Source organism: Streptomyces sp. NPDC007905 (assembly GCF_042959345.1).
Classification (GTDB): Bacteria; Actinomycetota; Actinomycetes; order Streptomycetales; family Streptomycetaceae; genus Streptomyces.
The window spans coordinates 143,375-200,176 of record NZ_JBIBKS010000004.1; the positions used below are offsets into that span (position 1 = coordinate 143,375).

The window sequence follows — 56,802 nt, forward strand, 5'->3', positions numbered from 1 at the left end:
GGCCTGCTTGCCCTGGGCGAAGTCGCTGACGGACTGGTTCTGCGCGTACTCGGCGTCGCCGGTCGGGACGACCTTGTCCTTGGCCATGAGGTCGACGTACTGCTTGACCGCGTCGACCACCTTGGGGTCGGTGAAGTCGGGCTTGCCGTCGGCGGTGAAGAAGTCGGCGCCGTGCTGCTTGGCGAAGACGAAGACGTGGTGGATGTTCTCCGACAGGTTCGAGCCCTCGGCGCCGAGGACGGACTTGCCCTTGGCCTTGATCTTCTTGCCGTCGGCGATCAGCTCGTCCCAGGTGGCCGGGGGCTTGGAGATACCGGCGTCGGCGAAGATCTGCTTGTTGTAGTAGAGCGCGTACGCCATCGAGTACAGCGGCACCGCGGCGGGGTCCTTGCCCTGCGCCCCCGTCGAACCGAGCGCGGAGTCGACGAACCGGTCCTTCCCGCCGATCTTCTGGAAGGTCTTCGCGTCCCACGGCAGCAGCGCGCCGGTCGCCTGCAGGGAGGCGCTCCAGGTGTTGCCGATGTTCAGTACGTCCGGGCCCTGGCCGGAGGTGGTCGCGGTGAGGATCCGGTTGAGCAGGTCGGACCAGGGCACGACCTCCAGCTTCACCGTGATGCCGGTCTGCTTCTCGAACTTGTCGAGTTCGGGCTGCAGGACCTTCTTGTCGACCGCGATGCTGGCGCCCTGGTTGGAGGCCCAGTACGTGAGCGTCTTCGGCGAGTCGTCTGACCCCCCGCCGCTGGACGAACCGCCTCCACAGGCCGTAGCCGCGAGGGCGAGAGACATGGTGACGGCACCTACGGCCGCGGCTCGGATGCTGCGCATGGCTCCTGGTGTCCCTTTCCGGGAGTCGAGAACCCCGAGGCTGCTCGCGAGAGCCGACATCCCGTGCGGCACCCGAAGCCCCTCATGGCTTAATTTAGGATGTGAGTTAAACCTCAAGAGAAACGGTCGTCAAGGGATCCGGCAGCGGCATCCGGCCGGGCGGCCCTCGAAAATGCGCGAACCAGGGAGGTCGGGTGGCAGGGCTGGGCGGCCGTACGGTGCGTGACCTGCGGCGGGAGAGCCGGAGCGCGGTTCTGCAACGGTTGTATTTCGACGGCCCGATGAGCCGGTACGCCCTCGGTCCGGCGACCGGACTGAGTTCGGGCTCCGTCAGCAACGTTGTGGCCGAACTGCTGGCCGACGGGCTGGTGGAGGAGGCGGGCAGCGTCGGCTCCGTCGTCGGCCGGCCGCGCCGGCTGCTGCGGATACGGCCGGACAGCGGGCGGCTGATCGGGGTCGACGTCGGCGAAACCCGCGTCCGGGTGGAGCTGTTGGACCTCGGTCTCTCCGAACTGGCCTGGACCGAACGGCCGTTGGCGCCACGCGGGTACGACGTCGACGCGGTCGTCGGCCATGTGCACGAGGGTGTCGCCGAGGTGCTCCGTACGGCCCGGCTCGCCCCGGCCGACCTGCTCGGCGTCGGCATCGGCGTGCCCGGCATCATCGAGGACGCCGGGGAGGAGGGCGCGGTCGTCCACGGCCAGACGATCGGCTGGGACGCGGTCCCGCTCGAGCGACTGCTGCGCGTGACCGGCCAACTCCCCTCGCACGTGCCGTACTTCATCGACAACGGTGCCAAGACGCTGGGCCAGGCCGAGATGTGGTTCGGCGCCGGGCGCGGGGCCCGCAGCGCCGTGGTGGTCCTGTTCGGCTCCGGCGTCGGCGCCTGTGTCGTCACCGAGGAGGCGGCCCAGGGACGGGCGGTGGAGTGGGGGCACCTGACGGTACGGGTCGGCGGGCGCCGGTGCCGGTGCGGTGCCTTCGGCTGTCTGGAGGCGTACGCGGGCGCGGAGGCGTTGGCGGCACGCTGGCGGGAGGCGGGCGGCCGACCGTCGGCCGGAGCCGGCGAGGAGACCGCGCTGACCGAACTGCTCGCCGCGGCCCGGCCCGCGGACGGCCGCGCCGCCGACCCGGTGGCGGCGGCCGTCCTCGCCGAGACCGCCGAGTACCTGGGCGCCGGTCTGTCCGACCTGATCAACCTCTTCCAACCGGAACGCGTCCTGATCGGCGGCTGGGCGGCCCTCCAGCTCGGCGGCGGCTTCCTGGACGAGGTCCGGGCACATGCCCTCGCGCACGCCCTGCGCTTCCCCGCCGCCCGGGTCGGCATCGAACTGGGCCGCCTCGGTCCGGACGCGGTCACCGTGGGCGCGGCGGTCCTTCCGCTGGCCGCGTTCTTCGCACGCGGCGGAAGCCGGCCGCGTACCGTGACGCGAGTGGTGCCGTCGCCCGCGTGGCGGGCGGCGTTGGACGGACGGCTGGCGTGAGGGGTCCCTCCGGGGGGTGGGCGGGTGTCGCCGGCTGGGGTGGCGCTGGTCGGTGTTGACGTGGCGGCTGTGAAGGTGGCGCGCAGGGCGTTTTCTGTGGGCAGCCCGTCTGAGCTGGTGGGCGGCCCATCCGGCACCGCTGGGTGGTCCGGTCAGTAGAGGTGCGGCCTGGTCGGTGTGGGCGCGCAGCCCTGCCGGTACCTCCGCCAGCTCATCCGGCACTGGTGGGCGGCCCCGTCGGTAACGGTGCAGCCGGACGGATCAGCACGCGGCCGTGCCGGTACTGATGGACGGCCACCCGGGAGTGGTGGTCGGCTCAGTCGTTACCGGTGAGGCTCGGGCGGCGGCAAGGCAGCGCCGGACTCGCGCCTCCCGACCGTGTGAGTCGTTCGGCGCGGCGCCGACCGGACCAACGGCCAGCCGCAGTGCCGACCGGACGAACAGCCCACCGCACCGCCACCAGTTGGCCGCACCGCCACCAGTTGGCCGCGCCGGCGCCCGGGCGAGGTTCACCACACCGTCGGCGCCACCCAGGCACCAGCCTCACGCACAGCCTTCCCGGACAACCACCCCCGACTGCGGTACCCGTAACGCGGTGTTGAGCGGTCGGCAGCGTGAGCCGGCCGCTGCGAAGCCCTCCGCACGGTCCGCCACGCGCACCCCGCAGGGCAGCCGTCAGGGCAACTCGGGTCGGAACTCCTGCAGGATGTCCCCGCCGGGCTGGACGATTCCGTAGCTGTTCGCCGGGACCTCGATCCAGGCGCCGGGCAGGTCGCCGAGTGGTTCCGACACCACCAGGCGGGTCTCGTCCGAGACGTCTCTCAGGAAGTCGGTCTCCGGGTGCAGGGCCCGCAGGTCCTCCACGCCGGCGCTGTAGTACAGCGACCTCGGCGTGCCCTGGCTGGCGTAGCGGAAGGCCAGGAGCCGTTCCCCGTCGGCCACCGCGAGCGTCATCTGCAGCGGGGCCGGCACCCCGTGCTCCCGGCCGAGCCGCTCGACGAAGCCGGTCATACGGGCGACGGCTCCGGCCGGGTCCTCCTCGAGGCCGAACGTGAGGGCCAGGTAGAACATCGCCTCGGAGTCCGTGGTGCCCTCGATCGACGCGAAGAGCTCAGGGTCGACGGCGAGGAGGATGTCCCGGCGGAGTACGTGGAAGCCGGCGATGGCGCCGTTGTGCATCCACATCCAGCGGTCGTACCGGAACGGGTGGCAGTTGGTCGCCTGCACCGCTGTTCCGGTGGAGGCCCGGACGTGCGCGAAGAACAGGGGGGCGCGGACGTGCCCGGCGATCTCCCGCAGGTTGCGGTTGCTCCAGGCCGGGCCGATGTCGTGGAACACGGCCGGAGTGCGGGCGTTTCCCTGGTACCAGCCGATGCCGAAGCCGTCGCCGTTGGTCGTTTCGACGCCCATCCGCGCGTGCAGGCTCTGGTCGATCAGCGAGTGTTTCGGGCGGTACAGGACCTCGTCGAGGAGCAGGGGCGTTCCCGAGTAGGCGAGCCAGCGGCACATGGCTCACGCTCTCCCCAGGGGGCCGCGGCGACGGGCGGTCATGCCGCGCCCGTTCCCGGCAGGTCCAGCCCGAAGGCCACCCCGATGTTCTGGGCGGCCGACACCACACGGGCACTGCCGACGACGGGGGCGATGGCCACGAGCGTGCCCTGGATCTTCTCGAACGGGACACCGAGCTCTTCCGCCGTGCCGATGTTGAGCAGGTAGGAGGCCGGGGCGGCGTCCAGGGCCACCAGGGCGGCGATGCGCGCGAGCAGATACGTTTCCGGGTCGAGTCCGGACCGCTCGAAGGTGTCGAGCGTCATATGGACGAGCGTTTCGAACACAGGAGCGTCTGCCGCGGCGAGAGCGGCCACGCCACTCGCGCCGGTGATGTCCTCGGTCATCTTTCGCCTCACGCCTCCGGGCCAGGGACCAGCGATTTCGTCTTCCAGCTCACCCGTTCCCCAGGGTGGGCGCATCGCCCGGTGAGGGTGATTTCCCGTGCGGACGAGACGGCCCGCGAGGCAGCTGCTTCAGCTGGCCTGCCGTGTCGCGGGCGGCCCGGGCAGGCGCGGCCACCGTGCGCGCACGGGCAAGCAGACGCGGCACCACGCGGTCCGTCTGCGCGGTGCGGCGTCTGCCCGCTGGTGCGGCGACCGGACCACGAGCCGTCTCCGGTCAACAGTGATCAGCGAGTACAGCGGCGGCACGGCAGCCGGCGGGGACCACACCCCGAACCGAAGAGGCCCTCGGACCCGGAGTGTGTCCTCACATGCGCTCCGGCCGGGCGCCGTCCCGCTCCGGGTCGGCGTCTTCGAGCCCTTCGAGGCTGATGCCGGCGACCATTCCCTCCGCCCGGTTCCCGAGTTTCGCCGCTATGGCCTCTCGCAGCCGAGCGTGCACCCGCTCGGTGAGGACCAGGGTGACGAGGGATTTCTGGAAGTGCGCGTCCGACTCGAAGAGTTCCTTGCCGAGACGGGTCACGTACTTCTTGGTGCTGAAGGAGAACCGGCCGACGCGCAGCATCACGCCGGACTCGTCCGACTCCCCGGACGCCAGGGCGAATTGGAAATTCCCCTTGCCGCCCGCATGACTCGGACACTCCCACACGAACTGTGCGGATTCGCTCGAGTCGGTGAAGGAACGGAGAGTGCGGCGGACGAGCGCCGACTCGTCCGCTGTCGCCACCGGCTCCATCAGGTCCGTCACGACGGTGGTGATGGTGTACGGGACCTTCGACGGGTCGTAAACCGTGAATGCGTCGCTCTGTGAAGTCACCCATCCGATCTGCTCCAGTGCCGACTGGTGGTGCTTGTACCAGCCGGCGGGATCGGTGAAGCGGTCGGCCTTCGCTGTGGCGGCGAGTTGAGCCAGGAGCAGGCTGTGGAAGACGTCCTGAGCATGCTGCGCGGAAACCCCTGAGGTGACGGAGACGATAGAGGCGGCGACCGCGGCTGCCGACCCCCCTTCGCCGTGGCCCTCGAACCGCGCGGGTTCAGGGCCTACATCGAGATCGCGGAGGGTGCTCAGGGTCTCGGATATGCGCCTTTCGTCGACACGCCCTTCCTCTTCGACCGCCTCCTCGACACGGACCGCGCCGGGTAGGCCTCCCTGCTCCTGCGGGTCCGGCATCAGTGGTCGCCCCCACCCTCCTCGTCCGAGAAGTCGGGGAGGCCGGCGATGTACTTCTGGGCGCGATTGCCGAGTTTGGCGGCGACGGCGTCGCGGATCCGGTCGTAGATGTGCGTGTTGAGCACGAAGGTCGTCCGGGTCGCCTGAAGCAGGGTGGTCTGGCTGTTGAAGCGCCACCACAGTACGTCCGTCACGTTCTCGCTGGTGCGGAAGTTGAAGGCGCAGAGCTTGAGCGAGACCATCCCGTTCTCGGATTCGCCCACGGAATCCACTTGGAAGTTTCCTGCGTTCGCTTCCACCGAGTTGGACCGGAATATCTGCAGGCGGCGGTCGTCGACCGGTAGCCCCTGCATCAGCTCGATCGCAGCCGAGACGAGGTCCACCTGCCGCGCGGTCATGATGCCGGATATCACCTTGAGGAGGGCCGCACTCATGCTCAATTGGCCCGACTGGGAACGAAGCCCGAAGAAATCGAATGCCGGCACGACCCAGGCAAGTTTCTCGAGTACATGGCCGTAAGACCTGGTCCACCCGACGGGCTCGCTCTCGCGGTCGCACCGGCCGTTCGCGACGAGCTGGGCCAGAAGGCAGGAGTCCAGCACGTCGAAGATGTTCTGTCCCCTGATTCCGTCGACGAAGGTCGCGACGATGTTGCCGTCCACCGCGGCGGCCGGAGCAGTGGTCGGCTGGTCCAGCACGATGTCGTCCAGGGAGTCGGCGGGGTCGTCCGCCGCCGCGTCCAGGTTCAGGCTCCGGGCCGCGGCCGCGGGGACGAGGCGGAATCCCGGTGCCACGATGGGGCCCTCGTTCGGCAACACCAGGTCGTCGATGAACTCCTGGGCCTTCTCGACGCGCATCGCCGTGTAGCGGCTGTCGCCCGCCAACTGCTCCTTGATGGCCACCTCGGGATTCGTGGTGGCTCGTTCATCGGTGAACTTGGTGCTTTCCCGAAGGGGCCGCCGCACCCGGGACATCCGGGGGCCCGGAGGCTGGGGGGCCGATTCCGGTAAGAGGTCGTAGATTTCCACGGACATCTTTTCTCCTTCGCGTTCATCGCTCCGCCGGCGCGAGGTCACCGCGGAATACCCATGATTCGCTCGGTCGCGACGAGCCGGAGTCTTCGAGGGATTACTTCTACTCGTGGCGTCCGCAGTGCGTCAACGCGGGCAAAGTCCCACACGGAGAACTCACGTCACTCCCGTGATGAAAGCCCGCGAGTACACCTGTTCGCTCTCGTCCGCCGGTGCCCGTGTATTGACAACACAGGCGGCGACTCGAAGTGTCCCGTCTCGGGGGATGCCGAATCATGCGGCAGGGTTGCGGTGAAAGCGATGGCCGCAAGAGGGGTGGCATCCGGCTTCGCTCCCCGGCGGTGCCTGTACCTCGTCCCGTCGTTCGGCGTACGACAATTGGTTCCGGTCGGCGTGGAGCACAGAACCCCTCACGGGCCCCCTGGCGACAACGAGAACCAGGGGGCCCGCTCACTCACGTGACGACGCGAGGGATCCGACGGCTACCGAACCGCCGCCTGCTGCGGTGCCGGGGCGTACCCCGCGGGGCGGGTGGTGAAGGTGCCCCGGCCCTGGGTGCGGCTGCGCAACCGGGTCGCGTAGCCGAACAGTTCGGCCAGCGGCACGGTGGCGGTCAGCACCGCCGCCCCGCCCCGGTTCTCCGAGCCGGTGACCCGGCCGCGCCGGGCGGCCAGATCGCCGAGCACTGCGCCGACCGCGTCCTCGGGCACGGTGACCGTGACCTCGGCCACCGGTTCCAGCAGGGCCGTCGCGCAGGCGCGCAGCGCCTCGCGCAGCCCGAGCCGGCCGGCGGTGCGGAAGGCCGTGTCGGAGGAGTCCTTCACATGGGTCGAGCCGTCGGTCAGCGTGACCCGCAGCCCGGTCACCGGGTGACCGCCGAGCGGACCCTCGGTCAGGGCGTCCCGGCAGCCGGCCTCCACCGCGCGCACGTACTCCTGCGGCACCCGCCCGCCGACCACGACGGACCGGAACTCGAAGCCCGTCGCACCCACGTCGGCCCCGAGCGGCTCCACGTCCAGGACGACATGGGCGAACTGCCCTGCCCCGCCGTCCTGTTTGACGTGCCGGAAGACCAGGCCGCCGACCCCGCGCACGACGGTCTCCCGGTACGCGACCCTCGGACGGCCCACGGTGACCTCCGGCCCGCCGTCACGGCGGATCTTCTCCACCGCGACCTCCAGGTGCAGTTCGCCCATTCCGGACAGCACCGTCTGCCCGGTCTCGCCGTCGGTGCGCACCACCAGCGAGGGATCCTCTCGGCGAGCCGCGCCAGTGCCGTCGCCAGCCGGCCGGTGTCGGTGCCGCGGCGCGCCTCGACGGCCACGGACACGACGGGCTCGGCGACCGTGGGCGGCTCCAGGAGCAGCGGGGCGCCGGGATCGCAGAGGGTGGAACCGGCCCGCGCCGCCTTCAGTCCCGCCACCGCGACGATGTCACCGGCCACCGCCCGGTCCAGCTGGACATGCCGGTCGGCCATGACCCTGAGGATCCGCGCCACCCGCTCGGTGCGCCCGGTGCCGGGATCCCACACGGTGTCTCCCTTCTCGATCGTGCCCGAGTAGACGCGCAGGTGGGTCAGGCGTCCGGTGCCCCTCGCGTGCACCTTGAACGCGAGCGCCGCGAACGGCGCCTGCGGGTCGGCGGCCCGCCGCTGTTCGGTGTCCTCGTGGACACCGCGTACGGCGGGTACGTCGAGCGGTGACGGCAGGTAGGCCACCACCGCGTCCAGCAGCGGTTCGACGCCGCGGTTGCGGTAGGCGGAGCCGCACAGGACGACCACGCCGTCGCCGGTGCGGGTGAGGTCGCGCAGGCCCGCGGCGAGGGAGGCGGGGGCGAGGGTCTCCCGGTGGCAGAACTCCTCCAGGGCGGCCGGATGCAGCTCGGCCACCGCCTCCTCCAGCACCCGGCGCCGCCTCAGGGCCTCCTCCCGCAGCGTCTCGGGCACCGGGCCCTGCACCGCCGTACCGCCGCCGTCGTCCCAGACCAGGGCGCGCATGCGCACCAGATCGACGACGCCGGTGAAGCCGTCCTCGGCGCCGATCGGCATCTGCACGACGAGCGGGGCGGGATGCAGCCGCTCCCGGATGGAGTCGACGGCCCGGTCGAGGTCGGCGCCCGCGCGGTCCAGCTTGTTGACGAACGCGATCCTCGGTACGCCGTGCCGGTCGGCCTGCCGCCACACCGACTCGCTCTGCGGCTCGACCCCGGCGACGGCGTCGAACACGGCGATCGCCCCGTCGAGGACCCGCAGCGAGCGTTCGACCTCGTCGGCGAAGTCGACGTGGCCGGGGGTGTCGATGAGGTTGATGCGGTGACCGGCCCAGGCGCAGCTGACGGCGGCGGCGAAGATGGTGATGCCCCGGTCGCGTTCCTGGGGGTCGAAGTCGGTGACGGTGGTGCCGTCGTGGACCTCGCCGCGCTTGTGGGTGGTGCCGGTGGCGAAGAGGATCCGCTCGGTGACGGTGGTCTTGCCGGCGTCGACGTGGGCGAGGATGCCGAGCTTGCGGACGGTCGCGAGGTTGGTGCGCACGGCCCATGGCCTTTCTGAGGATCAGGAAAAGGGGCAGCGCGATTACCCGGACGAAGGCATGCCGGATCGACCGACCCGCCGACGGACGGCAGGGGTGAGCGAACCGGGTCAGGGACTCGTCACGGCATCCGGTGCCGGCCGCGCAGCGGGCACCGGGCGGACGAGGACACCAGGATCACCTCGGACCGCGACGGGGGAACGACGACGGCGGTACGGTCACGCACGGCGGGCTCCCCTCGGTGTCTGTGTCTCACGACGCGCGCCGCCGTGACATCGCGGCGCTCGGTACGCGACGACGTTATGAGAGATCAGGCGGCCGGGGCACCTGATTTTCCGGCGGATCCTCGGCCGAGTCCTCGGCCGTGCTGCGCGTTAGCCCGCGGGAATGATTCACCGGCGCCGCCGGGTGAACCGCGTACGGTGGCCACGCGTCGACGGCAACCGCAGGCGCTCGCCCGCTAACGTCGGCTTCCGTGCCGTTGAGCTATGCGTTCGTGAACCTGAAACCCGGGGTGGGGAAGACCACCAGCGCCGTCTGGTTGACCCACGCCCTGCACGCGTCGGGCCTGTCACCCTTGCTGGTGGACAGCGACCCAGCGTCCTCGGCGCTGCGGTGGAGCGAGCTGGCGGGCGGTTTTCCGTTTCCCGTCCTCGCCCTTCCGGTGGGTGACGTACACCGGCGGGTGAACGACTTTCTCGACAACCGGCAGGCAGTGGTGTTCGACGCCCCGCAGCTGGAGGACCACGCCCAGATCGCCCGAGGCGTCATGAGGTACGCGAGCGAGTGGATCGTGCCCGTGACCCCGGCCCCGATCGAGCTGGACCGGATGGCGCCGATCGACCGTGAGATGGACGACCTGCAGTCCCTGCGCTCCCACCCGGCCCGCGCCGCCGTCCTGCTGAACCGCACGAATCGTCCGGACGCCACGCGCACCGGTCCCGATGCCGACGCCCGCGAAGCCCTCACCGAGCGGGGTTTCGACGTGTTGTCCACACACATTCCGCGGCTCGACCTGTACTCCCAGTCCTTCGGGAGCCCCGTCGAGGTGAAGGGCACCGCGTACATGGACCTGGCCGAGGAACTCATCAACCGTCAGGACACGGTATGAACCAGCGCAAGGACACCTATCGCGCCGCACTGCAGCGTCGACCGGAGGCGACGGCCCCCACGTCCGCTCCGACCAAGGTCACGCCACTGGACACCCGCTACATCAAGGTGATCATCGAAGTGGACGGCGCATGTGCGCGCGACCTCACCGACTGGGCCGGACAGCGGCTCTCCGCGCTCGTGCGCGCGGGCGAGGCGGTCCTGCGACCGCTGAGGCAGGGCCGGTGAGCCGGCCGACCGGAACACGCTGCCCGATCATCGGTCAGTAACGAATTTCGACGAGACGCCCCTCCGCGTCCGGCTCGGGCGCCGTGGGAACCCGTTCCGCGGTACCGAGCGCGATCCGGTACGCCGACCAGGCGGCGGCAGCCGCGTCGAGTACGTCGTCCACGGCGATCCGGTCGGCCTCCCCGAGCTCGTCCGGGAGCACGACTCCGGCCTCGGCCAGCAGTGCGCGGCGCAGGTTCTGGCCGCGCCAGGTCTTCTTGGGGTACGCGGGTGGCACCCTGCCCGCCATGGCGCGGAAGGACAGCTCGGGGTGCACCTCGTGGATGCGCTCATCGGCAAGCCAGCACGCCCGGGCCTCGAGGAGTTTCGGTGCCAGCGCCCAGGCCTGCCGGCTCAGCCCGCTGCCGGTGAGCTCCTGGCACCGGCTCGCGGCCGCCAGGTAGTCGGGCTCCTGCCAGGCCGGCCTCGGCGCGATGAGAAAGACGCTGCTGCGTCGCGTCCCCAGCAGCGCCCTGGCCGCGAGGTCGGCGGCACGCCGGCCCTGCTCCACCAGGCCCAGCGGCATGTCCACGGCGATCGCCCGTACGGTGCCGGCACGCTCGATCAGCTCATCGAGGGACACGGCCACCAGGCTGCCCGCGTACGCACCGTCCGTGAGCAGGATGCCCACCCACCCCTGCTTTCCGCAGGCGTCGATTCCCAGGACGTCCATCGCACCCCGCACGCCGACTCGGACCGAGAGTTACTCACCACGGGCATGGGCAGCCCGACGATCAGGCTCCGCGCAGATCCTGCACACGACGGAGCTTGCCCAGCGAGCGCCCCAGCGTCTCGGGCTCCACGATCGCCTCCCCCCGGTGCCGCCGACACCGCCACCGGCGCCCGTGACCGGTATCACGCCCATCGCAGCGCGCCTGCCATGGCCTGCACCGATCGGCGAGAACAGATCGACTACGCGCCATCCGCCCGTCGAGCAGAGCCTCGGCGACGCTCCCGCTGGGCGTGGAATCCGCCACAATTTACCCCTTAAGGGCGATGAATGCATAAAAGTAGTCTCTAGAGCCGGTTGCCCTCCTCCGGTAACCAGCTCCAGGGATTCAACGGCCAGTGGCATGGGAGAAGCGTTTGATCACGGCACGTAAGCGACGCACCGGGCTGATGGCTACGGCCGGCGTACTCGGCGGCGTACTCGCACTCACGGCCCTCGGCGGTACCAGCAACGCTGCCACCAGTGGCAACGGCACCGGGAACCAGCCGAAATCGCAGGCTCAGGCAGGTCGGGCGGGCGCCCAAGGGGCTTCCGACGCGCGAATAAGGATCACCCCCGGGCCAGGTGCCTACGACGTCGGGATCAACGACCCCGTCAAGGTCACCGTCGGTAAGGGCAAGCTCACCAAGGTGACCATGACCGCCGTCGCGACCGGTGCCGAGATTCCGGGCGCCCGGTCCGCGGACGGCACGTCCTGGCAGCCGAACGGCCGGCTGGAGCGGGCCACCAAGTACCAGATCGCCGCGGAGGCCGTGGACGCCCAGGGGCGCCCCGTCACCGAGAACGCGACGATCACCACGGTCTCCCCGGCCAACGACTTCGTCGGGCACCTCTCCCCCGAGAACGGCTCGACCGTCGGCGTGGGCATGCCGGTGACGGTCAACTTCGCCAAGGTGATCAGTGACAAGGCCGCCGTGCAGTCGGAGATCCGGGTCAGCTCCAGCAGCGGCCAGCGGGTCGTCGGCCACTGGTTCGGCGGCACCCGCCTGGACTTCCGCCCCGAGAACTACTGGAAGCCCGGCTCCACCGTCACCGTCACGCTCAACCGCTACGGCATCCGGAAGACGGTCACGTTCAAGATCGGCCGGAGCCAGATCAGCACCGTCGACGCCAGGATGAAGCAGATGGCCGTGGCACGGGACGGCAAGACGATCAAGACCATCCCGATCTCGTCCGGCAGCCCCGAGCACCCGACGTACAACGGTCGGATGGTCATCTCCGAGAAGTTCGGGCAGATCCATATGAACGGTGCGAGCGTCGGCCTCACGGAGAAGGACGGCAAGCCCTCGTACGACATCAAGGCCGTACCGCACGCCATGCGCCTGACCGACTCGGGCACGTTCATCCACGGCAACTACTGGGGTGCCGACTCGGTCTTCGGCAAGGTCAACACCAGCCACGGCTGCGTGGGCCTGAAGGACGTCAGGGGCGGCGGCGACGGCAGGCAGCCCGCCGCGTGGTTCTTCGACCACTCGATGATCGGTGACGTCGTGATCGTCAAGAACTCCGCCGACAAGACCACGCTGGCGCCGGGCAACGGCCTCAGCGACTGGAACATGCCGTGGAGCGAGTGGGTCTCGGGCAGCGCGACGCACTGACACCGCGCCACTCCCATATATGAGCCTGCATCCCTTCCGCCGGGCGGCGGCCGACATCGGGTCGGCCGCCGCCCGCGGCGTCAGAGCGCTCGAACTGCGGAGTCACCAACGCATCCAAGCTGCCGACGCCCACAAGAAAGGGCCCCTGTACGAGGCCCGGGGCATGATCGTCTACGACAACGCGACGAGGACCGCGACCGTCAGGTCGAGGCCCTCACTTCCGTGTGGCTACGGTGCGTGTCCGTGGGGCGAGTCGACCGCTGACGGTACGGTCATGGCGGCGCACGGCAAGCTCTGCTTCTGAAACCGACGTGTGACGAGAGACCGGGGCGGCGTCGGGCGGTGGCCGATCAGGTCAGGACGAGTTCCAGTACGGTGACCGAGAGCGGTGCACGGTGCTGGTGAAGGACGCTGCCGCGCCGGTGACGGTGCTGGTCCTGGGCACCAACGTGTCGGGCTGCGTCAGCGTGTTGGTAGTGGCGCGCGCGGGGCCGGTCAGGACCGTCGTGGTGGCCTGCCTCTTGACCCCCTTGGCCGGCCCCTTCAGTTCGACCGGCACGTTCACCTTCTCCGTCCCGGAGTTGACGACCGCGAGGTAGAGGCGGTTCCCGGAGCGGGTGGCGACGGTGGCCGAGGCCGGGCAGGACGGACGGGCGTGTACCGGTGATCCGCAGCGTCCGTGTGCCGCGCTCCGTGCGACCGCGCGCCTCGGCCTGCCACGGGCGGGTTCAGGGGCAAGGCTCGGGACCCCCGCCCTCGTCGAAGGTCGTCCGAACCAGCCTTCACACCGCGGGAGACCAGGCCGTCATGAGGTGTCGGTGCGAGGGAAGACGTACTCGTCCAGCAGGATCCCGATGGAGACGGCAGCCGGTACCGCGACCAGGGCGCCGATGATGCCCAGCAGGGCGCCACCGGCGAGGACGCCGACGACGGTGACGACGGGATGCACGTCGACGGCGTACCTCATCGCGCGGGGCATGATCAGGTAGTCCTCGGCGAGGCGGAAGCCGACGTAGAAGCCGGCCGTGGCACCGGCGATCGGCAGGGACACCGACAAGGCGACCAGGCTCACGGCCACCCCGGCGATGGTCGAACCGACGACGGGGATCAGATCCATCAGAGCGACGAAGAACCCCAGGGCGGCCGGGTACGGTACGCGGACCGCCGCGCACCAGGCGAAGGTCGCCAGACCGGCGATGCCCGAGGTGGCCAGGTTGGCCAGCATGAAACGGCCCGTCCGGGCCAGGATCTCGTCCGTCACCGTCTCGACCCGTGCGCGTCTGCTCGCGGGGACGAAGCGGAAGCCGAACTGCTTGATCACGGGCAGGGCGGCCATGAGGTAGATGGTCACGACGACCACGATGACCGCCGACGTCACCAGACTCAGCACCATCTTCCCCGCTCCCAGCAGGCCGCCGAGCAGGCCCGTGCCACCGGAGGAAAGCGCGCCGTGGACCCTGGACACCAGGTGGTAGCGATCTTCCAGATGGCCGAGGAAGGTATGCCGGTCGTGGAGTTGCGCGAGCCAGTTCGGGATCGCCCTGATCAGAGCGTCGACCTCGTTCGTGACGGGCTGGGCGATCAGGGCGACGAACCCCGCGAGGCACATCACGAACCCCAGCAGCACGACGAAGACCGCCCAACCGCGCCGTACGCGATGCCGGGTGAGCAGACCGACCAGCGGCTCCAGACCGATGGCGATGAAGACGGCCGCCAGAAAGAGGGTCAGCAGTTCGCCGATCTGCAGGACCGTCTGCACCAACAGCCAGGCCAGCGTCGCACCGAGTCCGAGACCGAAACCGGCTCGCACCCAAGACCCGCGGGGGGCACCGCCCACCGCCCCGAGGGCCCCGCCTCCTCTCGGGGCCTGCCCCCCTTCCCCTGGCTCCCCTGCAGCGGCCTGTGGCCGCCCTACCATGCCTTTCTCCGCCCGCCCGCGCCGATGGACGCGGGCGCCATAAGCGCGTGCCATGAACAGCTCTCCTCCCTCATCCGGTATCCCCCGTCTACCCCGAACAGGGGGCCCTGGTAGGTCGGGGATTCATCGCCTACGGCCCTTCGAACTCTGGCCGGGCGAAGTCTCCGTCGCGTGGTCCAGGCGTCGGCAGGTTCCAGGCCCGTGGCAATCCCGTCCTCACGGCGGTTCACACGGAGGACCCAGCCGAAGAGCCCTGAACCGCATCGGGCCTGATGAGCCGCCATGGGTGAGTGGTCAGTTGCCAGGGGCCGCCGAACTCCTGCCACGGCGGGGTGCGCAAGGCGGGAACCGTGTCTGCCCGCACACGTTCCGCGAGTTCGAGACCTTCTGCAACGGGCATCGGTCGCACCGAGCCCTGGATCTCTGCCCGGTGGCACGAACTGTGGATCGGGGTCACGGGTGCCGGGCGACGCGGCGGATCCCGTTTCACCGACGTCCGACGGGACCACGGGACTTCGTCGAATACCGCATCGGCAAGAGAAGCTGATGAAGCATCACTCAAGGGCAACTGCGAGTTGTAACCTGTCGTCACACCAGGTGCCAACCATCAGTGAACGCTACTCGGGGGACAGCAGGATGGCCTTGCAGGTGCGGCCCACCAGCGGCCAGCCGAAGGAGTACGTACCATCTGACGAACCGCGCCGGCTCTCGCTGTTCCAGCTCTTCGGACTTGCCGCCGGGGGGACGATCGGCTCCGGCTGGCTGCTGGGCGCGGTCGACGCCTACGACAAGGCCGGCAGCTATGCTCCGTGGGCCTGGCTGATCGGCGGGCTGGTGATGCTGGTCGTGGCCGGTGTCATGGTGGAGTTGGGCACGGCTGCACCGAAAACCGGAGGGCTTATCTTCCTTCCGTTGCAGAGCAGTGGACCACTGGTGGCGATCGTGGCCGCGGCGGGGCTGTGGATCTTCTACGCGATAAACGCGGCCAGTGAGTCCGTGGCGATGACCAAGGGGCTCTCGTCCATACTGCCCACGTCCCTGATAGGGACAGGGACCACCCTGACCGCCTGGGGCTGGGTCTGCTCGCTGGCGTTGATGGCGGTCATCTCGGCGACCAATCTGCTCGTCCCACGGCTGGTGCGGATCGGCAACTCCTGGCTGACCGTGGTGAAGGTCGTAGTCCCGCTGCTCACCATCGTCCTGTTCATCGCGTCCGGATTCGATCATCATCACGGGGGCGGGGGCGGGGCCGGGAACGGGACCGGCGGCGCCGGAGGGTACGGCGCGGTCCTGGCCGCCGTGGTGGACAGCGGGGTGATCTACGCTTATGTGGGATTCCAGGGCCCGCTGGACTTCGCCGGAAACGTCAAGGCCGAGGGCCGGCTGACCGAGCCTGCCCGGCTGCGTTGGGCTGTCTACGGCACGATCGTCGGCACAACCGTGCTCTACATCCTCCTCCAGATCGTCTTCAGCTCTCGCCAGGGGCATTGGGATCCGGGCCGCCCGGACTCCCCCTACACCCAGTTCGCCTTCGCGTCCTCGGTCGCCTGGCTCGGGTGGTGTCTGCGGATCAACTCGGTGCTCTCCCCCATGGGCGCCGGGCTGGTCTTCACCCATGCCCTGACCCGCGAGGTCGCCACGCTCAGCCGCGCCCATCTCACCCACCGGGGCCTGCAGACAATGCGCACGACCACCCTGCGCGGCAGGGACGTCTACTGGCTCGTGCTGGCGGTGGACTTCGTCGTCGGGGTGGTCACGCTGCTCGCGATGGGCGGGCGATGGCACACCCTGGTCGCGGCCGACGGCGTGCTGACCCTCGTCGTGTACGCCGTTCCCGGCGTAGCCCTGGTCTCCTTGCGCGACAAGCTGCCGCCGGTCTCGCCGAGCCGCAACCAGGCCCGCCGGCACGCGGCCTGGCTCAGCTTCGTCCTCATTGCATTGATCCTGTACGGAGCCGGGTGGACAGCCCTGTGGCATGGGATGGCCGTGCTCGCCGTCGGCTGCGTGCTGCTGCTCGGATTCCCGGTACTGGCCCGGCAGTTCCCCACGCTGGGACGGTTCTACGACGCCCGGGAGCATGTGACGCGCTTCCGCCGGCTGGGCTCCGACCCGGCCGCCCAAGCCGCGGCCTGCCTTCTCGGCATGTTGGCACTGCTGCTGGTTTGCACCCTGTTCGGCAACCCCGAGCCCGCTGCCCCACACCGTCTCTCGTTCTATCTGTGGGGCGGGGGTGTGGGGGCCACGGCCCTGACTGCCTTCTGCGGCATGGTGTGGGCCTCGAAGCGCCATATCGGGCGAGTGGAGCCGCTGCTACCGCTACCGACCTCCCAGCTCCGCGAACGAGAGCAGGGGCGGCCCCGGGAGCCGCAGCGGTAGCTGCGCACAGAGGGCTAATACACCGACTCCACGACCTGCTTGGCCTCCTCCTCGAAGCCCCTGCTCCGCAACAGTCCCACTGCTTCCTGGCGGCACACCGCATCCGCCCACCGGCCGACCGTTCCGCGGTAGAGCAAACGCCGGCGCCACCCGTCCATCCGGCTGGCGCGCACGTGCTCGGCGATCGCCACCACGTCCGCGGGGGTGATCCGCTGCTCGTTCTCCAGACAGCGTTCCAGCAGGTCCCAGGCCTTCTCCTGACCCCAGGCCCGATCCGTCCCGCTGCCGTAGAGGCGGACGGCTGTCTCGGCGACGACACCGCCCATCGGCACCCCGGCCAGCTCGGGGTCGGAGGGATCCGACAACTCTTTGCAGGCGACGTCCGCAGCGATCCTGCCGCGGTTGCCCTGCACCTGCTGTGCCGTGACATAGTCGGCGAACACCCCGGGGTCGACACTCCTGCTCAGCAGTCCTGCGGTGAGTCGGCGGGCGACGGTCCGCGCCACCCGGTACATGTCCCGGGAACGCTCGATCTTCGTCTGCAGTCGCACCAGCTCGCCGCCGGCCCGGCCGTCGATGTGCTCCGCTGCGGCTATCCACAGCAGGCGCCAGCACTCCGGGTCGGCGTCGATGTTCTTCAACTCTTTTACGAGAGTGTCGATCTCAGCTGGGGAGCGCGGTCCGGCGGCACATGCCACGCCACGGGCCACGACTTTGGAGTACAGGTCGACCCTGGTCCTTGCCACGGTCTCGAACTTCTGCCAGCGGCTGATGATCTCGGCGAGTTCATACAGCTCCTCGCGTGCCGCAGCCTGATCCTGGACCGCCTCGCAACGCTCCGGGTCGCTCTGGGCCAACTCCCGGCAGACCGCGGCTACGTTGTGGTACTGCAACCGCTTGCCCACATGCTCGATGAGGGAGTCCGGGCTGTGTTCCGAGCCCGAGATCAGCTTGGCGACGGTATCCCTGGTGGGCCCCACCAGATCCGTGTCGCCCAGCCGCGTGTCGATCCAGTTCTCCAGCACCGGCTCAACCGGGCTGAGCATGCGCAGGGCCGTGACCAGGTCGTTGAGCCCGGCCGGCGTCGTCGTGTCGGACTGCCGCGCCCCGGACGTATTGATCCTCTGCACGGCCCGTCCCAGTAGGTCCACCGCCGCCTCTGCGCACCCTTCGTCGCGCAGCCCGAGATACAGCAGTGCCGTGTCGAGCATGGTCCGCTTCTCGCTGAACGTGTTCAGCGTGGCGTCGACGAGGTCCTGCTTGCCCTGCCCGCGCAACTCCCGGACGAACCGGGCCACGTCAAGCGCCGTGCGCTGACGAGCCACATCGTGCACGATGCCCTTGCTCAGCGCAGAGGGCCGGTACTCGGCAATCTCGGGTTCCGGCTGCCGCCGCTCCCCCTGCCCGGCAACGCTCGGAGAGGCGGCGCCGTCGATCTCTGACTGACGGCATGCCAGGTCCGCCGCATCGCCGATGCTTCGCCACAGCGCCGCCGTCGCCAGTACGTTCACCGCGTCGTAGAAGTGGAACTTGGTCGCTGCTTCGATCAGTTGGTCGGTCGACCGCTGGATCGCGAAGGCGTACAGTACCCGGATCGCGACGGCGGGCCGAGGCGGCTCACCCTTGCTCTCGTTGCCCTTTCGAAGGGCCTGCACGCGCGCCGCGACTTCTTCGGTGCTGCTCCGGGTCACCCAGGAGTATCGGACGCTCCACGTCCGATCGTCGTCCAGCCAGCCCTCGGCTCCGGGTCGAGCCCTACTCATGCGTGACGCTCAAGCTGCCCGACGCTCCATCCGGCTGAAGTATCTGGCGAAGGTGTCCGGGGAACGGTAGGCATCGTTCGCCCGTATATCGATGTGCTCCGCCAGCTTCAGGCTGTCGTCATCCCCTCTGTCGCACAGGGCGGAGACGATGTCGGCGGTGGTGCACTCGTCCTTCAGCAGGTACGGGATGCGCGCGTCCGGGTCGCCCCTCAACCAGTCGATCCAGCCGTGCCGATCGGTGGGCAGCGATGGATCCACACGCTGGTCGGCGGCCATCCGGTTGGTGAAGATCTGAGTTCCGTCGGGAGCGTCCCTGAGCACCATCCGCGGCTGCGGATGCCCCGCGGTGCACTTCCCCATCTCGGCCTTGATGGCCTCCCGGAGCAATCCGAAGGTGAGCTGGTCCTTGCGGTCCCGAATGCCTCGCGAAAGGACGTTGAGCAAGTGACCGCTGAACGGAGTGCACTGGTCGAACGGTGCTGGGAGACCGGGACACCCCGCGGCGGAGGCGAGCGGACCGGCGAGGGCGGCATCCTGGCCGAGAGCGCTGAGGACGCAGGTGCCCTCGAACTGGCGGCCCATCACACCCGGCAGTTTCGGCTCCTCCTCGGCCGGGCCCAGGTCGCCCAGCCGGTGTGAGTAGCAGCAGTCGGCGATGAGGACCTTCAGCCCAGCCGCGGCCTTGCGCATGGTGCGGTACACGTACCAGCTGTTCAACCACGTCCACGGAGCCCGGTCCTGAGACGTGCCCACCGAGAAGTGCACCTGGTCCCCGGCGGGGACGTCGCCCCAGCAGGCTCCGTGGCCGACGTAGACGACGAGCAGGGTGTCCGAAGGGCCGGTCTCGGCGGCGGTCTCCTCCAAGGCGCGCATCACCCCGTCGACCGTCCCTGCCTCGTCCGGGCCGAGCACCCGGCAGCCGTCCGCACCCCAGAGCTTGTCGCCTGCGAGGACTTCTCTGTACATACGTCCGCTCGCCGCGATTGTGGGCCAGCCGGGGATGTTCGATCCCGGCTGGTACTCCCCAGGTGCGATCACCAGTGCGCGTGAAGCCATCTCAGCCGTTCACTCCTTCGGATCCCCTGGGCCGGCCCTCGTCCGGGGCGCCCGCCGGAGCGTCAGTGGATGACGGCGGCACGGACCTTACCTCGACCTGGGCCTGCGGCGGATCCAACCGGCCGGCCCGCCACCGCTCGACGGCCCGCTTCGTGGCGTCCAGGGCCGCGCCGAGGGACTCCTCGGTGAGCTTGGAGACAGCGGCCACCAGCAGGATCTCGACGATGCCGCCGGTCAGGACCCACCCCTGGTCGACCTCCTCGCGGCGCCATTCCAGACCGGTATCCGCCTCGAGTTCGCCCCGTATCCGCTCCGGATCGTCCAACCCGAGTAACGCGCCCCTCACGGACACCGAGATCACCGCTGCCACTTACCGGCCCCCATGTCGTCGAGTTCTGGTCCCCACCCCGATCCCATCCAGGGTATCGGGCCTGACGGAGCAGGCACAGACGGTTCACGACTCCGTCCGTCAGCCGGGGTCCGCTCTCACGTCAGGGGCCTCCTCGACGTCGACGACGTCACCCTCGGCCACCGCACCCGGATGACCCCCAACCCGCCCGACAAGGGATCCACTCCAACGAACCCGCCCACGCAGGGATCATCAGCCCCGCTCTCTTCGACACCGCCCGCACCGTGCGTACACAACGCGCCCGCAACCAGGGGCGGCAGAAGCGCGCCGGGAAGCGGGGCGGGCGCCCCTACGCTCCGCGCGGTCGGGTCCGCTGCAGCCCGTGCAGGCGCAAGATGCAGCCCGCCACCATCCGCAGCTACGTCTACTACCGCTGCGAATTCAGAGAGGAAGAAGCCGCCCTCTATCCCGACCTGACGCACCCACGCACCGTCTACCTGCGCGAAGACATCCTGGGCCAGGCCCTGGACCGGTGGATCGCCCGGGCCTTCGCCCCCGACCGGCTCTCCGCCACCGTCGAAGCGCTCACCCACGCGAGCGCCGCAGCAAGCACCGCAGAGCCGCAGACCCCCGAGCAGGCCCAAACACGCCGGGCGAGCAAGGAAAGCGAGCGGCAGCTCGCCCGCCACCAAGCAGCCCTCGACGCCGGAGCCGACCCCGCCGCCGTCACCCAGTGGATCAACGAGGCCCTGCGGGACAAGGACGCGGCGCGGAAGAAGCTCGACGCGCACCCCGCCGTCCCCCAGAAAAAGCAATCCCCGCTCGACACGCGACAGATCCGGCAGATCACTGCCAGTCTTGGAGACATTGCACAGCGCATCCAGAGTGCTGCCGCCGAGCAGAGGGCCGCTCTACGACGCCCTGGGTATCACCATCAGCTACGAACACGCAACGAGGACCGCGACTGCAAGGTCGAGGCCCTCGTCACCGTATCGTCAATCGTTGTGTCCGAGGGGGGACTTGAACTCTCCACTCGGGCATCAGCCCATTAGCTGGCTGAGCTGCGAAAACGTACCCTCTCGGCGCCCTTCGGGGCTGTGAGGGTTGGTCATGCTCACCTGCTGTTTCTGCCCGTTGCCGACCGCTGTTGGTCATGCGTTGGTCACGTGGCCAACCCGTTCGAGAACCACGCCCACTCAGTCCAGGGATGCCAATGCACCTGCTATCAGGGAACGTGCCGCAGCTCCCCGCGCGGCCCCCTGAGAGAGTCGGTCAAAGGCTCGGGCGTACAGCTCGACCTGGCTGGGCTGCGTGAGGGTGGCGGCAGCGTCCAGCGTGTCCGCGTGCACTCTGGTGTCGTCGAAGATCGTGAAGGTGGGCATGGGCCACATGGTCCGTTGCGTCGAAAGTGGGACGATCCCCAGGGCGACGTTCTGGAGATCCATAACCCCGAGGAGATGGCCAAGCTGCGCTGCCATCGTCTCGACGCTGCACAGCCGGTACCGCAACACCGACTCCTCCAGTACGAAGGAGAACCGGCATGCGCAATTACTCAGCACCGCGTTGCGCCTCATGCGGGCCGCCACGGCATCGCTTACGTCGTCCGGGGTACCTCGGAAGTCTGCGATGGACGACAGCAGGGCAGCGGCGTACCCGGGCGTCTGGAGGAATGCGGGAATCACGTCGGAGACGTAGACCCTGAACGTCTTTGTTTGTTGGTACAGATCACCTGTGGACTCTTGCAGGCGGCGAAGACCGCTCCGCTGGAGTCGCCTCCACTGCACATGGGCATCGGCGGACTGTCGGTTAGCCGCGATCAAGTCCGGGGCCTGATCATCAGCGGCGCAGGCTCGACACCACGCTTTTATGTCCGCGTCCGAGGGTGGTGTCTTAGCGTTCTCGATCCGGGATGACTTCGACTCCGACCAGCCGCACCTGACGGCCAGCTCCCGCCCGCTGATCCCCGCATCCTTCCGGATCTCACGGATACGGCCGGCCAGCTCTTCGCGGGCCTGCTGAACGCGTGAAGACGGGTGTGTGGGCACGGAGCTGGCTTTCGTCAGATCTTGTACAGATGGTGCGGGACTGCTCGCTCCCAGACCGCTTCGAAAGCAGCCGAGCATAGCTTCACGGCTCCCGGGTCCGCGGTAATCTCGTCCTCCACCACCGCGCCATCAGGCCCATGAGGGCGGTGCCCCGCCGCGGCCACGCCGATGACCGTCCACGAGTAGGTCTGGCACTCCTACCGCGATTCCGGACTACAAGCGCGAGGTCCAGCCGAACAACGCGATCCACCGTCGCCCCACTGCGACACCGACGTACCAGCACACTTCGGCCCAGCATCAACGGCTGTCCCCTGCCGCGTGACAAGACCGTCACGTAGGAGTTGCTGTGCCCGGTCACGGCTATCAATGTGGGCTGCGGTCCGGACAGCTGTGTTGGCTCTCAGGTCAGTAGTATCGAGGGCGTCGAACGGGCCACGTACGCCAATCCGTCGTACTCACGCATGAGCACCGTCTGAGTCATCGAGAAGCGGTACGTCACGCGTGGCACGCCGGCGCCGAAGGACCGCATGAACTGCGGGCTCTCCAGCCACTCGGCAACGGCGGGCTCGGTCCGGCCGGCGCGGAGATCGATCAGGTGGTCCTCGGAGGTGACCGAGGCCAGCTGGGCCTCGACGGAGTGCGGACCCGTCGCGCTGACGGTGTGTTTCCTGGGCGGTCGTGTCGCGGAGTTTCCGGGGCGGGCTCGGAAGGCGCCTTCGCCGAACAGCAGGCCGAGGGCGTAGTACCGCTCACCGTAGTGGTCCCTGAGGTGCTGCCCCATGGCGGGAATGTTTCCGGCGTAACAATCGGTGCAGACATGGCCGTTGTGGGCCCAGACGGCCACCTTTCCGGCGGTCCCCTCCTCCAGGGAGATCACTGCCTGGGCCATGTGGCGGTCCCGGGCGGCCAGCGCGCCCGCCTCCACCCCTTCGCCCCGCGGCGGCCGGGAGGCCACGTCAGCGGCGGCCACGATCAGGCGCGCATGCCTGAGTGCCTGATCGACGGCCGCGTCCCCGATGTGCGCGGCAAGCCGGGAGTGCTCCTCCTCGAGGAATCGCTCCAGATCACGTGCCTCGGCAAGGAGTTGGGGGCGCTGGTCCACGAGTGACCCGGTCCTGGCCTCCGCCAGTGTGCCGAGCAGGCCATCGGTGATGTCCGCCCGTTCCGGTGCCAGCGTGCGCAGCAAGGCGGCCAGCGCCGACAGGGAGGGGCCGCATCGCTGCGGATCGATGCCCACGAATCGTACGGCCCGGTCCTGGGGAACCGTTCGGTTGTGGTCGCGCATCCACTCGACGACGTCGAGCATTTCCCGTGTCCGCCACGTCCAGAAGCCGAGGCCGACCACTGCGTCGACGGCATCACCGGTTCCGTGCAGCACGTAGTCGTCGACCGCCTGAGCAGCGGAGGCACTGGCCTCCATGGCCAGAGCGGTGAACCTCATCTCCTCGACGAGGAAGCGCAGTAACAGGTGTTTGAGCCGGAAGAACTCGGCGGTCCCGTGCGTCGCTTCCCCCATCCCCAGAACACGTACGTCGCGCAGAACCTTGCGCAGTGGCTCCAGGTCACCGTAGCCCGGGTCCGATGCCTCGGGGTGCAGGCCTTTCAATGGCAAGGCGTTCTCTTTCAGCCATCGTTGCACTTCCTCGGTCATCGCCATGTCCTTTCGCGTCACCTCTCGACACGGTGAGCCTAGCCTTTCTGCGATCACGCCCGAACGGACCGCACGCATTTCGGCCGAGAGTTCCGCCAGGTCCTCCAGGGCCGCCGCATTCCAGCCATGCGCGAGACCTACACCTGCGCAGTTGAGGACCACTTCGTCCACGCCCACTCGGGCGTCCAGCAGATGACGGCAACTTCTACGACTGGTTCGCGCGCCTTCGGTTCAAGGGCAGCCAGGCCGAAGCACTTGCGCTCGTCGGGGCTGTCTTCGCACCACCGTCGTCTCTCACGCCGGCGGTTCCAGTCACGGATCCGACCACCGCTCGACTCGCTGATGCCGAGGCTCGGATCGAGGAACTACTCAACCAGCTTTATGTCGCGACACGCAAGGGTGAAGCAGCTGAACGTGAGCTCGCGCAACTCCGTCACGATCTCGCCAACGCCGAAGCGAGCGAGCATCGATACCGAAAATCCGTTGCCCTCACAGAACGCCATCATTCAGATCTGCAAGAGCAAGTCGCTTTGCTCCGAGAAGGCCTGGGAGGCATGGCTGACACGGCGGAACTGGTGAAAAGCCTCGCGGACGCCGAGGAATTGCGAGAACTCGCTCTCGCCGAGAACTCCCTGCTGCTGGAGCGTGTGCGAGCGGCCGACTCGGAAGCCGCAGAGTGCGGAGCGCGCGCTGACGATCTGGCGGCGCAGGTAGACACTCTCCTTGGGAGAGTGGCGGAACTTGAGGCGCTGGAGACTGAGCGACTTCGTGCCGCGATCGCGCAACGGCCCCGGCGATGGGGTGTCATTGAGTTCCTGCCTCAGGCGTTCAGCCGCCTCGAGTTCGTTCTCGATGCAGTCGATGTGATCGCCAACCTCGATTCGCCAGCGTCCACGATGAATGCACTTGCCGAGATCGACTCTGGGCGCCCGGTCGGGAAGGTCCTTTCGGGATTGCGTGGCTGGTTTGAGGTGACGAAATTGGCGACGGGCGTCGCGGGAAGCGAGCGACTTGGCCGCATCTACTACAAGCCGGACGGCCAAAGAGTGCTTGTCAGTGTGCACATCGAACAGGACGAAAAACATCAAAGACATCACATCGAGAGGTTGCGAGCCTTCTGACCCCGGTTACCGACGCCTGAGGGAAGCCTCGATGTCGGGGGGTTCGTGGCGCAGTTCCTTGGCGTCGATCTTGGGAACTTGCAGCCGGCCCTGCTGTGGAGGGCATGGCGGAGTCCGTTGCTGTGCTATCCGTCGTCGGTGCCCCATGGGGTTGGTACCTCGGGCGCCTGCGCCAGCACCCCACTTAACCGGGGAGTTACCAAAAGCAGGACGGCCTTGAGGGTGGATCGGGCGCGTCCTGGCAACTTTCCAGAATCCAGTCGACCTTACTGGCCCCTCGTCCGAAATCCACACCTATCCTGAAGCAGGGCCAGGTAGTTTCAGCCGATGCAACGCTCCGGCGGCCGACAAGAGGTGGCAAGTGACAGCGGATGTCCGTGGGCCGGCATGGGCACTCGAGGGATTGGGCGTGCGGTCCGGGCGCTATCCCCTGGCGGTGGAGGGCCCGGTGATGCGGGCGGTAGACCGGTTGGTTCCTGGAGTGTCCACGGTGACCCGTTACATCCGTTACCACGCGCTGTATGCGGCGATCGCGGCGCACGCGGAACGGAACGCGTGGGACATCACCGCGTGCCGCCGGGCGGTTCGCCGCAGCGAGGTCCTGCTGGCGGCGCTCCAGCACCACACGGAGACAGACCCCGCGTGGCTTGCCCACGGGGTTGATCGGGTGCGGCGTTTCCGCACAGAGGAACTGGAACTCGCGCGAGCCGCCGATGAGGAGCAGCTGAGCCAGTCGTACTCACCCCGCCGCTGGGGTTTTTGGGACCAGTACGGCGGACCCGCCACGGTGCTCGGCACCGTGGACGTCCGGGAGGGAGTGCTCAGACCCGGCCGGCACCCGTGCCCTCCTGCGGTCAAGGAGCTCTTCGCACCTCTGCTGTCTCTCGCAGAGCGGGACGTCGTGCCCTTCGCCGACCTGGAGCCAGTGGGGCAGGCGGCTCTTGGTGTCCCTTGCCCGGCCGAGCGGGAATGGCTGACGGACGTGCTGACCGCAACTCGCGGTGGAGGAACCCACGCGCAGGGGGACTGGGAGGCGTCCGACCGCACTCGGCGTGCGACCCTCCGTATCCTCGGCCGGGCGATCGATCTCCACGGTCATGAGGGCGACGGGTATCAGGAGACGCTGCGCTCCGCGGTGGCCTTCGGTGGCGAGGCGACGACGGATCCCGTTCTGGCGGCGATTCCCGAAACGGCCGGTTGGCGGGGAGTGCTGCTGCGCCATTACTCCGTCGGCGCCTGGCGTCGGCTGTGGGCCGCACTGGTGGCCGGTGTCGGCTCCAAGGACGGCGAGGCCGACCGGTCGGCCGAGGAACTGCGCGACTGGCTGGCGCAACAGGCTCCGGATGCGAATGTACGGCGGGTCCTGGATGACCTGCCTCCGCTCAAAACGCGGCAGGTCAGTTGTTGCCTGTCGAACGCAACTCCTGACGCAGGGTGCCGATGCCCCGATGACCAATGGACTGCGCAGTCAGAACGAGGGCGGCAACGGCAACCTCAAGAAGTCCGCCCTCGACAGCATCGACAATCCCCAGCTCCGCCTGCCGCACGGACGCGTCGCACAGACCCTGCTCAATGCCGTCATCATCTTCGTGGCGAACCTCAGAGCCATCCGACGGTTCCTCCGCGACCAGGGCATCCAGCCCCGCAAAGCCAGCACGCAGAGCGCCGCAACCCAACCCGGTGAGCCCTCCGACCCGCCCCAGGCGCGACCGCTTCCGACCGAGCAGGTCGAGCCTCCGCCACGTGAGTGACACACCCCCGCAGCGCTCCGCCCCCTGAAAACCCCACATGCCTGCGCCACGGCCACCAGCCGTCGCACAGGCATGTCCTGTTTCCGCAGATGAGAGGCGCAGCACTCGGACCGCCACCGCACCAACCCCTCACCGAGCCGATCACGAGGCCCGAAGGCCCAGAAACGACGAAATACCGGTGAGTCACATGACTCGACCGGTAATTCGTGAACGCTTCGGGACGATCTCGTGAACGTCCCGCGGTGTCCGAGGGGGGACTTGAACCCCCACGCCCGATAAAGGGCACTAGCACCTCAAGCTAGCGCGTCTGCCATTCCGCCACCCGGACCAGGTGTCTGTCGCCTGACGGGGGTGTTTCCCGCGGCGACACGGACAACAATACCAAGGTTTCGGAGTGCGTTTCACCTGCGTATTCCGTGCGGTGGGCGGCGGCCGGGGTGCCATGGAGGGGTCCGGCCGCCGGGTCGTACGTGAGGTGACGGGACGGGTACGCCGCGCGCCCGATCAGGGCATGAGCTGGTACTCCGGGAAGTTCCCGGGCAGCCGCTCCCCCGCCGGGCCCTGGGTGACGGCCCGCACGAGCAGCTCTCCGCCCACGAAGGCCCCGCGCCACGATGCGCCGAACCCGCCGAACAGCTCCTCGCGGTCCCCGCGGGAGCGGGGCTTGCCGTGGCCGACCTTGAAGGCGCGGATCTGGGGCGCGAGCCTCGCGAACGTGGCCTTGTCGTCCGTGGAGAGGGTGGCGACCAGGGCACCGTTGGACGCGTTCATGGCGGCCAGCAGCTCCGCCTCCGTGTCGACCAGGACGATGGTGTCGACCGGGCCGAAGGGTTCCGCGTGGTGGAGCGGGGACGAGCGGGGCGGGTTCAGGAGGGTGACCGGGTGGACGTAGGCCGAGGTGTCCTGGCCGGGCAGGAAGCGGGCGGCGGCCGGATCGCCCCGGTACAGGGGTACGGCCCCGCGGTCGATGGCCTCCGCGACCTGGTCGTGCAGGTCCTTCGCCTTGGCCGCGTTGATCACTGGGCCGAAGTCCAGTTCCGGGCAGGGGTCGTCCGCTCGCTCCACCGCCAGCGGGTGGCCGATCCGGATTCCGCGGACCGCCGGCAGGTACGCCGCGAGGAACGCGTCGAAGAGGCCGCGCTGGACCACGAAGCGGGGGTAGGCCGTGCAGCGCTGTTTGCCGTAGTCGAAGAGTTTGGGGATCGCCGCGGTGAGCGCGTCCCAGTCCGAGTAGTTCCAGATGCCCCAGGTGTTCAGGCCTTCCTGTTCCAGTACGTGCCGCTTGCCGAGGTCGGCGACGGCCGTGGCCACCGCGGCGCCGGTGTCGCGGCCGCCGACGAAGGAGACGCAGCCGATCTCGGGCGCCCGCACCAGGGCCTGGGACAGCTCGCCGCCGCTGCCGCTGACGAGGGTGACGGGCAGGCCCTCACGGGCGGCGAGGGCGCAGGCCAGGGTCAGACAGGCGACGCCGCCGTCGGTCGGGGTCTTCGCGATGACCGCGTTGCCCGCGAGTGCCTGCACCAGCAGTGCGTGGACGAGGACGCTCATCGGGTAGTTCCAGCTCGCGATGTTGGACACCGGGCCGTCCAGCGGTGCCCGGCCCGCGAGCATCGGCTCGATGCCGTCCACGTACCAGCGCACCCCGTCGATGGCCCGGTCCACGTCCGCCTGGGCGAGCCGCCAGGTCTTGCCGATCTCCCAGACGAGCAGCAGTGCGAGGAGTTCGCGGTGTTCGGTGAGTGCGTCGAGGGTGGCGGCGACCCGGGCCCGGCGTTCGGCCGACGGGATGTGCCGCCAGGCGCGGTGCTGGTCGAGTGAGGCCTTCACGGCCTGTCGGGCGGCGGCCCGGTCCAGTCGGGGCGGGCCCGCGATCGGGCTGCCGTCGACCGGGCTGGTGGCGGGCAGCGCCCTGCCGTCCGCGTGCCAGGCGGCGTTCCAGAGGTTGAGGACGCGGTCGTCCCGGAAGGCTTCGGGCGCGGCGGCGAGGCAGCGCCGCCATGCGTCGGCCCAGGATGTTCGGGACTTGAGGGTGAGGGTGGGTGCCATACGGATGCTCCGCTCTCGGTGCACGGTCGAGAGAAAGGGTCCGGGGGACCTTCGCTGGAAGGGTGTGGCGGGGTTGCGTGGAGGTGCGTGGCCGTCCGGCGCACGGCTCGCGTCGTGGTGTGCCGGACGGCTCGGGCTGGAGCCGCGGCCGTGACCGATGAAGGTACCGTCAGGTCTTGGAGACCGACAGTCACCGGGTGTCGACTATGAGTGAAGTCACTGTGCTCCCGCCAGTCGGGCGAGTACCAGGTGCGCCGTCTCGGTTGCGGGTCCTGCCCACCCCGACCCCGGAGCGGACTGTTCGGCGGGGGCCTCGGCTCCATGGTGGTGGGTGCCTCGGGTTACGACGGCGCCTACGCACTGGCCGGCGGCGTGTCGATGGTGGCGGCGGCACTCGCGCTGATGCTGCGGCGGCCGGGCCGCGACGGCGGAACGGCGCCGGTGGGGGCGCCCGAGCGGCAGACCGCCACCTGACGACGGGCTCCCGCCCGCACGCGGCGCTCCACCTTCACGACCGGCTCGCCGATCACCGGAGGGGCACACCGTCACCACTGGATGTCCGCCCGGAGCGGCGACGCCGGGGGGCGCCGGGGGGCGCTGGACGTGCCACCGCAGCGAGCATCCGACGCCGTCCGATGTCGTCTCAGCGGCGGCTTCGCGGTCACCGCCGCGGCCGCCGCCGCGGGCGCTGCGTCGGTCGGTCGTCGCCCGGAGGGCGATGGTGGCTGCGGCCGCGGCTCAGGACGCGTTCTGTTCGTGGTACGAGCGGCGCGTGTGCTCGGTGTGTTCACGCATCAGACGGGTGGCGCGCTGCTCGTCGCGGGCCGCGATCGCGGCGATCAGTTCGCGGTGTTCGATCCACGACTGCTTGCCGCGCCGCCGGGCCACCGGCGTGTAGTACCAGCGCACCCTGCGGTCGACCTGCGCTGCCAGTTCGGCGAGGACGGTGTTGCCGGCCAGCTCCATGACCTTGGCGTGGAAGGCCGCGTTGAGGGCGACCGCACGGTCCACGTCCTCGGCAGCGACCGACTTCTCGCCCTCGGCGCACAGCTCCTCCAGCACGGCGATGCCGGGGCTGCCCGCGTGGGCTGCGGCCAGCCGGGCCGCCTCCGCCTCAAGGAGCGTGCGGACCGTCAGGAGCTGGTCGGCCTCCTCGTGGGTGGGCTCGTGGACGAACGCGCCCTGCGCGGGCCGCAGGTCGACCCAGCCCTCGGTGTTCAGCCGCTGCAGCGCCTCCCGCACCGGTTGCCGGGAGACACCCAGGTGCCCGGCGAGTTCGCTCTCCACGAGGTGCTGTCCGGGCTGCAGGGCGCGGGTGGTGATCAGCTCGAGCAGTGCCTCGTACACGCGGTCGCGCAGCGGGCCGGGCCGTTCCAGCCTGGGCACGGATCCCTGCGGCAGTCCGGTCGGCAACATCGAGGTCCCCCTCCTGGGCAGGCTGCCGTACACAGGGCAGGCCGTCCGTATGCAGCACGCACTGGACCGTCCACTCTGAATTGTCTGTCGTCTGCAATCTACGGTGCGCAAAAGCCGAAGGAAGCGGGAGGTGAGCGCGTCACGTCCCCCCGTGCGCCCCCTCGGCCGCCCTCACGGGCACCGTACGACCTGCCCGGCGTACGACAGATTGCCGCCGAAACCGAACAGCAGGGCCGCGTCGCCGCTGCGGACCGCGCCCTGCTCGAGCAGCTTGGACAGGGCGAGCGGGATGCTCGCAGCGGAGGTGTTGCCGGAGTCGGTGACATCGCGTGCGATCACGGCGTTGACGGCGCCGAGCTTCTCGGCGAGCGGCTCGATGATGCGGAGGTTGGCCTGGTGCAGGACGACCGCGGCGAGTTCGGTGGGGTCGATGCCGGCCTTCTCGCAGGCGCGCCGGGCGATGGGCGGCAGCTGTGTGGTGGCCCAGCGGTAGACGCTCTGCCCCTCCTGGGCGAACCGGGGCGGCGTCCCCTCGATGCGCACCGCGTGGCCCATCTCCGGTACCGATCCCCACAGCACCGGTCCGATCCCGGGCTCCTGGCCCTGTGCGCACGCCTCGACCACGGCGGCCCCGGCCCCGTCACCGACCAGGACACAGGTGGTGCGGTCGCTCCAGTCGGTGACCTCGGACATCTTGTCGGCGCCGATGACCAGAGCCCGGGTCGCCGCGCCCGCCCGGACCGTGTGGTCGGCGGTGGCGAGGGCGTGGGTGAAGCCGGCGCAGACCACGTTGACGTCCATGGCGGCCGGCTGCGGGATGCCGAGCCGAGCCGCGACCCGGGCGGCGGTGTTCGGGGAGCGGTCGATCGCCGTGGAGGTGGCCACGAGGACCAGGTCGATGTCGCCGGGGGCGAGCCCCGCGCCGGCAAGCGCCTTGGCGGCGGCATGCGCGGCCAGCTCGTCGACCGGCTCGTCGGCGCCGGCGATGTGCCGGGTCCTGATGCCCACCCGGCTCCGGATCCACTCGTCACTGGTGTCGATCATCCCAGCCAGGTCGTCGTTGGTGAGCACCTTCGCGGGCTGGTAGTGACCGATGGCGGCGATGCGCGAGCCGTTCATGGCGGGGTCCCCCTCGTTGCCGTGGGTAGCGGGATTCACCAGTCTGATCAGTGACTCACGGGTACGGCGGCAGGTGAAGCCACAGGAAACGGGTGCCCCAGTTGTCGGCTTCCGGCAGAACTCCTCGGACGCCCGAGCACTCATCCGGTCAAGTCGGAGTTCGACATGGGGGCAGCGGGTAGGTGGGACGAGTCCAGGCAGACGGAGACGACCACGGTGTGCGCCTACTCGGAGTGGGCTGCGACGTCACGCTCCATGTGCAGGACAATGAGATCGTCTAGGTCACCTCACCGCACGACAAGCCGGTGGCCCACGGCGATCTCTGCATCCAGGGCCGTTTCGGCTGCCAGCACGTACAGAACCGGGGCTGATCAGGACATGGGACGAGTCACGGAACGACGCAAGGTCCTTCGCATCCGGGACGGGGCGGTCTCCAGCCGGCCGGACACGCTCGTCGCCGAGGAACCGCTGGAAATCCGGCTGAACGGCAAGTCCCTCGCGATCACCATGCGCACACCGGGCGACGACTTCGCGCTGGCGGCGGGGTTCCTGGTGAGCGAGGGCGTACTGGCTACCGCATCCGACCTGCAGAACATTGTCTACTGTGCGGGGGCGACCGGTGGGGGCCCCTCCCGCTCGGGCGGAGCCGGGAGTGGGGGAGGCTCGAACACCTACAACGTGGTCGACGTGAAGACCGCCCCGGGGGTCAAGCTGCCCGACTTCACCCTGGAGCGGAACGTCTACACGTCGTCCTCGTGCGGGCTGTGTGGCAAGGCCAGCCTGGACGCCGTACGCACGACCGCACGCTGGCCGATCGCGGACACTCCCGCGCTCCGGATCACCCCGGAGCTGCTGGCAAGTCTGCCGGACCGGCTGCGGGCGGCGCAGCGGGTGTTCGACCGGACCGGGGGCCTGCACGCGGCCGCGCTGTTCACCGAGGACGGGGAGCTTTTGGACGTACGGGAGGACGTGGGCCGGCACAACGCGGTCGACAAGCTGGTCGGGCGGGCGCTGCAGAAGGGTGACCTGCCGCTGTCGCGGACGATTCTGCTCGTCTCGGGCCGGGCCTCCTTCGAGCTGGCGCAGAAGGCCGTGATGGCGGGCGTCCCGGTGCTGGCGGCGGTGTCGGCGCCCTCGTCGCTGGCGGTGGACCTGGCCGCCGAGACCGGCCTGACGCTGGTGGGATTCCTGCGGGGCAGCTCGATGAACGTGTACGCGGGCGAGGACCGCGTCGCCCTGCCGGCCACGGCCGCCCAGGGCTGACCGGTTCCCTGCGGCACGGCGGCGGGGCCCCGACCGGCGGGGAGCGCCCCCTGCGCCTTCGGGGCCCCGCTGTTCGGCTGCGTTCGCCTCGGGGGCGCCTCGGCCGGTGTCGAGACCGCGATCGTGCTTAGCGTTTCGCGCCTCCGCGATCGTGCCCAGCGCTTCGCGCTCCGCGATCTCAACACCGGCGCGCCCCCTACGGCTCTCTTCGCGGCCGACACGTCGGGACAGTGGGCGTTGGTGGGTCCGTGCCGCACTTCAGCGGTTGGCTGTTCCACCGTGGGTGAAGCTCAGGTCCGCCGCCGTCGTCACCGTGCCCAGTCTCGGGAAGTCGAGCCTGACCGACGCCTCGTGCTCGGCGGCGGTGAACGCCGCCATGGCGTCCTCGACGAAGACCAGGTCGTAGCCGAGGTCGGCGGCGGCGCGGGCGGTGGATTCGACGCCGAGGTTGGTGGCGATGCCGCCGAGGACCAGGGTGCGGATGCCGCGTTCACGCAGCCGCTGGTCGAGGTCCGTGCCCTGGAAGCCGCCGATGGTGCGCTTGGCCACCTCCAGGTCGCCGTCCCTGCGCAGTCCCGCCACCAGCCCGCTGCCGGGCGGCTGTTCGGGCACCGAGGGCCGTTCGACCCGGATCAGGACGACGAGGGCGCCGGCACCGCGGAAGGCTGCCGCCAGGTGCTCGGCGGTGGCGAGCGCGTCGGTGCCTTTGCGGGGTTCCAAGGGCAGCGCGACGATGCGGTCCATCAGGTCGACGAGGACGAGGGCGGTGCGCTGCGGATCGAGCACGGGAGCTGCGGTCATGACGGAACGTTAGCCGCCGTCAGCCGTCCGTGCCGGAAATCCGGAGCAACAGGCCCATGAACTGATCGCGTTCGGCCGTCGACAACGGCGCGAGCAACTCGTCGTTCGCCTCGCGGGCCGCCTTTTCGCAGCGGGTGAGCAGTCGGTCGCCGTCGTCGGTGAGGGACACGGCGTTCTTGCGCCGGTCCGTGGGGTCGGGGGCGCGCACGACGAAGCCGGCCAACTGCAGGTCGTTGAGGACGCCGACCAGGTCCTTGGGGTCGAGGCGGACGCTGCGGCCGAGGTCGGCCTGGGCGACGGGGGCGAGGTCGCGGACGGCGGAGAGGACGACGTGGTGCCACATTTTCATGCCCTCGGCCGCGAGGGCGTCGGCGACCAGGGCGCGGCCGCGGGCGGCGGCCCGGCCCAGGACCCAGCTGGGCAGCGCGCGGATGGCGGGGAGGGGTGCTTCGGCCATGACGCCAGCCTACTGAAGAATCATTGGACTTCCCAATGAACTCTCAGTACCGTTGGGGCTCCCAACGAATTCATGGGTGTTCCCAACGACCCGTCGGTGCGTTCCGGCGGCTGGAGGTTGCGATGCGTCGCGTCCGGTACGAGTCCACCGGTGGTCCGCTGTTCCTGGAGGAGGTTCCCGTCCCGGTACCCGGCGCCGGAGAGCTGCTGGTGCGCTGCGAGGCGGTCGGGGTCACCCTGCCCGTGGTCCGCAAGGTCACCGAGGCCGCCGAGCCGATCCCGCTGGGCGGTGAGATCGCCGGGAACGTGGTCGCCGTCGGCGAGGGTGTGACCCGCTTCCGCGCCGGCGACCGCGTCACCGGGCTCTGCTTCGGCCACGGATACGCCGACTTCGCCCTGCTGCACGAGGCCATGACCTCCGCCGTACCCGACGACGCCACCTGCGTCGAGGCGGTCGCGCTGGTGCGCAGCGGGCTGGTGGCGTTCGGTGCCCTGGAGGCCGCTCGGCCCGTGCCGGGCGAGGCGGTGCTGGTCACGGCCGCGGCGAGCGGGATCGGGCAGCTGGCCGTGCAGCTGGCGCGGGCGCGGGGTGCGGGCCGGGTGGTGGGGGCCGTCTCCGCTCCGGCCAAGGCGGACTTCGTGCGCTCGCTCGGCGCGGACGAGTGTGTTCAGTACGGCGACGCCGACTGGGGAGAACCCGTCGACTGCGTCCTGGACGCGGTCGGCGGCGATCTGCTCACCCCTGCCCTCGCCGCGCTCGCCCCGCACGGCCGTCTGGTCGCCTACAGCTCGGGCGGCGGCACGATCCGGGCGTACGACCTGCTGGTCGGCGCCAAGTCGGTGATCGGCTTCCAGATGGCACTGATCGCCCGCGGCCGGCCGGAGCTGTACGAGCGGTGGCGGCAGGAGCTGTGGGGGCTGTTCACCGACGGCACGCTGAAGCCCACGGTGCACGGCGAGTTCACGCTGGAGGACGCCGCGAGGGCGCACGAGGTGATCGAGACGCGGACCAACCTCGGCAAGGTCGTCCTGCGCCCGTGAGCCCGCGCGCTTCATGTGGTGCACGCTTCTTGTGGGGTGACCGAGCCCCAACTACCGTCGGTGGAACGCACGTTGGACATGGGATGTCCGGATGTCCAGATGTCCGGCCGACGAAGGGCAGGTCCCTCCATGCCGTCAGGTCTTCGCGCCCGTCTCGGATCCGCTCTGGCCACCGCCCTCACCACGGCGGCACTGCTCGTGCCGGCGCTCGCCTCCCCGCACCCGGCCCAGGCTCAACCGGCCACGGCCACACCCGGGTTCGAGCAGCAGGTCCTCTTCAAGGCCTCCCAGGACCCCGGCTACGCCTGTTTCCGCATCCCGGCGATCGTGCGGACGACCGACGGCACGCTCCTGGCGTTCGCCGAGGGCCGGGTCCTCAACTGCGGGGACGCGGCCGACATCGACATCGTGCTCAAGCGCTCCTCGGACGGCGGCCGCACCTGGGCCCCCCTGCAGGTGGTCAACGAGGGCGCCGGCGACACGCACGGCAACCCGGCGCCGATCGTGGACCGGGACACCGGCCGGATCTGGCTGGCGGAGACATACAACACCGGCCGTACGGACAGCGCCAGTTGCCCGGTGCCCTGTGACCGCACCCCGCACCTGCAGTACAGCGACGACGACGGAGCGACCTGGTCACAGCCGCGCGATCTGAGCCCCCAGATCCTGCCCCCCGACTGGAACTCCTGGTACGCGACCGGTCCCGTGCACGGCATCCAGCTCACCCGCGGCCGATATGCCGGCCGGCTGGTCTTCGGGGTCAACACCGAGACCTGGGACGGCAGCCGGGTCACCGCCAACCACGCCGCGCTCATCGTCAGCGACGACCACGGCGGCCACTGGCGGATCGGCGCCACCGACACCTGGCCGATCGCCGCCGACGGCACCTTCCGGCAGAAGCCCTCCGAGCTCACCCTCACCGCACGCGCCGACGGCTCGGTGCTGGTCAGCGGCCGGGAGCAGGACGGCACCGACCTCGGTCACCGCACCCAGACCGTCAGCCGGGACGGCGGCGGCAGCTTCGCCGCGCCCTTCGATGACCTTCCGGACCTCTACACGCCGCAGGTGCAGGGCTCGGTGCTGCGCCTGGGCGACCGCATCCTGCTCTCCTGCCCCGCCGACCCCGACCGGCGCCGCACGATGATGATCCGCTCCTCCTACGACGGCGGCCGCACCTGGGACAGCGTGGACCGAGGCACGGTCGTCACCACGGACTGGTCCGGCTACTCCGACCTGGTGCGCGTCGACCACGACACGGTGGGCCTGACGTACGAGGGCGGGGCGGTCGACGCACGCGACGAGATCCGCTTCGCCCGCTTCACCGAGGACTGGCTCGCCCCGCGCCGCGGCCCCGACCCGCACACCGTCGACCTCGCCCCGCACGCCCGCCCGGCCGCGGTGCTCGGCGGCGCCGAGGAGACGGACGGCGTGTTCGGCGACGCGCTGGAGTTCGACGGCACCGACGACGCCGTACGCCTGCCGCACCGCCCCGGGCTGCCGCTCGGCAGCGGGGACTTCACCGCGTCCCTGTGGTTCCGGTACACGGCCACCGCCGGGGAGCAGCCGCTGCTGTGGATGGGCGGCGTCGGCACCAGTCAGCCGCAGGTGTGGGTGCGTGGCGAGCCGGCGAACAACCGTCTGCAAGGCCTGATCACCGTGCGCAACGGTGCGGCCGCTCCGCAGACCGCGTACGTGCGCACGGCCACCGCGTACAACGACGGCCAGTGGCACCACCTGGCCCTGCGCCGGGGCGCCGGCGAGCTGTCGTTGTCCGTCGACGGGGTGCGCTCCACCGTCGCCGATGTGCCGGGGTCCGTCAGCCGCAACTCCCCCTTCGGCGTGCACATCGGCCAGCGCATGGACAGCCGCGCCTTCTTCACCGGCGCGATCGACGAGGTGCACGTCTGGGACCGCGCCCTGACCGACGAGGAGCTGTCCGGCCCCAAGGTGCTGCGGTCCCCAAAGGACAGCGTGCTGTGGCTGCCCCTGGACCGGGTGCGCGGCTGACGCCCCGCGGGCCCCGGAGGGGACAGGGGCGCAGAGGGACAGGGAGCAGGGGGGACGTAGGGGATCAGTAGGAGCACGAGGCCTCAGAGGCAAAGCGGGCCCCAGAGGGAAGGCAGACCTCAGAGGGAACACAGGGCCTCAGAAGGACCGGGGCCGCAGAAGGCAGAAAGACGGAGGCCTCAGCGGGAACGCGGCGGCCTCAGCGGGAGCCGGTGCCGACCGCGGTATGGGACGCCGCGGCCGGCCCGGCCGGTTCCACGGCCGGGCCGGCCGGGTCGTGGGAGCGCCGCTTGGCGATGACCGCGCACACCATCAGCTGCATCTGGTGGAAGAGCATCAGCGGCAGCACGGCCAGGGAGGCGTGGGCGCCGAACAGGACGCTCGCCATGGGCAGCCCGGAGGCGAGGGACTTCTTCGACCCGGCGAACTGGATGGCGATCCGGTCCTCCCGGCCGAAGCCGAGCACCCTGCCGCCGTACCAGGTCAGGACCAGCATCACGGCCAGCAGGACGGCCTCGACGGCGAGCAGCGCGCCCAGTCGGCCGGGGCTGACCTGATGCCAGATGCCCCGGGTCATGCCCTCGCTGAAGGCGGTGTAGACGACCAGCAGGATCGAGCCGCGGTCGACCAGGCCGAGGACTTTCTTGTGCCGGGCGACGAAGCCGCCGATCCACCGGCGCAGCACCTGCCCGGCGAGGAACGGCACCAGCAGCTGGAGCACGATCTTCATCAGGGAGTCGGCGGAGAACCCGCCGCCGCTGCTGCCCAGCAGCGCGGCCGCCAGCAGCGGGGTGACCAGGATGCCGACCAGCGAGGAGAACGAGCCGGCGCAGATGGCGGCGGGCACGTTTCCGCGGGCGATCGAGGTGAACGCGATCGACGACTGGATGGTGGACGGCACCAGGGTCAGGAACAGCAGCCCCTGGTACAGCGGCTGGGTCAGCACCACCGGCACCAGTCCGCGGGCGGCCAGGCCCAGCACCGGGAAGATGACGAAGGTGCAGGCCAGGACGGTGCCGTGGAGCCGCCAGTGCCGGAGGCCGTCCAGGGCCTCGCGAGTGGAGAGCCGGGCACCGTAGAGGAAGAACAGGAAGGCGATCGCGACCGTGGACGCCCCCGAGGCCACGTCGGCGCCGGTGCCGTGGGCCGGGAAGAGCGCCGCGAGGCCCACCGTGCCGAGCAGCAGCACGATGTACGGGTCGATCGGCATCCAGCTCGGCCGGCGCAGACGTTTCACGGTGCTCCACTTGCTGTTCATCAGGTTCGTGCACGGGCCCGGACGGCCCCCTCCATCGTCCTCCTGCCCACGCCGATCGGGAATCCGGCATACCACTCTGACTGTCATCGTGTTCTGCGATAGCCGGAGCTACGCTCACGCCATGTACGACCCCACGCAGCTGCGCACGTTCCTTGCGGTGGCGCAGACCCTCAGCTTCACGCAGGCCGCCCGGCGCCTGGGCCTGCGCCAGTCGACGGTCAGCCAGCATGTGCGCCGGCTGGAGGACGCCGCGGGCCGTCAGCTGTTCGCCCGGGACACGCATTCCGTGGAGCTGACCGAGGACGGCGAGGCCATGCTGGGCTTCGCCCGCCGGCTGCTGGAGGTGCACGAGCAGGCGACGGCGTTCTTCACCGGCACCCGAGTGCGGGGCCGGCTGCGCTTCGGCGCCTCGGAGGACTTCGTGCTCACCCGGCTGCCGGAGATCCTGGAGGGTTTCCGCCACGACCATCCCGAGGTGGACCTGGAGCTGACGGTGGAACTCTCCGGCACCCTGTACGAGCAGCTGGCCGCCGGGAAGCTGGACCTGGTGCTGGCGAAGCGGCGCCCCGAGGACCCGCGGGGCGAGCTGGTGTGGCGCGACGACCTGGTGTGGATCGGCTCCGAGCAGCTGCGTCTGGAGTCCGACCGCCCGGTGCCGCTGATCGTGTACCCGCCACCGGGCATCACCCGTGCCCGCGCCCTCGAGGTCCTGGAGGCACAGGGGCGGGCATGGCGGATCGTGTGCACGAGCGGCAGCCTCAACGGCCTGATCGCGGCCGCGCGCGCCGGGCTCGGGGTGATGGCCCACTCCCGGCGGCTGATCCCGCCGGGGCTGTTCCGGGTACCGGACCGCTCGGGACTGCCCGAGCTGGGCAAGGTGGACTTCGTCCTCGTCCACGGGCGGCACCGGGGCGCGGCGGAGGGCGCCGCGAACGCGCTGGCGGCGGCGATCCTGGCGGGCGGCGACCGGTTGCGCCGCCGTCAGCGCGCGGGGCGCTGATACGTCAGCTCTTCGACCCTGCGCGGGGCACGGCGGCCGGCACGGGGCGGCGGGCGGAAGTGGCGGTGCCCCGGCGCGGCTGACGGGCCCTGCGTCGAGGCGCTCCCGGAGTTCACGGGGCCGCCTGGCCGCCCTTTCCTGCCTGGACAGGACCGTACGCGGTAATCGGGTCGTACAGATTCGGTGGAGATTACGGCACCGAAACTTACTGACCCGTCAGTATTGTGTCCGGCCCTTCCCCATGTGAGGGCATTTTCCGGCCGTCGTCAGGGAAGAAGGTGAGGTTTGCTAGGTTTCCGTACCCCTCCCGTCGAGCGAACGGGTGGGGTAGCTTTCACGGCGCTGAGCGGAGCATCGCGGGCGTGACCGAGGAGCGAGGAAACGGAGAGCGAGGTTTGCGCGAGTTCACCACCCCTCCGTTGACGTCGGCGCCGCCGGTGGGCGGTCTGGCCGATGTCGTCTTCGAGCATGCCCGGACGGACCCCCTGCACATCGCGCTCGGCCGCAAGGACGAGTCCGGGCAGTGGCGGGACGTGAGCTCAGCCGAGTTCCGCGACGAGGTGCTCGCCCTCGCCAAGGGGCTCCTGGCCCGGGGCATCCGCTTCGGCGACCGGGTCGCGATCATGTCCCGCACCCGCTACGAGTGGACCCTGTTCGACTTCGCGCTGTGGACGATCGGCGCCCAGGTGGTCCCCGTCTATCCGACGTCCTCCGCCGAGCAGTGTTTCTGGATGCTGTACGACGCCGAGGTGTCGGCGGCGATCGTGGAGCACGAGGACCACGCGATGACGATCGCCACCGTCATCGACCGGCTCCCGCAGCTGCGCGAGCTGTGGCAGCTGGACGCGGGCTGTGTGCAGGAGCTGTACGACGCCGGCGCGCATCTGGACGACGAGGTGGTGCACCGGCACCGGCAGGCGGTCACCCCGGACTCGGTCGCCACGATCATCTACACCTCGGGCACCACGGGGCGCCCCAAGGGCTGCGTCCTGTCCCACGCGAACTTCATGTTCGAGGCGGACACGATGATCCAGCGCTGGGAACCGGTGTTCCACACCAAGAAGGACGACGCGGCCTCCACGCTGCTGTTCCTGCCGCTGGCGCACGTCTTCGGGCGGATGGTGGAGGTCGCCGCGATGCGCGGCCGGGTCCGCTTCGGGCACCAGCCGCAGCTGCACGCGGCCGCGCTGCTGCCGGACCTGGCCGCGTTCCGGCCGACCTTCATCCTCGCGGTGCCGTACATCTTCGAGAAGGTGTTCAACGCTGCCCGGCGCAAGGCGGAGAAGGAGGGCAAGGCGGGTCCGTTCGAGAAGGCGGTCGAGATCGCCGTGAAGTACGCCGACGCCGTCGAGGCCAAGGCCTGGGGCATCGGCCCGGGGCCGTCGGCGAGCCTGAGGGTCCAGCACCAGCTGTTCGACAAGCTCGTGTACGCCAAGGTGCGCGCGGCGATGGGCGGCCGGATACGCAACGCGATGTCCGGCGGTTCGGCGATGGACCGACGGCTGGGGCTGTTCTTCGCTGGCGCGGGCGTGCAGATCTACGAGGGCTACGGCCTGACCGAGTCGACGGCGGCGGCGACCGCCAACCCACCCGAGCGCACCCGTTACGGCACCGTCGGCCAGGCCATCCCGGGCGTCACCGTGCACATCGCGGACGACGGGGAGATCTGGCTGCGCGGCGGCAACATCTTCCAGGGCTATCTCAACAACCAGAAGGCCACCGACGAGACCCTGCACGACGGCTGGCTCGCCACCGGCGACCTCGGCTCCCTCGACGAGGACGGCTATCTGACCATCACCGGCCGCAAGAAGGAGATCCTGGTGACCTCCGGCGGCAAGAGCGTCTCCCCCGGGGTCCTGGAGGAGCGGGTGCGCGACCATCCGCTCGTCAGCCAGTGCATCGTCGTCGGCAACGACCGCCCCTATGTCGCCGCCCTGGTCACCCTCGACCAGGAGGCCGTCGAGCACTGGCTGCAGATGCGCGGCAAGCCCAGGCCGACCCCGGCCCAGCTGGTGCGCGACCCGGATCTGGAGACGGAGGTGCGGCGGGCGGTCGTCGCCGCCAACACCCTCGTCTCCCAGGCCGAGTCGATCCGCACCTTCCGCATACTGGCGCAGCCGTTCACCGAGGAACACGGCCTGCTGACGCCGTCGCTGAAGCTGAAGCGGAAGGCCATCGAGAAGGCGTACGAGAGCGAGGTCGAGGCCCTGTACCGGGCCTGACCGCGCGTCAGCTGATCGTCACCCGGAAGATCTTGTCGGATCCGTCCGCCGCTCCCCCGTTGTTGTCGCAGTTGGTGGTGGACAGCCACAGCTGGTCGGCGCCGGGGACCTTGGTGACCGTGCGCAGCCGGCCGTAGGTGCCGACGTAGTACGCGCTCGGGGTGCCCACGCTCTCGGTGTCGCCCTTGATCGGGATGCGCCACAGGCGTTCGCCGCGCAGGGAGGCCATGTAGATCACGTTGCGGACGACGGCGATGCCGCTGGGCGAGGCCTCGGAGACGTTCCAGGTGGCCTTGGGATCGGTCATGCCGGCGACGCCGCAACTGCCCTCGCAGGTCGGCCAGCCGTAGTTGGCGCCCGGCTTGATGAGGTTCAGCTCGTCCTTGGAGCTGTTGCCGAACTCCGCCTCCCACAGGCGTCCGTCGCGGTCGAAGGCGAGGCCCTGCGGATTGCGGTGCCCGTAGGAGTAGACGTAGTTCCCGAACGGGTTGCCGGGGGCCGGTTTGCCGTCGGTCGTCATGCGCAGGATCTTGCCGTTGAGGGAGTTCTTGTCCTGCGCGAGGTCGGGGGTCTGGGCCTCGCCGGTGGAGACGTAGAGGTAGCCGTCGGGGCCGAAGGCGAGGCGGCCGCCGTTGTGGTAGCGGTTCTTCTTGATGCCCTGGAGCAGGACCTTGTAGCCGGTGAGCTTCGTACCGTCGTAGGTCATGCGGACGACCCGGTTGCCTTCGGCGGCGGTGTGCATGAAGTAGACGTAGTGGTCGGTGTCCCACCTGGGGTCGACGGCCACCCCGAGCAGGCCGCCCTCGCCGTTGGTGGTGACGGCCTCGGGGACCGTGCCCACCTGGGTCCTGGTGCCGCTCTTCGTCAGCTTCCACACCCGGAAGTCGTCCCGCTCGGTGACCAGCGCGGACTGGCCGTCGGGCAGCCAGGAGGTGCCCCAGGGGATCGTCCAGCCGGTGGAGAGCGTGGCGACGGAGGACGGGACCCCGCCGTCGGTGGCGCAGGCCCGGGTGGTGAAGGTGACGGTGTTGCTCGGCGGCGAGACGTTGCCCGCCGCGTCCCGCGCGACGACGTTCAGGGAGTACGGGCTGTCGCAGGCGAGTCCGGTGAGGGTGGTCGACGTACCGCTGGTGACGGTCTTGTAGACGGTGGTGTCGCTGCGCACGTCGTACGCGGTGACCGCGCGGTCGTCCCTCGAGGCGCCCCAGTTCAGGTCGACGCTGTTCGCCGTGACGTCGGCGGCGCTGAGCGTGCCCGGCTCGGTGGGCGGGGTGATGTCGGAGCTGGGCCTGGTCGTGCAGTCGACGACGGGGCTGGCCGAGGAGGTGTTGCCGGCCGCGTCGCGGGCGATGACGGTCAGGTCGTAGGTGGTGGCGGGGGCGAGTCCGGTCAGCGCCTTCGAGGTCGAACTCCCCGGCGCCTCACTCAGCTTGTTGCCGTGCTCGTAGATGTCGTACGCCGTCACGCCCACGTTGTCCGTGGAGGCACCCCAGGCCAGCGTGAGGCCGTCCTCGCCGATGTCCGAGCAGGTGGGCTGTCCGGGGCGGCTGGGGGCGCGGGTGTCGGCCGCCGCGCCGACGCCGACGCGGTCGAGGTTGGGGCCGCCGTTGGCGGTGGTGGCGGTCGCGCGGATCTTGTTCGTGCCCGCGGTGAGCGGGACGTCGACGCTTCTGGTGGCCCAGGTGTTCCAGTCGGCGGTGGCCGGGAAGGACAGGGCGGACGAGACGACCGTGCCGTTCACCGAGATGTCCATGGGCCGGTCGGTGGAGGTGCCGTTGGCGTACCGCAGGGTGAGCGAGGCGGTGCCGGCGGAAGCGCCGCTCACCGTGAACTCCACGTAGGAACCCCTGACGTTGGTGTAGTCGACGAAGCCGGTGCCGGTGTAGCCGGTGTGGTTGGCGGCCACAGTGCCCTGCACGACGGTCGCGTCCTCGGCCTGGTAGTCGGTGGCCGCGAGGGCGGTGCCCTGGCTCAGTCCGGCGAGTGGCAGCGCGAGGGCCGCGGCGAGGCCGTACGGCAGAACTCTTCTGGGATTCATGGGGTTCCCCTCAGCCCGTGTACGGGGCGAAGACCTTGGGGTGATCGTCGTAGGGGGCGACGGCGAGGCCCGGCGAGGCCGCCGCCCTGCCCGAGGTGGTGGGCTTCACCTTGATCAGCCGGGTTTCGCCCGGACGCAGGGTCGCGCTGTAGGAGCCGGCGACGACGCCCTTGTGGGAGCCTGACCACAGATCGGTGACGTCGCCGGAGCCGGTGAAGCCGGCCTGGGACCAGTTCACGCTGACCGTGGCGTTGCCGGAGGTTGCCGTGTTGAACAGCGCCACCACGTAGTCACCGCTGTTCTCGCGTTTGCTCCAGACCTGCTTGACCCCACTGTTCACCACCCGTTTCGCCGCGACCCCGTCCTGGTCGACGCCGATCAGCCGGTCGTTGGTGAGCATGGCGTTGTCGACGGGGTCGAGGTGGGTGAGGTCGGTGCCGAGCAGCAGGGGCGCGCCCGCCATCGCCCACAGGGTGAAGTGCGAGCGCCGCTGGTCGGCGGTGAGGCCCGCCTGGTCGCCGTTGCCGATCTCCAGGGAGTCCAGGTCGTTCCAGCCGCCGGGACCGGCGTAGGGCTGCCAGTCGGCGGCCGAGGTGAACCGGGCGGAGACGTGCGACCAGTCGGTCAGCGGGTAGCCGCTGCCGTGGGTGCCGGACCCGCAGTAGCACTCCACGTCGCCCTGGGTGCGCCAACTGTTGGCGAGCCGGCGCCAGGTGGTGGCGTGGTCGATCGGGAGGTTGTTGGACAGGGCGAAGGTGATGGGCCGCCCGGTGGCGCGCAGGGCCTTGTCCCAGGCCTGGACGTCGGGGACGTCCTGGCTGCCCACACCGTCGATCTTCAGGTAGTCGACTCCCCAGGAGGCGAACTGCCGCGCCCAGGAGTCCAGGAACTCCTGCGCGCCCGGCTTCCCGTAGTCGATGGAGTACATGTTCTTGCAGTTGTAGTTCTTCTCCGTCTTCGAGGTGTCCGCGATGTCCTTCGCGTGGTACGCGGTGCCCTCGATGGGCGTGTTCTTGGCGACGGCGTTCCTGGCGATGCCGGGAGTGACGTAGAAGCCGAACTTCAGCCCCTTGGAGTGGATGTAGTCGGCCAGGGCCTTGATGCCGCCGGGGAACTTGGCCGTGTCGACGCTCCAGCGGCCGTAGGAGTCGACCACGAACCCGTTCGCGTCGCACTTCTGCCAGAAGTCGTCCAGGTTGACGTACACGAAGCCGTGGTCCTCCAGGCCACTGGAGACGAGTGCGTTGGCCTGTGCCTTGATCTTCGCCTCGGTCGGCCAACGGCGCACGAAGCTCCAGCTGCTCCAGCCCATCGCGGGGCGCAGGGACTGTCCGTTGTCGGACCGGGGGCGCAGCGGGGCCGCCGGTGTGGCGTACGACGTGCCGATCCACGCCTCGTCGATCCGCACCCGCTTGTAGCGGGTCGTGTCGCTGGAGGCGGCCCACGTGGAGTCGACCTCGAGGCGGACGTAGTGGGCCGTGGCCGCGGTCAGGTCGATGCCCTGGATCCCGCGGACGCTGGGCAGTTGCCCGGTCTTCACCGCGCTCCCCCAGTGCGTCCCGTCGTCGCTGAGGAAGACCTTGTACGTCTTGATCCGCGCCGACTGCTCGGTGGCGGAGCGGGCGTAGGCGACGGAGTCCTCGCGCTGGTTGAGGCCGAGGTAGTGCACCTTCTTGGCCGATCCGAGGTCGAAGGTGAGGTTCACGGGCAGGGTCTTGTCGTTGTCCCAGTAGGTGAGGTAATTCCCGTCGCCGGCGGCGGAGCCGGCGTGGCCGCTCGCCGAGGCGCTCGCGGTCACCTTGACGGCGGTCAGGATGCCCTGGCGGCCCGCCGTGGTGACCTTGAAGACGGTGTCGTACGGGTCCCAGTCGCCGAGACCGGTGAGCGTGAGCACGCCACCGGACTGCGACCACGAAACCCCGGCACTGGTACGGAGGTTGGTGACGGAGGCGATGCGGTAGCCGTTGTCGCGGATGCGCAGGGTGCTGGTGCTGGGCGGGGTCAGGACGTGGAAATACTGGCGGTTCGGGTCCGTCCTGCTCACCGTCGTCACGCCGTGCGCGCCGTCGTTCCAGAAGCCGGGCTTGAGACCGCCGTGCAGGTAGCCGCCGCCCTCGGTGCCGAGCAGCGACTCCCGGATCGGGTCGAGGTAGGAGTTGGCGAAGTTGTCGAAGGAGGCCTGGTTGGCCGGGAACTTGCCGTTGACCTGGGCGGTCTCCGCCATCAGTGCCTTCACGGAGGAGCCTGCGTTGGTGATCAGGCGGCCGAGGGTGAGCCTGCGATCGACGGACGGATCGGAGCCGTCGTACCACCAGGCGCCGGTCGAGGGCAGCTTGAAGTCGGCCTCGGTAAGGCGGGGTTGGGCGGTGTAGACGGCCTGGGGGTAGTCGTAGGCCGGTGTCATCCCCGTCTTCTGCTCATTGCTGATCATGTCCATGATCGGCGTGTCTTCGTTGTTGTTGCTCAGCGTGTAGTCCGGGCGCTTCTGACGGATCTGCGGGTAGAGATCGTGACTTTCCCAGTACGCGTTGTCGTTGTCGATCCAGAAGCCGCCGAGGTCGGGGTAGCGGTCCATGACCTCGAAGAAGTTGTCGTAGCTGAACTGCCCGAAGCCGTCCCGGGTGGTCAGGTCGACGTTCCTGCCCTTGTAGGCGGAGTAGTCGGCCGAGTCGAGCCATTCGTGGCCGCCCTCGTCGTGCCACTGGGGGTCGTCGGTCATGTAGAGGATGACCTTCATGCCCTTGGCCTTCGCGGCGGTGATCAGCTCGCCGAGGAAGTCCCGCCCGGTGGAGCAGGAGCCGGGGATCTTCGACGGCCAGGGGCGGGCGTAGCCGAGGCGACTGTGGAACGTGGCCAGCACCAGGTACTGCGTGTGCAGTTTGCGGGCCTCGTTCACCCAGTAGTCCGGGGTCCAGCCGCCGTCGGTGACGTCCTTCTCCCAGGCGGTGCAGCTGGTGTGGGCGGGTGCGGTGCGCAGGCCCCAGTGCAGGAAGAGACCGCCGACCGAGCCGCGCAGGAATTCCTGGCGGGGGTGCTCGAGGTCCAGGGGCGCGGCCGTCGTGCCGCAGTTCTCGGTGGAACCGGTGGCGGAGATCCGCAGCGCGCCACCGGAGGTGTTGTGGCTGTCGGTCAGGCAGTAGCCGTTGACGTTCTGGAAGCCGGCGTCGTGCGGGGAGTCGCTGCCCCGCCGGGCGGTGAAGCGGGTGAAGCGCAGGCCGCTCGCCGCGTTGGCGATGACCGCGGGGCGGCCGTCGTCAGCGGCGAACTTCACGGAGCTGTCGGTGAACCGCACGTTGTCGGCGTTGTGCAGGTACCAGCCGTAGGCCGGCCGGGTGCCGATGCTCTTGGGGTTGTAGTCGCCCGGGTCGTTGCTCGGCACGGCGGTGGACAGGGTGCCGTTGCCGCCGGGGACCGTGATATCGACGTGGTTGAAGGAGACGCCGTCGATGCGGTGGCCGTTCTCGCCCCACAGGGTCGGGCTGAAGGACGGGCTGTTGCCGGTGGCCGTGATGTTGTCGTAGGTGACGTCGCTGATCGAGCCGACGCCCGGGCTGCCGCCGCACCGTTTGCGCGTGCCGATCTTCTCCATGATCGGCGAGTGGACGTCGGTCATGGTGATGTCGCGGTAGTGGATGTCGGAGATCCTCGCGCCGTCCATGGACACCATGCCGAGGCCCGACTTGTCGGCTCCCTCGATGCGGATGTTCTCGAACCGGTAGTCGGAGAAGTCTCCGCAGGTCTCGGAGCCGAACATCAGGGCGTTGCAGCAGCGGGCCGAGAGCACCGAGTCGCTCACGCGCCCATGGCCATTGGGCAGCTTGGCGCCGAGCGCGTAGTCGCTCTTGAAGACCAGGGCGTCGTCGTTGGCGCTGATGTGGGCGTTCGTCACCGTGACGCCGGTCGTGGAGATGATGTTCCAGCCGTCGCGGTCGCTCGCGGTGTCGATGGTCAGGCGGTCGGAGACGACGTTCTTGCAGCCGTTGATCAGGGCCGCGAAGTGACCGCCGCGGCGCAGGGTGAGTCCGTCGCCGATCCGCAGCCCGTCGCACCGGGTCAAGGAGATGATCTTGTCGGCCTCGCCGGACTTGGGGCTGCCGGTGATCAGGTGGCCCGCGCCGTCGATGACGCCGCCGCCGACGAAGCCGATGTTCGTCAGCCTGTCGCCGTAGATCATCGCGTTGTGGAAGTGGCTGTGTCCGTAGTCCTGGTACGTGTCGTACGGATTGGATTCGGGCAGGTCGTAGGTGTCCGCGGAGGAGCCCTGGATCGTGGCACCGGCGTCGACCTGGAGCGTCACCTTGCTCTTCATGCGGATGGTGTTCTTGGACTTGTAGGTGCCGGACGGGAAGCGGACGGTGCCGCCGCCTGCCGCGTTGGCCGCGGTGACGGCCTTGTTGATGGCCGGGGTGTCGTTGGTGGAGCCGTCGCCCTTGGCCCCGTAGGCGCGCACGTCGAACACGGCGGCGGGGCGGGGCGACGACTGGGGGGCCGCGAGGGCCGCGGGGTGGGTGAGGCCGAGGACGACGGCGAGGACGAAGAGGACGATCGCCGCCGCACTTCTGCCGTGCGGGGTGCCGTGACGCATGGGACGGCTCCTCAGAGGAGTGGGTAGCCGCGGAGGCATCAATCACCTCGCAGCTGCTCGTTCATGACCAGGAAGGCACCCAGGCCGTGGAAGTCGTTGGTGGCCCGGGTGCGGCCGACGTAGTACGCGTAGTCGCCGACGTTGGTGCCGACGGAGATGTCGCTGAGGTCCGTGCGGCCGTCGGCGCCGACCGAGATCCTCGCCAGGACGCCCTCGTAGCCGCGTCGGGCGACGGCCGCGTAGTGCGGGTCGAGGTAGCCCTGCCGGGCGCCGCGCGAGAGGGCGTAGGTGAACATGCTGGAGCAGGACGTCTCGGTCCAGTTGCCGCTCCCGCTCCCCTTGTCCATGACCTGGTACCAGCGGCCGGTGACCGGGTCCTGGTACTTCTCCAGCCCGGCCGCCAGGCGCCGGAAGAGGCCGAGGAGTTGGGCCCGGCGGGGATGGTTCGCCGGGATCGCGTCGAGGACGCCCACGATCGCCATCGCGTACCAGCCCACCGCGCGGCACCAGTGCTCGGGGGCGAGCCCGGTCCGCGGGTCGGCCCAGCCCGCGGTCCGCGACTCGTCGTAGGCGTGCTTCAGCAGGCCGTTCGCGACCTGGAGATGGCCGCCGTAGACGGTGAGTTGCTCGGCCGCCTCGTCGTCGGCGTGGGCGCTGTCGCCGAACTCCTCGCCGTACTCGACGAGGAACGGGTTCACCATGTAGGCGCCGTCCGCCCAGAGTTGGTGGGCACGGCTGCTGGTGTCCGCGTGCCAGAAACCGCCGTCGCTCGTGCGTGGGTAGGTGCTGAGCCGGTCGCGGATCTTCTTCGCCGCCTTGCGGTAGCGGTCCTGGCCCGTCTCGCGATGCAGGATCACCAGGAGGCGACCGGCCTGCATGCTGTCGAGGCTGTCGAAGGACTGGCCGATGGAACCGTCGCTCTTCACGAAGCGGTCGGCGTAGCGCTTGATGTAGGTGAGGTAGCGGGCGTCGTGGGTGCGCCGGTAGACGAGGTACTGGCCGTACAGGTAGAGGCCGACCGGGTACGACCAGCCGCCGATGCTCGCCGGCGTGTACTGAGCCATGGTGGAGTCGGCCACGGCAGTGGACCAGTCGCGGGCGGCGGCCGGGCGGACCACGACGGGTACGGCGGTGGCAGGGGGCACGGCAGCGGGGAGCGCGGTCAGGCCGGCGGTGGCGAGCGCGAGTGCCGTCAGGGCCGCCCGCGGGCGTCGGCGTCTCATGGTCCTTCCTCTCGCGGGATGCACCGCTGGTAGGGAATCGGGCGGCGATCCGGCGGCCTCGTTCGGCCGGGGTCGGCCTCCCTGGTGCATCCGGAGGGTGAAGGCGAGCGTGGTACCGGGACACCGGTGAACAGGACGGTCGTGCTCATCGGGCCGGGGGCGGCTCGGGCGGCCGACGGTCGGCGCGCGCGTGGGCGGTCACCTCGGGAGCGGTCTCCACCATCTGGTACTCAGCGTTTCGCGAGACCTTTTCATCCGATGTCTTGGGTGCCCAGCGGACCGGACGAAGAGTCGCCGACAGGGATTCGTTCATGTGCGCGTACCCGCTTTCCTGAGGTGGGGTTCTCAGAGGGGAGACAGCGAGAGACAACGTCCGTGGCCAGAGGTCGTTCACATGCATGTACCGGGTTCAGTGATGCGTCCACTGGCGCGATACAGAGTCCCGGGATGAGGAGCCGCGGTCAATGGTCCGGACCGATAAGGTCGGATGCATTTCCGGCCATTCTGGTTGTCCTGGGACTGACTCGCCGGTCAGTCGGCATGGATTCCGCAGTCCGGAATGCATCGCGGCGCGTGATCGTTGACGATGGGCGTACCACTTGTCGACAACCGAAGGATCAAGAAGCTCGTGAGCAGCAAGGTCCCCCCGATCATCCTCAACAACGGTGTCGAGATGCCCCAGCTGGGCTACGGCGTCTGGCAGGTGCCGGACGACGAGGCCGAGCGGGCCGTCGGCACGGCGCTCGAGGCCGGGTACCGCAGCATCGACACAGCGGCGATCTACGGCAACGAAAAGGGCACCGGGAAGGCCATCGCCGCTTCCGGCCTGCCACGTGAGGACATCTTCGTCACCACCAAGCTCTGGAACAGCGACCAGGGGCACGACTCCACGCTGCGCGCGTTCGACGCGTCGCTGGAGAAGCTGGGTCTCGACTATCTCGACCTGTATCTGATCCACTGGCCGCTGCCGTCCCGCGACAAGTACATCGACACCTACAAGGCGTTCGAGAAGCTGTACGCCGACGGCCGCGTCAAGGCGATCGGCGTCTCCAACTTCCTTCCCGAGCACCTGCGGAGGCTGATCGCGGAGACCTCGGTCATCCCTGCGGTCAACCAGATCGAGCTCCATCCGCACCTGCAGCAGCACGAGGCGCGCGCGTTCCACGCCGAGCAGGGCATCGCCACCGAGGCCTGGTCGCCGCTCGGCCAGGGCAAGGGCCTGCTGGAGGTGCCGGCGGTCGTCGCCATCGCGCAGAAGCACGACCGCACCCCGGCACAGGTCGTGCTGCGCTGGCACCTCCAGCTCGGCAACGTCGTGATCCCGAAGTCCGTGACGCCGTCGCGGATCAAGGAGAACATCGAGGTGTTCGACTTCAGCCTGGACGATGAGGACCTCGCGGCGATCAGCGCCCTGAACGAGGACCGCCGCATCGGCCCGGACCCGGCCACCTTCGACCTCGGGTGACACCCCCCGGCCAACTGCCGTCCGCCGCGCCGCTGGAACGGTGCGGCGGACGGCAGTCTCCGTACCCGACCGGCCGGGTGGCCGTCTTGGCACTCCGCCGGTTACCGGAACTCCCTCGCGGAACCGGGTCAGGCGAGGTGCACGTCCGCGTGCACGACCTCGAACTCCTCCAGGCCGACGACACGCACATGCGCCTTGGCCGCGCCTTCGTGGCGGGCCGCGGCCTGGCCGGCCCGCGACCTCACCATCGCCTCACGGTCGACGAAGAGGGTGCCGACCCGACCCGTGCCGCGTTCCCGGTCGATGAGCAGGCCGGCCCTGGCCAGGCCGGGCAGGGTCTCGTAGCGCGGGACCACGGTCGAGCGGAAGGTGTCGGCGAACAGGTCGGCGTCCGCGGGGTCGAACTCGACCCGGGTGACGCGCAGTCCGCCGCCCACCCGCGGTCCCTGGACCGAGTGGTACACCACCGCCTCGAAGTTCTCCACCGTCAGCGTGCCCGCGAACGGCTCCAGCATCTCCCCCCTGTGCTCGCGCATCACCAGGTCGCTGTTCTGCCGCGCCTTCTCGGAGTCCCACCAGCTCGCCCCCACCAGCTTGCCGAGCTCCCGGTCGACGAAGACCCCGGATCCGCGGTAGCCGGGCCGCTCTTCGAGGAGCTCCCGGCCCTCACTGTTCAAGGCCCTGATGGCCGTGTCGATCTTCGCGGGGTCGCCGGTCACATAGATGGTGCGCACGAACATGGCATTCGCCTCCCAGTTCGACATGACCAGTCTTGCCCCAGGGACGAACCCCCGCAAACAGCACAGCGCGTGCGACTTCCCCGGAAGGGCTTGACGGGGACATGCGGATGGGGCCACCTTGTACGCCACCCAGTAAGGAAACTTTCCTAACAGAAGGGTCCCCCACAGTGCGTCTTCGAACACTGACCCTCGCCGCGGCCTCCGGAGCCGCCCTCCTGGCCGCCGGAGTGCTGCCCGCTCACGCCTCCGGCAGCCCCGCGCCGGCTTCCGCCCAGGAGGGCACGGTCAGCGCGGCCGACCTGCTCGCCAAGGTGAAGTCCTGTTCGCAGATATCCAACGGCAAGTACAAGACCGACGACGAGACTTCCGCCACGGTCCCCGTGTGCGGCAAGAACGGCGCGGTGTTCTGGAAGGCCGACATGGACGTCGACTGCGACGGCCAGCGCACCACCAACTGCAACGAGAACCGCGACCCCTGGTACCAGGACGACACCGCCTTCCACCAGTCCGACGGCAAGCCGCTGAAGGCCGAGTCCCTGCCGTACGTCGTGGTCCCCAGCACCAGCAGCATCTGGAACTACGCCGGCGCCGGCATCAAGGGCGGCGGTGTGGTCGCGGTCATCTACAACAACAAGGTCGAGTACGCCGTGGTCGGCGACACCGGCCCCACCAAGATCATCGGGGAGGCCTCGTACGCCACCGCCAAGGCCCTCGGCATCAATCCCGACCCGGCCACCGGCGGGGTCGACTCCGGTGTGACGTACATCCTGTTCAAGAACTCCAAGGTCTCCCCCATCGAGAGCCACAGCGCGGCCGTCTCCCTCGGGGACCAGCTGGCCAAGCAGTTCCTGCAGAACAACTGACGTAGCAAGTACGTCAGTTGGGTTGGCCCAGCGGACGTACGACCACGGTGTTGACGTCGACCCCGGCCGGCTGCCGGATCGCCCAGACCACCGAGTCGGCGATCTGGTCCGCGGTCAGGAGGTGCCCCGGGGGCAGGCTGCCGTAGCTGTCCCAGAACGGGGTCTCCACCCGGCCGGGGGCGACCAGCGTGACTCCGACGCCGAACTCGGTGACCTGGCGCCGGGTGTTCTCCGCGAGCCCGGTGACCGCCCACTTGGTGGCGCCGTAGAGGTTGCCCGGCGTGTTGACGAAGCCGGCGACACTGCCGATGAGGACGATCCGGCCACGCGTCTCCTTCAGCGCGTCGACGGAGGCACGGACGAGGAGGGCGGGACCGAGGACGTTGGTGAGGACCATCTCGGTCCAGCCGGCCGGGTCGCCGTCGGCGACGGAGTCGTGCGTGGCGAAGCCCGCGTTGGCGACGACGGTGTCGAGTCGGCCGTACGCCTTGAGCGTGCGGTCGACCGCATGCTGCACGTCGTCGAATGCCGACGCGCTGCCGACGGCCGTCAGCAGTTCGCCGGGATTCCCCAGACCCTCGGCGAAGTCCCGCAGCCTGCGCTCCCCGCGTCCGGTGACGGTGACCCGGTACCCCGCGTCCAGCAACTGCCTGGCCACGGCGGCGCCGATACCGCTGCCACCACCGGTGATGAGCGCGACCGGAGAGTCGTTCATGAAGTCCCCCTGCTTTTCCCTGCGTTGTGCGAACGCGGGACAGTCCACCACTTGGAGGGCGCTCGAAGTCAAGGAACGTCGCGGGTGCGCCGGCAGGGCACCGAGGGCAGTGCTACACGGGTCGTACCGCCGTGTGGACCGTGTACGCGCCCAGCACGAACACGTCCGGCCTGCGGTGCACGCTCACCGGGTCGGCCGGGTCGAGCAGGCGGTCCAGGGTGGCCCGGTCCTCGGCGTCCAGGTCCTCGGCGACGGCTCGGCGCAGGCGGGACAGGGTGCCCGCGATGTAGGCGCGGGCCCGGTCGGTCGCCGGCGCGGGCAGGTCGAGCAGGAAGCTGCGGGTGCGGGTGCGGGTGAGGCCTGCGGAGGTCAGCAGCGCCGGCCAGTCCTCGGTCTCGGCGACCGAGCCGGGCAGGCCGGCCCGCATCCGGGCGAACCACTCCTCCTCCACCACGTCCATCCGTGCCTGGAGTCCGGGGCGCCCGATGCCGATGTCGCGGGGCAGGAACCGGGAGGGCAGGCCGCCTTCGAGGAGGGCCAGGGTGCCGCCGGGGGCGAGCCGTGCGGCGAACGCGGCGAGCGCGGCCCGCTGGTCCCCGAGGTGGTGCAGGCTGCGGCTGGCCCACAGCAGGTCGGCCGGATAGTCCAGCTCGCCCAGCACCTCGGGCAGCTCACCCGCGAGGGTGTCGAAGCGGTCGGCCACGCCCTGCCGTGCGGCGCGGGCGCGGGCGCGCTCCAGCAGCGGCTCGGTGCCGTCGACGGCCACGATCCGCGCTCCGGGGAACATCTCGGCGAACAGGCAGGCGACGACGCCGGGACCGCTGCCCGCGTCGACGATCAGCCCCGGCTCGGTCACCTCCTTCGCCAGCCAGGCCATGGCCCGCTCGTAGACGGGGGTGAACAGCTCCGCCTGGGCCTCCAGCAGCGGGCCCATCTCGTTCCAGTCGATGTCGGTGTCGTGCCCGTGCGCGTGCCGGTATTCGTGCTCGTGGTGGTCGTGGTCGTGCGCCATGGTGGTCAGCCTCTCCTCGGGGTGCCGACAGCGTGCGACGGCACACCGGGTGCGGGCCAGCGATGTTGCCGGTACGGCAAAACCGCAACGGCGGGACCCGCACCGCAAAAAGGGATGCGCCCCGGCAAAGGGAGCGGTGACGATGGGCCGATGGACGACGAGTTGGTGGAGCGGTTCCTGACCGACGGGTTCGTGAGGATCGAGGGCGCCTTTCCGCCCCGTGTCGCCGAGGACGCCGCGCGGCTGCTGTGGCGCGAGACGGGGTACGACCCGGACGACCCCGGCACCTGGAAGGACCCGGTGGTGTGGGTGGGCGGCATGGCGCAGGGGCCGTTCGCCGCGGCGGCCAACTCCGCCCCGCTGCATGAGGCGTTCGACCTGCTCGTCGGCGCGGGCCGGTGGGAGCCGCGCTACTCGCTGGGTACCTTCCCGCTGCGCTTCCCGCACCCCGACGAGCCGGACGACGCGGGGTGGCACATAGAGGGCGGCTATCTGCCCGACGGCGAGGCGCACTACCACGCGAACCTGCGCTCCCGGGACCGTGCCCTGCTGATGCTGTTCCTGTTCAGCGAGGTCACCGAGGCCGACGCCCCGACCCGGATCCGGGTCGGCTCCCACCTGGACGTGCCACGGATCCTGGAGCCGTACGGCGAGAGGGGCGCCTCCTTCCTGGAACTCGGCCCCCAGGTGGCCGCCGCCTCCGCGCACCGCCCGCTCGCCCACGCCACGGGCCGCCCCGGGGACGTCTACCTCTGCCATCCCTTCCTGGTGCACGCGGCCCAGCCGCACCACGGCACCCGGCCCCGTTTCATGGCCCAGCCGCCGCTGTACCCCGCCGTGCCGTACGAGCTGGACCGGCCGGACGGGAACCACTCCGCGGTGGAACGCGCGATCCGCCGGGGCCTGTCCCTCGGCGAGGACCGACCCCGGCGGACGTTCACCGGGGGCCGTCTCTCCCGCTAAAGGCCAAGACCGGGAAGTTAGGTTTGGGCTGGTCAGGGTGATCGTGGTGGTCACGGCCGTCTCGTGGCCGAGGCTGCCCTTGGTCTTGTTGTAGGCGTAGGGCGACAGGGTCCGTTTGACGCAGCGTGGGCTGGTGCGGGATCGGCGGCGTGTGGGTGCGAGGTTGCGGGCCTGGACCAGGACTGCGTGCAGGAGGGCCGGACCTGCGGTGCTGGCGTTGATCACTGTCAGTCGGACGGTGTGCAGGGCGATGGTCAACGACAGTCGGATCCGGATCGAGGCTGGCGGTCCCTGACCACCGGGACGAATGGCGCCAAGAGGCACGGGACACCGGCGGCCGTCGCCGACCCCTCCCGGGGGATGGCGGGGATCCGGGGTGACCCACTGGACGACGGACGTCAGGCGGCCGGCGGCTTCCTGAAGGCGCGCACGTGGAAGACCGGGTCGGGGCGGCGGCGGTCCTGGTCGGGAAGGCGGGCCAGGTCGGCGGCGAACCGTTCGGTGCGCGGATCGCCGGGCGGCAGCATGGTGAACCAGCCGCGCCGCAGGTCGGCGATGGTGGCGCGCGGGCTGCGGCCCTGCCCGACACCCGGAAAGGACGCCTGCCCGGACGGGTTCAGCCGTTCCTCGCGGGCGTGTGCGGTGACGGTGTCGCCGGCGTCCTGGGCGGGGCGGCGGGGACGCGGGACGAGAACGGCGTCGATGTCGCTGCCGACATCGTGCGCGGCGGCCTTGTCGACGGTGGTGACGTAGACCCCGCCGGGCCGCAGCACGCGGGCACACTCGGCGACGACGGCCCGGACGTCGGCGGGGTCGGACAGCAGGTGCAGCAACCAGATGCTGGTGACCGCGTCGAAGGTGGCGTCGGCGAAGGGCAGGCGGCGGGTGTCGGCCAGCAGGACCGCCCCGGGCAGGCGGCCCGCCGCCATACGGGCCATACCGGGGGCGAGGTCCACCCCGGTCACCCGCAGCCCGGGCCGGGCGGCGGCCAGCCGGCGGGTGACGATCCCGGTGCCGCAGGCGACGTCGAGGAGACGGCCCGGCCGGTCGGGGATCAGGCCGAGGACGGCGGCCGCGGCCGCCTCGGCACGCGGCTCCCCGCCGCGGGACGCGTCGTAGGCGTCGGCTTCCTTGTCGTAGTCCAGCACGCCCCTCAGTGTGGTGTGTGACCTGGGGCGATGTCCTCCACCCTGCGGGCGAGTTCGACATCCTTCTCGGTGACGGCGCCGCCCGCGCTGTGGGTGTTCACGCTGAGGGAGACGGTGTTGTAGCCGAGGGTGAGGTCGGAGTGGTGGTCCAGCTCGTCCTGGATGCGGGCGATGTGCACGACCAGGGCCGTCGCGGCGAAGTGCGAGCCGAGCCGGTAGGAGCGGGTGAGGCGGTCGCCGTCGAGCGACCAGCCGGGCAGCTCCGCGAGCCGGGCCTCGATCTCCTTCGGGGACAGCGGTTCGACGGCCATGGGCGAGCTCCCTTCGTGGCGGGCGGGTACCTGTTCAGCCTGCCACGTTCAGCCGCGTACGCACTCCGCCGCGAGGTCGTCCGCCAGCGCGGCGATGCGGGCACGGCCCTCCACCCGCCCGACCCAGGCGTGCGGGAGACCGACGTCGCCGTGCCGGGCGCCGAGCAGGTTGCCGCAGATCGAACCGGTGGAGTCGCTGTCACCCGAGTGGTTGACGGACAGCAGCAGGGCGTCCTCGACGCGGGGCTCGGCCAGCGCGCAGTAGACGCCGATGGCGAGAGCCTGCTCGGCGACCCAGCCCTCGCCCAGGGTCTCGACCTTCTCCGCCGTCGGCGCTCCCTGCGCCGCCAGGTCGAGGGCCTCGCGCAGGGCGGCCGTGGTCTC

The 56,802-nt window shown here is 70.0% G+C and carries 45 protein-coding genes, 1 tRNA gene and 4 pseudogenes (2 of these 50 only partly in view); 19 read left to right on the top strand and 31 right to left on the bottom strand.

The window, feature by feature from the left end; all coding sequences use genetic code 11:
- Nucleotides 1–825: the 5' portion of an extracellular solute-binding protein gene (locus tag ACFZDC_RS09350; RefSeq protein ID WP_391321807.1), read on the bottom strand. 492 nt of this gene lie to the left of the window's left edge; 825 of the gene's 1,317 nt are visible here — the first part of the coding sequence; it begins with the start codon at nt 823–825; its stop codon lies off the left edge, out of view.
- A gap of 194 nt (nt 826–1,019) precedes the next feature.
- Between ACFZDC_RS09350 and ACFZDC_RS09355 the strand changes: the two genes are divergently transcribed.
- Nucleotides 1,020–2,309 carry an ROK family protein gene (locus ACFZDC_RS09355; protein ID WP_391321809.1) on the top strand — a complete coding sequence of 430 codons (1,290 nt, stop codon included), beginning with the start codon at nt 1,020–1,022 and terminating at the stop codon, nt 2,307–2,309.
- A gap of 675 nt (nt 2,310–2,984) precedes the next feature.
- Here the strand turns inward: ACFZDC_RS09355 and ACFZDC_RS09360 are convergent.
- The 5 genes and pseudogenes from ACFZDC_RS09360 to fusA form a co-directional block, all read right to left on the bottom strand.
- A complete protein-coding gene (locus tag ACFZDC_RS09360; RefSeq protein WP_391321811.1) occupies nt 2,985–3,818 on the bottom strand; it encodes a class II glutamine amidotransferase in 834 nt (277 codons plus the stop codon).
- A gap of 38 nt (nt 3,819–3,856) precedes the next feature.
- The gene (locus ACFZDC_RS09365) at nt 3,857–4,204 is read right to left on the bottom strand and encodes a carboxymuconolactone decarboxylase family protein (RefSeq protein WP_391321813.1); all 348 of its coding nucleotides are present in this window, start codon (nt 4,202–4,204) and stop codon (nt 3,857–3,859) included.
- Between the two features lie 364 nt (nt 4,205–4,568).
- Nucleotides 4,569–5,432 carry a hypothetical protein gene (locus ACFZDC_RS09370; protein ID WP_391321815.1) on the bottom strand — a complete coding sequence of 288 codons (864 nt, stop codon included), beginning with the start codon at nt 5,430–5,432 and terminating at the stop codon, nt 4,569–4,571.
- A complete protein-coding gene (locus tag ACFZDC_RS09375) occupies nt 5,432–6,508 on the bottom strand; it encodes a hypothetical protein (protein ID WP_391321817.1) in 1,077 nt (358 codons plus the stop codon). The genes ACFZDC_RS09370 and ACFZDC_RS09375 overlap by 1 nt, the downstream gene beginning before the upstream one ends.
- A gap of 437 nt (nt 6,509–6,945) precedes the next feature.
- Nucleotides 6,946–8,993: pseudogene (gene fusA, locus ACFZDC_RS09380) on the bottom strand (elongation factor G).
- Between the two features lie 473 nt (nt 8,994–9,466).
- On the opposite strand from fusA, the gene ACFZDC_RS09385 reads away from it, so the two are divergent.
- Both ACFZDC_RS09385 and ACFZDC_RS09390 read left to right on the top strand, forming a co-directional pair.
- Nucleotides 9,467–10,102, top strand: a complete 636-nt coding sequence (locus ACFZDC_RS09385) for a hypothetical protein (protein ID WP_391321819.1) — start codon at nt 9,467–9,469, stop codon at nt 10,100–10,102.
- Entirely contained in the window at nt 10,099–10,329 is a 231-nt protein-coding gene (locus ACFZDC_RS09390) for a hypothetical protein (protein ID WP_391321821.1), read from the top strand. Before ACFZDC_RS09385 ends, ACFZDC_RS09390 begins: the two co-directional genes overlap by 4 nt.
- Nucleotides 10,330–10,363: 34 nt before the next feature.
- Here ACFZDC_RS09390 and ACFZDC_RS09395 read toward each other — a convergent pair whose 3' ends face one another.
- Entirely contained in the window at nt 10,364–11,041 is a 678-nt protein-coding gene (locus tag ACFZDC_RS09395; RefSeq protein WP_391321823.1) for a DUF429 domain-containing protein, read from the bottom strand.
- Between the two features lie 446 nt (nt 11,042–11,487).
- Between ACFZDC_RS09395 and ACFZDC_RS09400 the strand changes: the two genes are divergently transcribed.
- The gene (locus ACFZDC_RS09400; protein WP_391322192.1) at nt 11,488–12,696 is read left to right on the top strand and encodes an Ig-like domain-containing protein; all 1,209 of its coding nucleotides are present in this window, start codon (nt 11,488–11,490) and stop codon (nt 12,694–12,696) included.
- Between the two features lie 19 nt (nt 12,697–12,715).
- Complete coding sequence (locus ACFZDC_RS09405) at nt 12,716–13,000, top strand: hypothetical protein (RefSeq protein WP_391321825.1); 285 nt, start codon at nt 12,716–12,718, stop codon at nt 12,998–13,000.
- Nucleotides 13,001–13,051: 51 nt separating this feature from the next.
- Here ACFZDC_RS09405 and ACFZDC_RS09410 read toward each other — a convergent pair whose 3' ends face one another.
- Both ACFZDC_RS09410 and ACFZDC_RS09415 read right to left on the bottom strand, forming a co-directional pair.
- Nucleotides 13,052–13,255: a hypothetical protein gene (locus ACFZDC_RS09410; RefSeq protein ID WP_391321827.1), complete on the bottom strand. Its 204-nt coding sequence runs from the start codon at nt 13,253–13,255 to the stop codon at nt 13,052–13,054.
- A gap of 246 nt (nt 13,256–13,501) precedes the next feature.
- On the bottom strand, nt 13,502–14,455 hold the full coding sequence (locus ACFZDC_RS09415; protein ID WP_391322194.1) for an AI-2E family transporter: 954 nt from the start codon (nt 14,453–14,455) through the stop codon (nt 13,502–13,504).
- A 795-nt stretch (nt 14,456–15,250) separates the two neighbouring features.
- On the opposite strand from ACFZDC_RS09415, the gene ACFZDC_RS09420 reads away from it, so the two are divergent.
- Nucleotides 15,251–16,990, top strand: coding sequence for an amino acid permease (locus ACFZDC_RS09420; RefSeq protein ID WP_391321829.1), 1,740 nt, complete (start codon nt 15,251–15,253; stop codon nt 16,988–16,990).
- A 14-nt stretch (nt 16,991–17,004) separates the two neighbouring features.
- Here ACFZDC_RS09420 and ACFZDC_RS09425 read toward each other — a convergent pair whose 3' ends face one another.
- The 3 genes from ACFZDC_RS09425 to ACFZDC_RS09435 form a co-directional block, all read right to left on the bottom strand.
- Nucleotides 17,005–18,645 carry a hypothetical protein gene (locus ACFZDC_RS09425; RefSeq protein WP_391321831.1) on the bottom strand — a complete coding sequence of 547 codons (1,641 nt, stop codon included), beginning with the start codon at nt 18,643–18,645 and terminating at the stop codon, nt 17,005–17,007.
- 117 nt (nt 18,646–18,762) lie between these two features.
- Entirely contained in the window at nt 18,763–19,809 is a 1,047-nt protein-coding gene (locus tag ACFZDC_RS09430) for a hypothetical protein (RefSeq protein WP_391321833.1), read from the bottom strand.
- Between the two features lies 1 nt (nt 19,810).
- Nucleotides 19,811–20,179, bottom strand: coding sequence for a hypothetical protein (locus ACFZDC_RS09435; RefSeq protein ID WP_391321835.1), 369 nt, complete (start codon nt 20,177–20,179; stop codon nt 19,811–19,813).
- Between the two features lie 374 nt (nt 20,180–20,553).
- Here ACFZDC_RS09435 and ACFZDC_RS09440 point away from each other — a divergent pair, with 374 nt between their 5' ends.
- Nucleotides 20,554–21,210, top strand: coding sequence for a hypothetical protein (locus ACFZDC_RS09440; RefSeq protein ID WP_391321837.1), 657 nt, complete (start codon nt 20,554–20,556; stop codon nt 21,208–21,210).
- A gap of 144 nt (nt 21,211–21,354) precedes the next feature.
- On the opposite strand, the gene ACFZDC_RS09445 is transcribed toward ACFZDC_RS09440, so the two are convergent.
- The 3 genes and pseudogenes from ACFZDC_RS09445 to ACFZDC_RS09455 form a co-directional block, all read right to left on the bottom strand.
- Nucleotides 21,355–22,203 carry a Scr1 family TA system antitoxin-like transcriptional regulator gene (locus tag ACFZDC_RS09445; protein WP_391321839.1) on the bottom strand — a complete coding sequence of 283 codons (849 nt, stop codon included), beginning with the start codon at nt 22,201–22,203 and terminating at the stop codon, nt 21,355–21,357.
- Nucleotides 22,204–22,217: 14 nt separating this feature from the next.
- Nucleotides 22,218–22,334, bottom strand: a pseudogene (locus ACFZDC_RS09450) (DUF6879 family protein); the annotation flags it as partial.
- A gap of 269 nt (nt 22,335–22,603) precedes the next feature.
- Nucleotides 22,604–23,854 carry an erythromycin esterase family protein gene (locus ACFZDC_RS09455; RefSeq protein ID WP_391321841.1) on the bottom strand — a complete coding sequence of 417 codons (1,251 nt, stop codon included), beginning with the start codon at nt 23,852–23,854 and terminating at the stop codon, nt 22,604–22,606.
- A 554-nt stretch (nt 23,855–24,408) separates the two neighbouring features.
- Here ACFZDC_RS09455 and ACFZDC_RS09460 point away from each other — a divergent pair.
- Entirely contained in the window at nt 24,409–24,975 is a 567-nt protein-coding gene (locus ACFZDC_RS09460) for a hypothetical protein (RefSeq protein ID WP_391321842.1), read from the top strand.
- 1,448 nt (nt 24,976–26,423) lie between these two features.
- Entirely contained in the window at nt 26,424–26,726 is a 303-nt protein-coding gene (locus tag ACFZDC_RS09465; protein ID WP_391321844.1) for a hypothetical protein, read from the top strand.
- A gap of 243 nt (nt 26,727–26,969) precedes the next feature.
- Here the strand turns inward: ACFZDC_RS09465 and ACFZDC_RS09470 are convergent.
- Together ACFZDC_RS09470 and ACFZDC_RS09475 are read right to left on the bottom strand one after the other, a co-directional pair.
- Nucleotides 26,970–27,054 (bottom strand) — tRNA-Leu (locus tag ACFZDC_RS09470).
- Nucleotides 27,055–27,230: 176 nt separating this feature from the next.
- Nucleotides 27,231–28,772, bottom strand: coding sequence for an aldehyde dehydrogenase family protein (locus ACFZDC_RS09475; RefSeq protein ID WP_391321846.1), 1,542 nt, complete (start codon nt 28,770–28,772; stop codon nt 27,231–27,233).
- Nucleotides 28,773–29,063: 291 nt separating this feature from the next.
- Between ACFZDC_RS09475 and ACFZDC_RS09480 the strand changes: the two are divergent.
- Nucleotides 29,064–29,246: pseudogene (locus ACFZDC_RS09480) on the top strand (MFS transporter); the annotation flags it as partial.
- A gap of 264 nt (nt 29,247–29,510) precedes the next feature.
- Here the strand turns inward: ACFZDC_RS09480 and ACFZDC_RS09485 are convergent.
- On the bottom strand, nt 29,511–30,188 hold the full coding sequence (locus ACFZDC_RS09485; protein ID WP_391321848.1) for an FCD domain-containing protein: 678 nt from the start codon (nt 30,186–30,188) through the stop codon (nt 29,511–29,513).
- A 171-nt stretch (nt 30,189–30,359) separates the two neighbouring features.
- The gene (locus tag ACFZDC_RS09490) at nt 30,360–31,307 is read right to left on the bottom strand and encodes a beta-ketoacyl-ACP synthase 3 (RefSeq protein WP_391321850.1); all 948 of its coding nucleotides are present in this window, start codon (nt 31,305–31,307) and stop codon (nt 30,360–30,362) included.
- A 150-nt stretch (nt 31,308–31,457) separates the two neighbouring features.
- Here ACFZDC_RS09490 and ACFZDC_RS09495 point away from each other — a divergent pair.
- Both ACFZDC_RS09495 and fdhD read left to right on the top strand, forming a co-directional pair.
- Nucleotides 31,458–31,678: pseudogene (locus tag ACFZDC_RS09495) on the top strand (Fe-S-binding domain-containing protein); the annotation flags it as partial.
- 7 nt (nt 31,679–31,685) lie between these two features.
- A complete protein-coding gene (gene fdhD, locus ACFZDC_RS09500) occupies nt 31,686–32,570 on the top strand; it encodes a formate dehydrogenase accessory sulfurtransferase FdhD (protein ID WP_391321851.1) in 885 nt (294 codons plus the stop codon).
- 258 nt (nt 32,571–32,828) lie between these two features.
- On the opposite strand, the gene ACFZDC_RS09505 is transcribed toward fdhD, so the two are convergent.
- Both ACFZDC_RS09505 and ACFZDC_RS09510 read right to left on the bottom strand, forming a co-directional pair.
- The gene (locus ACFZDC_RS09505) at nt 32,829–33,371 is read right to left on the bottom strand and encodes an isochorismatase family protein (RefSeq protein WP_391321852.1); all 543 of its coding nucleotides are present in this window, start codon (nt 33,369–33,371) and stop codon (nt 32,829–32,831) included.
- Between the two features lie 19 nt (nt 33,372–33,390).
- A complete protein-coding gene (locus tag ACFZDC_RS09510) occupies nt 33,391–33,828 on the bottom strand; it encodes a MarR family transcriptional regulator (protein WP_391321853.1) in 438 nt (145 codons plus the stop codon).
- A 122-nt stretch (nt 33,829–33,950) separates the two neighbouring features.
- Between ACFZDC_RS09510 and ACFZDC_RS09515 the strand changes: the two genes are divergently transcribed.
- Nucleotides 33,951–34,868, top strand: coding sequence for a zinc-binding dehydrogenase (locus ACFZDC_RS09515; RefSeq protein WP_391321855.1), 918 nt, complete (start codon nt 33,951–33,953; stop codon nt 34,866–34,868).
- Nucleotides 34,869–34,997: 129 nt separating this feature from the next.
- Nucleotides 34,998–36,875, top strand: coding sequence for an exo-alpha-sialidase (locus ACFZDC_RS09520; RefSeq protein ID WP_391321857.1), 1,878 nt, complete (start codon nt 34,998–35,000; stop codon nt 36,873–36,875).
- A 199-nt stretch (nt 36,876–37,074) separates the two neighbouring features.
- Here the strand turns inward: ACFZDC_RS09520 and ACFZDC_RS09525 are convergent, their stop codons facing one another.
- Entirely contained in the window at nt 37,075–38,085 is a 1,011-nt protein-coding gene (locus tag ACFZDC_RS09525) for a bile acid:sodium symporter (protein WP_391322195.1), read from the bottom strand.
- Nucleotides 38,086–38,254: 169 nt separating this feature from the next.
- Between ACFZDC_RS09525 and ACFZDC_RS09530 the strand changes: the two genes are divergently transcribed.
- Entirely contained in the window at nt 38,255–39,133 is an 879-nt protein-coding gene (locus tag ACFZDC_RS09530; RefSeq protein WP_391321858.1) for a LysR substrate-binding domain-containing protein, read from the top strand.
- Nucleotides 39,134–39,528: 395 nt separating this feature from the next.
- Nucleotides 39,529–41,355 carry an AMP-binding protein gene (locus ACFZDC_RS09535; RefSeq protein ID WP_391321859.1) on the top strand — a complete coding sequence of 609 codons (1,827 nt, stop codon included), beginning with the start codon at nt 39,529–39,531 and terminating at the stop codon, nt 41,353–41,355.
- Nucleotides 41,356–41,362: 7 nt separating this feature from the next.
- Here the strand turns inward: ACFZDC_RS09535 and ACFZDC_RS09540 are convergent, their stop codons facing one another.
- From ACFZDC_RS09540 to ACFZDC_RS09550, 3 genes are read right to left on the bottom strand one after another with little or no spacing between them, the layout of a single operon-like run.
- Complete coding sequence (locus ACFZDC_RS09540; protein WP_391321861.1) at nt 41,363–43,393, bottom strand: PQQ-dependent sugar dehydrogenase; 2,031 nt, start codon at nt 43,391–43,393, stop codon at nt 41,363–41,365.
- A 10-nt stretch (nt 43,394–43,403) separates the two neighbouring features.
- On the bottom strand, nt 43,404–47,978 hold the full coding sequence (locus tag ACFZDC_RS09545; RefSeq protein WP_391321862.1) for a glycosyl hydrolase family 28 protein: 4,575 nt from the start codon (nt 47,976–47,978) through the stop codon (nt 43,404–43,406).
- A 38-nt stretch (nt 47,979–48,016) separates the two neighbouring features.
- On the bottom strand, nt 48,017–49,201 hold the full coding sequence (locus ACFZDC_RS09550; protein WP_391321864.1) for a glycoside hydrolase family 88 protein: 1,185 nt from the start codon (nt 49,199–49,201) through the stop codon (nt 48,017–48,019).
- Nucleotides 49,202–49,829: 628 nt separating this feature from the next.
- Here ACFZDC_RS09550 and ACFZDC_RS09555 point away from each other — a divergent pair.
- Nucleotides 49,830–50,666, top strand: a complete 837-nt coding sequence (locus tag ACFZDC_RS09555; protein ID WP_391321866.1) for an aldo/keto reductase — start codon at nt 49,830–49,832, stop codon at nt 50,664–50,666.
- A 128-nt stretch (nt 50,667–50,794) separates the two neighbouring features.
- On the opposite strand, the gene ACFZDC_RS09560 is transcribed toward ACFZDC_RS09555, so the two are convergent.
- On the bottom strand, nt 50,795–51,406 hold the full coding sequence (locus tag ACFZDC_RS09560) for a hypothetical protein (protein WP_391321868.1): 612 nt from the start codon (nt 51,404–51,406) through the stop codon (nt 50,795–50,797).
- 167 nt (nt 51,407–51,573) lie between these two features.
- Here ACFZDC_RS09560 and ACFZDC_RS09565 point away from each other — a divergent pair, with 167 nt between their 5' ends.
- Nucleotides 51,574–52,269 (top strand): glycoside hydrolase family 75 protein, encoded by a 696-nt coding sequence (locus tag ACFZDC_RS09565; protein ID WP_391321870.1) that lies wholly within the window; start codon nt 51,574–51,576, stop codon nt 52,267–52,269.
- A gap of 13 nt (nt 52,270–52,282) precedes the next feature.
- On the opposite strand, the gene ACFZDC_RS09570 is transcribed toward ACFZDC_RS09565, so the two are convergent.
- Both ACFZDC_RS09570 and ACFZDC_RS09575 read right to left on the bottom strand, forming a co-directional pair.
- Complete coding sequence (locus tag ACFZDC_RS09570) at nt 52,283–52,984, bottom strand: SDR family NAD(P)-dependent oxidoreductase (RefSeq protein WP_391321872.1); 702 nt, start codon at nt 52,982–52,984, stop codon at nt 52,283–52,285.
- A 112-nt stretch (nt 52,985–53,096) separates the two neighbouring features.
- Nucleotides 53,097–53,996 carry a methyltransferase gene (locus tag ACFZDC_RS09575; protein ID WP_391321874.1) on the bottom strand — a complete coding sequence of 300 codons (900 nt, stop codon included), beginning with the start codon at nt 53,994–53,996 and terminating at the stop codon, nt 53,097–53,099.
- 150 nt (nt 53,997–54,146) lie between these two features.
- Between ACFZDC_RS09575 and ACFZDC_RS09580 the strand changes: the two genes are divergently transcribed.
- Entirely contained in the window at nt 54,147–54,959 is an 813-nt protein-coding gene (locus tag ACFZDC_RS09580; protein WP_391321875.1) for a phytanoyl-CoA dioxygenase family protein, read from the top strand.
- A 398-nt stretch (nt 54,960–55,357) separates the two neighbouring features.
- Here ACFZDC_RS09580 and ACFZDC_RS09585 read toward each other — a convergent pair whose 3' ends face one another.
- The 3 genes in view from ACFZDC_RS09585 to ACFZDC_RS09595 are tightly spaced (at most 48 nt apart) and all read right to left on the bottom strand, a layout consistent with a single transcriptional unit that may run on beyond the window.
- A complete protein-coding gene (locus ACFZDC_RS09585; RefSeq protein ID WP_391321877.1) occupies nt 55,358–56,107 on the bottom strand; it encodes a methyltransferase domain-containing protein in 750 nt (249 codons plus the stop codon).
- 5 nt (nt 56,108–56,112) lie between these two features.
- A complete protein-coding gene (locus ACFZDC_RS09590) occupies nt 56,113–56,418 on the bottom strand; it encodes a 4a-hydroxytetrahydrobiopterin dehydratase (RefSeq protein ID WP_391321879.1) in 306 nt (101 codons plus the stop codon).
- 48 nt (nt 56,419–56,466) lie between these two features.
- On the bottom strand, nt 56,467–56,802 hold the end of the coding sequence (locus tag ACFZDC_RS09595) for an ADP-ribosylglycohydrolase family protein (RefSeq protein ID WP_391321880.1). Its footprint extends 753 nt past the window's final position; 336 of the gene's 1,089 nt are visible here — the last part of the coding sequence; its start codon lies off the right edge, out of view; it ends in the stop codon at nt 56,467–56,469.

What these genes read in the sequence shown, in the direction of transcription:
- ACFZDC_RS09580 (WP_391321875.1), top strand. Translation starts at nt 54,147, where the DNA reads ATGGACGACGAGTTGGTGGAGCGGTTCCTGACCGACGGGTTCGTGAGG.
- ACFZDC_RS09370 (WP_391321815.1), bottom strand. Translation starts at nt 5,432, where the DNA reads ATGCCGGACCCGCAGGAGCAGGGAGGCCTACCCGGCGCGGTCCGTGTC.
- ACFZDC_RS09475 (WP_391321846.1), bottom strand. Translation starts at nt 28,772, where the DNA reads ATGGCACCCACCCTCACCCTCAAGTCCCGAACATCCTGGGCCGACGCA.
- ACFZDC_RS09560 (WP_391321868.1), bottom strand. Translation starts at nt 51,406, where the DNA reads ATGTTCGTGCGCACCATCTATGTGACCGGCGACCCCGCGAAGATCGAC.
- ACFZDC_RS09390 (WP_391321821.1), top strand. Translation starts at nt 10,099, where the DNA reads ATGAACCAGCGCAAGGACACCTATCGCGCCGCACTGCAGCGTCGACCG.
- ACFZDC_RS09360 (WP_391321811.1), bottom strand. Translation starts at nt 3,818, where the DNA reads ATGTGCCGCTGGCTCGCCTACTCGGGAACGCCCCTGCTCCTCGACGAG.
- ACFZDC_RS09550 (WP_391321864.1), bottom strand. Translation starts at nt 49,201, where the DNA reads ATGAGACGCCGACGCCCGCGGGCGGCCCTGACGGCACTCGCGCTCGCC.
- ACFZDC_RS09455 (WP_391321841.1), bottom strand. Translation starts at nt 23,854, where the DNA reads ATGACCGAGGAAGTGCAACGATGGCTGAAAGAGAACGCCTTGCCATTG.
- ACFZDC_RS09515 (WP_391321855.1), top strand. Translation starts at nt 33,951, where the DNA reads ATGCGTCGCGTCCGGTACGAGTCCACCGGTGGTCCGCTGTTCCTGGAG.
- ACFZDC_RS09490 (WP_391321850.1), bottom strand. Translation starts at nt 31,307, where the DNA reads ATGAACGGCTCGCGCATCGCCGCCATCGGTCACTACCAGCCCGCGAAG.
- ACFZDC_RS09545 (WP_391321862.1), bottom strand. Translation starts at nt 47,978, where the DNA reads ATGCGTCACGGCACCCCGCACGGCAGAAGTGCGGCGGCGATCGTCCTC.
- ACFZDC_RS09440 (WP_391321837.1), top strand. Translation starts at nt 20,554, where the DNA reads ATGCAGCCCGCCACCATCCGCAGCTACGTCTACTACCGCTGCGAATTC.
- ACFZDC_RS09570 (WP_391321872.1), bottom strand. Translation starts at nt 52,984, where the DNA reads ATGAACGACTCTCCGGTCGCGCTCATCACCGGTGGTGGCAGCGGTATC.
- ACFZDC_RS09525 (WP_391322195.1), bottom strand. Translation starts at nt 38,085, where the DNA reads ATGCCGATCGACCCGTACATCGTGCTGCTGCTCGGCACGGTGGGCCTC.
- ACFZDC_RS09520 (WP_391321857.1), top strand. Translation starts at nt 34,998, where the DNA reads ATGCCGTCAGGTCTTCGCGCCCGTCTCGGATCCGCTCTGGCCACCGCC.
- ACFZDC_RS09485 (WP_391321848.1), bottom strand. Translation starts at nt 30,188, where the DNA reads ATGTTGCCGACCGGACTGCCGCAGGGATCCGTGCCCAGGCTGGAACGG.
- ACFZDC_RS09540 (WP_391321861.1), bottom strand. Translation starts at nt 43,393, where the DNA reads ATGAATCCCAGAAGAGTTCTGCCGTACGGCCTCGCCGCGGCCCTCGCG.
- ACFZDC_RS09505 (WP_391321852.1), bottom strand. Translation starts at nt 33,371, where the DNA reads ATGACCGCAGCTCCCGTGCTCGATCCGCAGCGCACCGCCCTCGTCCTC.
- ACFZDC_RS09530 (WP_391321858.1), top strand. Translation starts at nt 38,255, where the DNA reads ATGTACGACCCCACGCAGCTGCGCACGTTCCTTGCGGTGGCGCAGACC.
- ACFZDC_RS09430 (WP_391321833.1), bottom strand. Translation starts at nt 19,809, where the DNA reads ATGGCTTCACGCGCACTGGTGATCGCACCTGGGGAGTACCAGCCGGGA.
- ACFZDC_RS09395 (WP_391321823.1), bottom strand. Translation starts at nt 11,041, where the DNA reads ATGGACGTCCTGGGAATCGACGCCTGCGGAAAGCAGGGGTGGGTGGGC.
- ACFZDC_RS09420 (WP_391321829.1), top strand. Translation starts at nt 15,251, where the DNA reads ATGGCCTTGCAGGTGCGGCCCACCAGCGGCCAGCCGAAGGAGTACGTA.
- ACFZDC_RS09405 (WP_391321825.1), top strand. Translation starts at nt 12,716, where the DNA reads ATGAGCCTGCATCCCTTCCGCCGGGCGGCGGCCGACATCGGGTCGGCC.
- ACFZDC_RS09400 (WP_391322192.1), top strand. Translation starts at nt 11,488, where the DNA reads ATGGCTACGGCCGGCGTACTCGGCGGCGTACTCGCACTCACGGCCCTC.
- ACFZDC_RS09460 (WP_391321842.1), top strand. Translation starts at nt 24,409, where the DNA reads ATGGCTGACACGGCGGAACTGGTGAAAAGCCTCGCGGACGCCGAGGAA.
- ACFZDC_RS09465 (WP_391321844.1), top strand. Translation starts at nt 26,424, where the DNA reads ATGACCAATGGACTGCGCAGTCAGAACGAGGGCGGCAACGGCAACCTC.
- ACFZDC_RS09590 (WP_391321879.1), bottom strand. Translation starts at nt 56,418, where the DNA reads ATGGCCGTCGAACCGCTGTCCCCGAAGGAGATCGAGGCCCGGCTCGCG.
- ACFZDC_RS09365 (WP_391321813.1), bottom strand. Translation starts at nt 4,204, where the DNA reads ATGACCGAGGACATCACCGGCGCGAGTGGCGTGGCCGCTCTCGCCGCG.
- ACFZDC_RS09575 (WP_391321874.1), bottom strand. Translation starts at nt 53,996, where the DNA reads ATGGCGCACGACCACGACCACCACGAGCACGAATACCGGCACGCGCAC.
- fdhD (WP_391321851.1), top strand. Translation starts at nt 31,686, where the DNA reads ATGGGACGAGTCACGGAACGACGCAAGGTCCTTCGCATCCGGGACGGG.
- ACFZDC_RS09510 (WP_391321853.1), bottom strand. Translation starts at nt 33,828, where the DNA reads ATGGCCGAAGCACCCCTCCCCGCCATCCGCGCGCTGCCCAGCTGGGTC.